The sequence below is a fragment of the Marinomonas vulgaris genome (assembly GCF_018145875.1).
GTDB lineage: Bacteria > Pseudomonadota > Gammaproteobacteria > Pseudomonadales > Marinomonadaceae > Marinomonas > Marinomonas vulgaris.
Genome location: NZ_JAGSSV010000001.1, coordinates 346,029 through 403,699 on the forward strand (window position 1 = coordinate 346,029; position 57,671 = coordinate 403,699).

The 57,671-nt window shown below is 47.1% G+C and carries 54 protein-coding genes and 1 other RNA gene (2 of these 55 cut by a window edge); 28 read left to right on the top strand and 27 right to left on the bottom strand.

The window, feature by feature from the left end; genetic code table 11:
- Nucleotides 1–386, top strand: the end of a protein-coding gene (glpD, locus tag J9B83_RS01670) for a glycerol-3-phosphate dehydrogenase (protein WP_211534977.1). It extends 1,105 nt beyond the left edge of the window; only the last 386 of its 1,491 coding nucleotides appear in the window; the start codon falls outside the window, past its left edge; its stop codon occupies nucleotides 384–386.
- Nucleotides 387–538: 152 nt separating this feature from the next.
- Entirely contained in the window at nucleotides 539–1,309 is a 771-nt protein-coding gene (locus tag J9B83_RS01675; RefSeq protein ID WP_211534978.1) for a TSUP family transporter, read from the top strand.
- On the opposite strand, the gene gcvA is transcribed toward J9B83_RS01675, so the two are convergent.
- The 4 genes from gcvA to J9B83_RS01695 all read right to left on the bottom strand — a co-directional run bounded on the left by gcvA (nucleotide 1,306) and on the right by J9B83_RS01695 (nucleotide 5,287).
- Entirely contained in the window at nucleotides 1,306–2,247 is a 942-nt protein-coding gene (gene gcvA, locus J9B83_RS01680) for a transcriptional regulator GcvA (RefSeq protein WP_211534979.1), read from the bottom strand. The genes J9B83_RS01675 and gcvA overlap by 4 nt on opposite strands.
- Nucleotides 2,248–2,676: 429 nt before the next feature.
- Nucleotides 2,677–4,050 carry a glyceraldehyde-3-phosphate dehydrogenase gene (locus tag J9B83_RS01685; RefSeq protein WP_211534980.1) on the bottom strand — a complete coding sequence of 458 codons (1,374 nt, stop codon included), beginning with the start codon at nucleotides 4,048–4,050 and terminating at the stop codon, nucleotides 2,677–2,679.
- Nucleotides 4,051–4,312: 262 nt separating this feature from the next.
- A complete protein-coding gene (locus J9B83_RS01690; RefSeq protein WP_211534981.1) occupies nucleotides 4,313–4,642 on the bottom strand; it encodes a DUF3392 domain-containing protein in 330 nt (109 codons plus the stop codon).
- A gap of 96 nt (nucleotides 4,643–4,738) precedes the next feature.
- Nucleotides 4,739–5,287, bottom strand: coding sequence for a uridine kinase (locus J9B83_RS01695; protein WP_211534982.1), 549 nt, complete (start codon nucleotides 5,285–5,287; stop codon nucleotides 4,739–4,741).
- Nucleotides 5,288–5,411: 124 nt separating this feature from the next.
- Between J9B83_RS01695 and J9B83_RS01700 the strand changes: the two genes are divergently transcribed.
- Nucleotides 5,412–6,023 carry a uridine kinase family protein gene (locus tag J9B83_RS01700; protein WP_211534983.1) on the top strand — a complete coding sequence of 204 codons (612 nt, stop codon included), beginning with the start codon at nucleotides 5,412–5,414 and terminating at the stop codon, nucleotides 6,021–6,023.
- Between the two features lie 40 nt (nucleotides 6,024–6,063).
- Here J9B83_RS01700 and dnaJ read toward each other — a convergent pair whose 3' ends face one another.
- The 3 genes from dnaJ to grpE all read right to left on the bottom strand — a co-directional run bounded on the left by dnaJ (nucleotide 6,064) and on the right by grpE (nucleotide 9,933).
- On the bottom strand, nucleotides 6,064–7,194 hold the full coding sequence (dnaJ, locus tag J9B83_RS01705; RefSeq protein WP_211534984.1) for a molecular chaperone DnaJ: 1,131 nt from the start codon (nucleotides 7,192–7,194) through the stop codon (nucleotides 6,064–6,066).
- A gap of 137 nt (nucleotides 7,195–7,331) precedes the next feature.
- A complete protein-coding gene (gene dnaK, locus J9B83_RS01710) occupies nucleotides 7,332–9,254 on the bottom strand; it encodes a molecular chaperone DnaK (protein WP_211534985.1) in 1,923 nt (640 codons plus the stop codon).
- Between the two features lie 100 nt (nucleotides 9,255–9,354).
- On the bottom strand, nucleotides 9,355–9,933 hold the full coding sequence (gene grpE / locus J9B83_RS01715; protein ID WP_211534986.1) for a nucleotide exchange factor GrpE: 579 nt from the start codon (nucleotides 9,931–9,933) through the stop codon (nucleotides 9,355–9,357).
- Nucleotides 9,934–10,625: 692 nt separating this feature from the next.
- Here grpE and J9B83_RS01720 point away from each other — a divergent pair.
- From J9B83_RS01720 to J9B83_RS01730, 3 genes are all read left to right on the top strand, one after another.
- Nucleotides 10,626–11,603 carry a TAXI family TRAP transporter solute-binding subunit gene (locus J9B83_RS01720; protein WP_211534987.1) on the top strand — a complete coding sequence of 326 codons (978 nt, stop codon included), beginning with the start codon at nucleotides 10,626–10,628 and terminating at the stop codon, nucleotides 11,601–11,603.
- Nucleotides 11,604–11,691: 88 nt separating this feature from the next.
- Complete coding sequence (locus J9B83_RS01725; protein WP_211534988.1) at nucleotides 11,692–14,286, top strand: TRAP transporter permease; 2,595 nt, start codon at nucleotides 11,692–11,694, stop codon at nucleotides 14,284–14,286.
- 2 nt (nucleotides 14,287–14,288) lie between these two features.
- Nucleotides 14,289–14,720, top strand: coding sequence for a universal stress protein (locus tag J9B83_RS01730; protein ID WP_211534989.1), 432 nt, complete (start codon nucleotides 14,289–14,291; stop codon nucleotides 14,718–14,720).
- A gap of 114 nt (nucleotides 14,721–14,834) precedes the next feature.
- Here J9B83_RS01730 and J9B83_RS01735 read toward each other — a convergent pair whose 3' ends face one another.
- Together J9B83_RS01735 and J9B83_RS01740 are read right to left on the bottom strand one after the other, a co-directional pair.
- Nucleotides 14,835–15,782, bottom strand: a complete 948-nt coding sequence (locus J9B83_RS01735; RefSeq protein WP_211534990.1) for a MurR/RpiR family transcriptional regulator — start codon at nucleotides 15,780–15,782, stop codon at nucleotides 14,835–14,837.
- A 111-nt stretch (nucleotides 15,783–15,893) separates the two neighbouring features.
- A complete protein-coding gene (locus J9B83_RS01740; RefSeq protein ID WP_211534991.1) occupies nucleotides 15,894–16,781 on the bottom strand; it encodes a MurR/RpiR family transcriptional regulator in 888 nt (295 codons plus the stop codon).
- A gap of 139 nt (nucleotides 16,782–16,920) precedes the next feature.
- On the opposite strand from J9B83_RS01740, the gene J9B83_RS01745 reads away from it, so the two are divergent.
- The 8 genes from J9B83_RS01745 (at nucleotide 16,921) to recN (ending at nucleotide 27,651) form a co-directional block, all read left to right on the top strand.
- Nucleotides 16,921–19,314 carry a GcvT family protein gene (locus J9B83_RS01745; RefSeq protein ID WP_211534992.1) on the top strand — a complete coding sequence of 798 codons (2,394 nt, stop codon included), beginning with the start codon at nucleotides 16,921–16,923 and terminating at the stop codon, nucleotides 19,312–19,314.
- A gap of 4 nt (nucleotides 19,315–19,318) precedes the next feature.
- The gene (locus tag J9B83_RS01750; protein ID WP_211534993.1) at nucleotides 19,319–20,080 is read left to right on the top strand and encodes a BKACE family enzyme; all 762 of its coding nucleotides are present in this window, start codon (nucleotides 19,319–19,321) and stop codon (nucleotides 20,078–20,080) included.
- A 19-nt stretch (nucleotides 20,081–20,099) separates the two neighbouring features.
- Nucleotides 20,100–21,431 carry an aspartate aminotransferase family protein gene (locus J9B83_RS01755; RefSeq protein ID WP_211534994.1) on the top strand — a complete coding sequence of 444 codons (1,332 nt, stop codon included), beginning with the start codon at nucleotides 20,100–20,102 and terminating at the stop codon, nucleotides 21,429–21,431.
- A gap of 68 nt (nucleotides 21,432–21,499) precedes the next feature.
- Nucleotides 21,500–22,267, top strand: a complete 768-nt coding sequence (locus J9B83_RS01760) for an electron transfer flavoprotein subunit beta/FixA family protein (RefSeq protein WP_211534995.1) — start codon at nucleotides 21,500–21,502, stop codon at nucleotides 22,265–22,267.
- Nucleotides 22,267–23,193, top strand: coding sequence for an electron transfer flavoprotein subunit alpha/FixB family protein (locus J9B83_RS01765; RefSeq protein ID WP_211534996.1), 927 nt, complete (start codon nucleotides 22,267–22,269; stop codon nucleotides 23,191–23,193). The genes J9B83_RS01760 and J9B83_RS01765 overlap by 1 nt, the downstream gene beginning before the upstream one ends.
- Entirely contained in the window at nucleotides 23,193–24,077 is an 885-nt protein-coding gene (gene purU, locus J9B83_RS01770; protein ID WP_211534997.1) for a formyltetrahydrofolate deformylase, read from the top strand. Before J9B83_RS01765 ends, purU begins: the two co-directional genes overlap by 1 nt.
- 64 nt (nucleotides 24,078–24,141) lie before the next feature.
- Entirely contained in the window at nucleotides 24,142–25,779 is a 1,638-nt protein-coding gene (locus tag J9B83_RS01775) for an electron transfer flavoprotein-ubiquinone oxidoreductase (protein ID WP_211534998.1), read from the top strand.
- A gap of 201 nt (nucleotides 25,780–25,980) precedes the next feature.
- Nucleotides 25,981–27,651, top strand: a complete 1,671-nt coding sequence (gene recN / locus J9B83_RS01780) for a DNA repair protein RecN (RefSeq protein WP_211534999.1) — start codon at nucleotides 25,981–25,983, stop codon at nucleotides 27,649–27,651.
- Nucleotides 27,652–27,753: 102 nt separating this feature from the next.
- Here recN and fur read toward each other — a convergent pair whose 3' ends face one another.
- Nucleotides 27,754–28,161 carry a ferric iron uptake transcriptional regulator gene (gene fur / locus J9B83_RS01785; RefSeq protein WP_211535000.1) on the bottom strand — a complete coding sequence of 136 codons (408 nt, stop codon included), beginning with the start codon at nucleotides 28,159–28,161 and terminating at the stop codon, nucleotides 27,754–27,756.
- Between the two features lie 69 nt (nucleotides 28,162–28,230).
- Here fur and J9B83_RS01790 point away from each other — a divergent pair, with 69 nt between their 5' ends.
- Nucleotides 28,231–28,548: an outer membrane protein assembly factor BamE gene (locus J9B83_RS01790; RefSeq protein ID WP_211535001.1), complete on the top strand. Its 318-nt coding sequence runs from the start codon at nucleotides 28,231–28,233 to the stop codon at nucleotides 28,546–28,548.
- On the opposite strand, the gene J9B83_RS01795 is transcribed toward J9B83_RS01790, so the two are convergent.
- The 3 genes from J9B83_RS01795 to J9B83_RS01805 are packed head-to-tail and all read right to left on the bottom strand — an operon-like array spanning nucleotide 28,545 to nucleotide 30,622.
- Complete coding sequence (locus tag J9B83_RS01795) at nucleotides 28,545–28,829, bottom strand: RnfH family protein (protein ID WP_211535002.1); 285 nt, start codon at nucleotides 28,827–28,829, stop codon at nucleotides 28,545–28,547. The genes J9B83_RS01790 and J9B83_RS01795 overlap by 4 nt on opposite strands.
- 1 nt (nucleotide 28,830) lies before the next feature.
- Entirely contained in the window at nucleotides 28,831–29,262 is a 432-nt protein-coding gene (locus tag J9B83_RS01800) for a type II toxin-antitoxin system RatA family toxin (protein ID WP_211535003.1), read from the bottom strand.
- A 1-nt stretch (nucleotide 29,263) separates the two neighbouring features.
- Nucleotides 29,264–30,622 (bottom strand): sodium-dependent transporter, encoded by a 1,359-nt coding sequence (locus tag J9B83_RS01805; protein WP_211535004.1) that lies wholly within the window; start codon nucleotides 30,620–30,622, stop codon nucleotides 29,264–29,266.
- 176 nt (nucleotides 30,623–30,798) lie between these two features.
- Between J9B83_RS01805 and smpB the strand changes: the two genes are divergently transcribed.
- Nucleotides 30,799–31,275, top strand: a complete 477-nt coding sequence (gene smpB / locus J9B83_RS01810) for an SsrA-binding protein SmpB (RefSeq protein WP_211535005.1) — start codon at nucleotides 30,799–30,801, stop codon at nucleotides 31,273–31,275.
- A gap of 91 nt (nucleotides 31,276–31,366) precedes the next feature.
- Nucleotides 31,367–31,728, top strand: a transfer-messenger RNA (tmRNA) gene (ssrA, locus tag J9B83_RS01815).
- A gap of 40 nt (nucleotides 31,729–31,768) precedes the next feature.
- On the opposite strand, the gene glmS is transcribed toward ssrA, so the two are convergent.
- From glmS to J9B83_RS01830, 3 genes are all read right to left on the bottom strand, one after another.
- Nucleotides 31,769–33,595 carry a glutamine--fructose-6-phosphate transaminase (isomerizing) gene (gene glmS / locus J9B83_RS01820; RefSeq protein WP_211535006.1) on the bottom strand — a complete coding sequence of 609 codons (1,827 nt, stop codon included), beginning with the start codon at nucleotides 33,593–33,595 and terminating at the stop codon, nucleotides 31,769–31,771.
- Nucleotides 33,596–33,701: 106 nt separating this feature from the next.
- A complete protein-coding gene (glmU, locus tag J9B83_RS01825; RefSeq protein ID WP_211535007.1) occupies nucleotides 33,702–35,063 on the bottom strand; it encodes a bifunctional UDP-N-acetylglucosamine diphosphorylase/glucosamine-1-phosphate N-acetyltransferase GlmU in 1,362 nt (453 codons plus the stop codon).
- A gap of 144 nt (nucleotides 35,064–35,207) precedes the next feature.
- Entirely contained in the window at nucleotides 35,208–36,095 is an 888-nt protein-coding gene (locus J9B83_RS01830; RefSeq protein WP_211535008.1) for a LysR family transcriptional regulator, read from the bottom strand.
- A 165-nt stretch (nucleotides 36,096–36,260) separates the two neighbouring features.
- Between J9B83_RS01830 and J9B83_RS01835 the strand changes: the two genes are divergently transcribed.
- On the top strand, nucleotides 36,261–36,854 hold the full coding sequence (locus J9B83_RS01835) for an FMN-dependent NADH-azoreductase (protein WP_211535009.1): 594 nt from the start codon (nucleotides 36,261–36,263) through the stop codon (nucleotides 36,852–36,854).
- Here the strand turns inward: J9B83_RS01835 and J9B83_RS01840 are convergent.
- Nucleotides 36,849–38,999: a Tex family protein gene (locus J9B83_RS01840; RefSeq protein WP_211535010.1), complete on the bottom strand. Its 2,151-nt coding sequence runs from the start codon at nucleotides 38,997–38,999 to the stop codon at nucleotides 36,849–36,851. The genes J9B83_RS01835 and J9B83_RS01840 overlap by 6 nt on opposite strands.
- Before the next feature lie 356 nt (nucleotides 39,000–39,355).
- On the opposite strand from J9B83_RS01840, the gene J9B83_RS01845 reads away from it, so the two are divergent.
- Nucleotides 39,356–39,754, top strand: coding sequence for an H-NS histone family protein (locus J9B83_RS01845; RefSeq protein ID WP_211535011.1), 399 nt, complete (start codon nucleotides 39,356–39,358; stop codon nucleotides 39,752–39,754).
- Between the two features lie 126 nt (nucleotides 39,755–39,880).
- On the opposite strand, the gene trmB is transcribed toward J9B83_RS01845, so the two are convergent.
- The 5 genes from trmB to J9B83_RS01870 all read right to left on the bottom strand — a co-directional run bounded on the left by trmB (nucleotide 39,881) and on the right by J9B83_RS01870 (nucleotide 43,201).
- Entirely contained in the window at nucleotides 39,881–40,603 is a 723-nt protein-coding gene (trmB, locus tag J9B83_RS01850) for a tRNA (guanosine(46)-N7)-methyltransferase TrmB (protein ID WP_211535012.1), read from the bottom strand.
- Nucleotides 40,604–40,745: 142 nt separating this feature from the next.
- A complete protein-coding gene (locus J9B83_RS01855; protein WP_211535013.1) occupies nucleotides 40,746–41,144 on the bottom strand; it encodes a DUF423 domain-containing protein in 399 nt (132 codons plus the stop codon).
- A 19-nt stretch (nucleotides 41,145–41,163) separates the two neighbouring features.
- A complete protein-coding gene (locus tag J9B83_RS01860; RefSeq protein ID WP_211535014.1) occupies nucleotides 41,164–42,147 on the bottom strand; it encodes a WD40 repeat domain-containing protein in 984 nt (327 codons plus the stop codon).
- Nucleotides 42,119–42,589 carry a sigma D regulator gene (gene rsd / locus J9B83_RS01865; RefSeq protein ID WP_211535015.1) on the bottom strand — a complete coding sequence of 157 codons (471 nt, stop codon included), beginning with the start codon at nucleotides 42,587–42,589 and terminating at the stop codon, nucleotides 42,119–42,121. Before rsd ends, J9B83_RS01860 begins: the two co-directional genes overlap by 29 nt.
- A gap of 105 nt (nucleotides 42,590–42,694) precedes the next feature.
- Nucleotides 42,695–43,201, bottom strand: a complete 507-nt coding sequence (locus J9B83_RS01870; RefSeq protein WP_211535016.1) for a disulfide bond formation protein B — start codon at nucleotides 43,199–43,201, stop codon at nucleotides 42,695–42,697.
- Between the two features lie 147 nt (nucleotides 43,202–43,348).
- On the opposite strand from J9B83_RS01870, the gene J9B83_RS01875 reads away from it, so the two are divergent.
- A complete protein-coding gene (locus J9B83_RS01875; RefSeq protein WP_211535017.1) occupies nucleotides 43,349–43,774 on the top strand; it encodes a flagellar basal body-associated FliL family protein in 426 nt (141 codons plus the stop codon).
- Nucleotides 43,775–43,857: 83 nt separating this feature from the next.
- Here J9B83_RS01875 and J9B83_RS01880 read toward each other — a convergent pair whose 3' ends face one another.
- The 4 genes from J9B83_RS01880 to J9B83_RS01895 form a co-directional block, all read right to left on the bottom strand.
- A complete protein-coding gene (locus J9B83_RS01880) occupies nucleotides 43,858–44,142 on the bottom strand; it encodes an oxidative damage protection protein (protein WP_211535018.1) in 285 nt (94 codons plus the stop codon).
- Between the two features lie 51 nt (nucleotides 44,143–44,193).
- Nucleotides 44,194–45,390 carry a chromate efflux transporter gene (gene chrA / locus J9B83_RS01885; RefSeq protein WP_211535019.1) on the bottom strand — a complete coding sequence of 399 codons (1,197 nt, stop codon included), beginning with the start codon at nucleotides 45,388–45,390 and terminating at the stop codon, nucleotides 44,194–44,196.
- A gap of 76 nt (nucleotides 45,391–45,466) precedes the next feature.
- Entirely contained in the window at nucleotides 45,467–46,519 is a 1,053-nt protein-coding gene (mutY, locus tag J9B83_RS01890; protein ID WP_211535020.1) for an A/G-specific adenine glycosylase, read from the bottom strand.
- Nucleotides 46,520–46,554: 35 nt separating this feature from the next.
- The gene (locus tag J9B83_RS01895; RefSeq protein ID WP_211535021.1) at nucleotides 46,555–48,777 is read right to left on the bottom strand and encodes an AsmA family protein; all 2,223 of its coding nucleotides are present in this window, start codon (nucleotides 48,775–48,777) and stop codon (nucleotides 46,555–46,557) included.
- Nucleotides 48,778–48,970: 193 nt separating this feature from the next.
- Here J9B83_RS01895 and hisB point away from each other — a divergent pair, with 193 nt between their 5' ends.
- The 4 genes from hisB (at nucleotide 48,971) to gshA (ending at nucleotide 52,848) form a co-directional block, all read left to right on the top strand.
- On the top strand, nucleotides 48,971–49,564 hold the full coding sequence (gene hisB, locus J9B83_RS01900) for an imidazoleglycerol-phosphate dehydratase HisB (protein WP_211535022.1): 594 nt from the start codon (nucleotides 48,971–48,973) through the stop codon (nucleotides 49,562–49,564).
- A 10-nt stretch (nucleotides 49,565–49,574) separates the two neighbouring features.
- Nucleotides 49,575–50,252 carry an imidazole glycerol phosphate synthase subunit HisH gene (hisH, locus tag J9B83_RS01905; protein ID WP_211535023.1) on the top strand — a complete coding sequence of 226 codons (678 nt, stop codon included), beginning with the start codon at nucleotides 49,575–49,577 and terminating at the stop codon, nucleotides 50,250–50,252.
- Nucleotides 50,253–50,278: 26 nt separating this feature from the next.
- Complete coding sequence (gene hisF, locus J9B83_RS01910) at nucleotides 50,279–51,052, top strand: imidazole glycerol phosphate synthase subunit HisF (protein ID WP_211535024.1); 774 nt, start codon at nucleotides 50,279–50,281, stop codon at nucleotides 51,050–51,052.
- A 203-nt stretch (nucleotides 51,053–51,255) separates the two neighbouring features.
- The gene (gshA, locus tag J9B83_RS01915) at nucleotides 51,256–52,848 is read left to right on the top strand and encodes a glutamate--cysteine ligase (protein ID WP_211535025.1); all 1,593 of its coding nucleotides are present in this window, start codon (nucleotides 51,256–51,258) and stop codon (nucleotides 52,846–52,848) included.
- 96 nt (nucleotides 52,849–52,944) lie between these two features.
- Here gshA and yihA read toward each other — a convergent pair whose 3' ends face one another.
- Nucleotides 52,945–53,589 (bottom strand): ribosome biogenesis GTP-binding protein YihA/YsxC, encoded by a 645-nt coding sequence (yihA, locus tag J9B83_RS01920; RefSeq protein WP_211535026.1) that lies wholly within the window; start codon nucleotides 53,587–53,589, stop codon nucleotides 52,945–52,947.
- Nucleotides 53,590–53,919: 330 nt separating this feature from the next.
- Between yihA and J9B83_RS01925 the strand changes: the two genes are divergently transcribed.
- From J9B83_RS01925 to ubiB, 4 genes are all read left to right on the top strand, one after another.
- Complete coding sequence (locus J9B83_RS01925) at nucleotides 53,920–54,537, top strand: thiol:disulfide interchange protein DsbA/DsbL (RefSeq protein WP_211535027.1); 618 nt, start codon at nucleotides 53,920–53,922, stop codon at nucleotides 54,535–54,537.
- 31 nt (nucleotides 54,538–54,568) lie between these two features.
- A complete protein-coding gene (locus J9B83_RS01930; protein ID WP_211535028.1) occupies nucleotides 54,569–56,092 on the top strand; it encodes a GGDEF domain-containing protein in 1,524 nt (507 codons plus the stop codon).
- 143 nt (nucleotides 56,093–56,235) lie between these two features.
- Complete coding sequence (ubiE, locus tag J9B83_RS01935) at nucleotides 56,236–56,991, top strand: bifunctional demethylmenaquinone methyltransferase/2-methoxy-6-polyprenyl-1,4-benzoquinol methylase UbiE (RefSeq protein ID WP_211535029.1); 756 nt, start codon at nucleotides 56,236–56,238, stop codon at nucleotides 56,989–56,991.
- A 2-nt stretch (nucleotides 56,992–56,993) separates the two neighbouring features.
- Nucleotides 56,994–57,671, top strand: partial view of a ubiquinone biosynthesis regulatory protein kinase UbiB gene (gene ubiB, locus J9B83_RS01940; protein ID WP_211535030.1) — the beginning only. It continues 966 nt past the right edge of the window; 678 of the gene's 1,644 nt are visible here — the first part of the coding sequence; its start codon is at nucleotides 56,994–56,996; the stop codon falls past the right edge of the window.

The window sequence follows — 57,671 nt, forward strand, 5'->3', positions numbered from 1 at the left end:
ATAAACTCACGCCGTACTTTGATCAACTTGGTGAACCCTGGACTCATAGTAAACCCTTACCTGGTGGGGATTTAGGTATGTCTCTGGAGGCATTTGGCTTGAAATTACAAAGGGATTACCCCTTTATCGGTGCGCCCTTGGCACGTCGTTTCGCCAACAGTTACGGCACCTTGACGCATCTTATGCTCGACAAAGTAAAAGATGAAAAAGGTCTGGGACAAGATTTTGGACATCAGCTTTACCAAGCAGAAGTGGATTATTTGATCAAACACGAATGGGCACACAGCGCCGAAGACATTCTATGGAGACGCACCAAGCTGGGGTTAGAATTTACTCCCGAGCAGGTTGCCGCATTAAACAATTATGTGACGAGTCAATTCGAATAGAAGCGACTTAATCCTGCTTAACCACACTTAATTGGTAAGTTAATCGCCCGTCTAGGCAATTGTTTAGACGGGCTTTTTTTGCTTTACTGAGGCTTCCATTTTTGGCAACCGCCGTTCGCCTCTTTTACTCTCTTGTCAGGACATAACGCACAATGGATTTGGTCTTTTTCGATATCTCGCTTTGGGTTTTCCTCATGTTATTTGCGGCGGCGTTTCTGGCGGGGGTGATTGACGCCATTGCGGGCGGCGGTGGCTTAATCACGGTGCCGGTACTGCTGGCAGCGGGGTTGTCTCCCGCCGAGGCACTCGCCACCAACAAACTTCAAGGCTGTGCTGGCACCTTGTCGGCTTCCTATCACTTTGTGAGGAAGGGCCAGGTCGATTTGGCAAGCATGTGGTTTCCTATTGTGATGACGGCTATGGGCGCCATGTTCGGCACTTTTTTAGTGTCTTATTTAGACAGCAGCCTCTTGCTTAAAGCTGTGCCTATTATCTTAATCGCGGTGGCAATTTTCTTTTTCTTTCTACCCAAAGTGCAACCCTATATTGCTCGGCGAGTGTCACTTACCCATGGGCAATTTGCCGTGATCATCGGCACCTCGATTGGCTTTTACGATGGTTTAATTGGCCCAGGCACAGGGGCGTTCTTTTCTACCGCGTATTTGTGTTTTATGGGCTTAACCGTGGTCTCTGCGACGGCGCACACCAAGGTGCTCAACGCCACCAGCAATGTGGCCTCTTTGGCGGTGTTTCTCTTTAGCGGGCATATTATCTGGGCGTTAGGCATTGCCATGGGCATCGGTCAGTGGGCTGGCGCGCAAATTGGCTCGCGTTTAGTCATCACTAAAGGTGCAGCACTAATTCGACCTATGGTGATTGTGATGTGCTTGGCCATTTCAGTGAAACTGCTGTTGGACAACTAGGACATCAGTTGCTCGGGAGTCGTCAGCGCGTCTTCGGCGGAAAATTGATAACATTCTGATACCAGCCAGCGCAGCAACTGTTGCACAGACTCTCGCTGTCGTTGCATTTCAGGGCACACAAACAGATATACATGGCCTTCATCGAGGGTTTCTTCAAAAGGTCGCATGAGTCGCCCTTGCTGAATATCGTCCATCACCAAAGGCGTTCGACCGAGCGCCACGCCCTGACCCGCTACCGCCGCCTGCACCGCCAAATCACCTCGATTAAAACTGATACCACGGGATAGCTTGACGCCTTTGGCGTTGGCCAGCAATAGCCATTTTTCCCATTCCGCATAGGGGCTGGAAAAGCGCCATTCAGAATCGTCGTTTAATAGTGGCACCTGCGCCAATTGACTCGCTTCCTGCAAAGCACGCGATTCTGCGAATGCAGGACTGCACACAGGAAACACCTTGTCTTTCATTAAGGGCACCACGTAGCCTTTTGAGCTATGAACATGGCTATGTACAATAGCCACATCAATCCTATCTCGCTGAAAGTTCACCTCTCGATCATTGGCTTGAATACGCAATTGCAAATCAGGATACGCTTCTTGCAAGCTACCAAGGCGAGGAATTAGCCACTTAGTCGCAAACGATGGCATGACAGACACAGTAAGAATATTTGAGGTCTCTTCTTCTTGCAGCTCCAATATAAGATCACTGATTTCGGTAAAACTGTGATTAAGCTGCACCGCCAAACGTGCGCCAGCTACCGTTAGCTCTAGGCGTCGGTGGTAACGAACAAATAAGGTTAACCCTAAACGCTCTTCAAGCTGCCGAATTTGTTGGCTGATCGCCCCTTGGGTTAAATGCATTTCTTGCGCCGCCTTGGTAAAGCTTAAGTGCCGTGCGGCAATCGCGAAAGTATTTAATCCTGCTAGTGGAATAGACTTCATATCCCTTTTACCTTACCCCGGTGTAATCATTCGATAGTCTGTAAAAAACCGTATTTTGCATTAGTTAGGCTAATTCAACAAATCAATTTAAATCGTTTGTCTGTCTTGGTTAAAAAGCTAGAATATGGCCATCTCTTAGGTTCAACAGCGACCTAGTTTTTATTGATACAGCCCTAACTGTATTGCTTCTAAAATATGCCCCCACAGTCATATTTTAGATGAGTCACAACATCCCCCACAGGTTATTGTGACTCGCAACTGCTAGTTACTTTTGTTTAAGCCGGACCTTTGTCCGGCTTTTTTTTGCCTCAAGCAATGCCTTTCACAACCTTTTTTACGACAACCATGATAATTAAAGATCAAAAAAAACGGCGACCCAAAGGCCGCCGTAAAGTAACACACGTAAAATGTGTCCGGTCATTCCATCACTTAAGCGGCTGCAGATTCCAGCAACTCAGCGTTAACTAACTTTGCTTGAGCAAGTTTTTCCATTAAGCGAACAACCTGACAGCTGTAACCGTATTCGTTGTCGTACCAAACGTACAAGATAGCCTGATTACCGCGTACTTTAGTGGACAAGGAATCAACAATACCGGCTTGTGAAGAGCCGATAAAATCAGAGCTCACTGCGTCAGCACCATCACTGTAACCAATTTGCCCCGTCAATTCAGCGCTGTCAGAAGCGGCTTTTAATAATGCGTTGATATCATCAACAGACGTGGCTGATTTCAGGTTTAAGCTCAATACAGCAATGGACACGTTGATCACTGGCACTCGAATCGCACTGCCACTTAGCTTACCTTCCAAAGAAGGAATGGCTTTTGATACGGCTTTCGCAGCGCCTGTTTCTGTCATTACCATGTTCATGCCAGCGGCACGACCACGACGATCACCTTTGTGGATGTTATCAATTAGGTTCTGGTCGTTAGTGTAAGCGTGAACCGTTTCAACGTGGCCCGACTCAATGCCGTATTTTTCTTCAAGTACAGATAAAATCGGTGTAATAGCATTAGTAGTACAAGACGCTGCAGAAACAATTTTGTCTTCGTTAGTGATATCGCCGTCGTTCACACCAAAAACCACGTTTTTCATTTCTTTGCCTGGTGCTGTAAGCACAACACGTTCGATGCCTGGACGATTCAAATGTACGCTCAAGCCATCGTGATCACGCCAGCGGCCGGTGTTGTCTACCAACAAGGCGTTGTTAATACCATGCGCTTGGTAATCTACTTCCGCAGGGTCGGATGCGTAAATCACCTTTACCGGTGAGCCGTTAATGATCAAGGCTTGGTTCTCTTCGTCGACTTTTACTAAGCCGTCGTAAGCACCATGAACAGAATCGTATTTGAGCAAACTAGCACGTTTTGTTAAATCATTATCGCAGGCTTTACGCACCACAATGGCTGCTAATTTCATACCAGGAGTTGTGTGACCTAACATGCACATGCGACGAGCCAATAAACGACCGATACGACCAAAACCGTACAATACGACAGGCGTTTCTGAACCGTCAGTTGTTTGCGCAGCCAACACAGAATCCATGTCGGCTTCAGCAATAAGAGATTCAAGTTCCACGGCTGTGTGCGACACATCACCTGCTAGAAGTTGTTCTAACAGTTGATAAACTTGAACGAGGTCTAATTCAGGGTGTTTATCGAATGCAGCCATCAAACCTGTGACAGAGTCTGCCATCAAGGTGTTGCCCGCTAATTCAACTTTAATGGCTTTTTCACGGCCCAATTTACCTAAAAGAGGAATCATGGATTCTGCTTGTGAAAGTGCTTGTAACCAAGTGCTTGTCATTTTCTGCCCCCGAAAAAAGACTTTGTTGTATCAATGTGGGCTCAGTTTATCGACACAAAGGAACAAAAACAAATTGTAAGAAGACTACGAAAAACCTTTAAAAACGGGTGTTTAGCGTATTTTTTTATAGAAATAACGAGATAAACAAGAGAGGTTAGAAACTTTACTACATAAGTTGGCGATTATGACGCAAAGAATGAATTTTCGTGCCATTATGTTGTAATTTGCCAACAAGAAGTGGCAATAACTTTCATAAATTATTTTATAAATGCCGTTTTCTTTCAGCTAAAACACCTAATAAGCAGAAACACAACGCAATCACCAGAGGCCTATACACCAGATCTAATTGCGTTATACCCCAATACACTAAAGGCTGACTCCACAGAGTAAGTAACCCATAACCAAAAGTACACATTAGAATAAACGCGGTTACACGAGCAATAAACACCCAGGAAGATACCAACCTCTTAAGATAAGCATTCACCTTATCCCCATAAACGACCAAACAAGTAGCCACAAACGCGAGAGCAATGTCTTGCAGGTACGGCTGGATAAAGTAGGCTAGGCGTAAATTTAAATCTAAAATAAGCATAGGAGGTCGTATTAGGTCGTTTGGTTATGGCAATGTGTTTTAAACTTAACACAGATCTTTGTCTGCCTTTTCTCTGCAGCAGTGTTTCTGTTAAGGTTATTTCCTATGGGATAAAGCCTCAACATCAATTCGCCCAGAAGGCTGACGGTTTTTGGGACTCTCATTAATATACACCACAGACACATTGTAAGCTGTATTGTGCAAATGGATAGAGCTGCCATCTTCAAACGACCACACAGGTCGCCCAATACCTGAGTTCATAAAGCCTTCATCTGGCAAACCGTACTTTCGCTGTAATAAGTTGCCTAGGTATTGGCGTTTTTCTTTGCTTTCTACTACACCAAACATCAATGCCTGCCAAACATAACCCGAACGGTTATAGTAAACCTTGGCATCGGTTAACCCTAACATACCACTACGGCCTAAGCTGTAATTTGCCACCCCATCTTTGTAAGAGGGGTAACTATGGATATCCATGGTCGCCAATCTTTTTTCTAATGTCTGTAGACTTAAATCATTAAACGGCAAACCAAACAGTTCTGCCCTAGTCACAATCTGCGGCTTTCTTGAGCCTTCAGCCTTTACCAATGCGGTGTTTGTTGCCAAAAATAACAACACACAGGTAAGCAATATTTTTTTCATCATTCCCTTCTTACAAATAACTCATTGTCCTGTTTGCCAAGCCAAACCAGCCAAAGGTGATATATAATATCGCAAAATGACTTTTTATAATGAAAGTTACTTAAAATTTTTTGTTACGAGGTAATTCATGGCTCTTGTTATTGGTATCACAGGCGTTTCTGGCAGTGGAAAAAGCCGTCTTTGTTCGTTATTAGCCGAAGGACAAGACGATAAAATCACCATCCTTTGCCAAGACAGCTTCTACAATGGCTGCGGCAGCATAGACCCAGATGTGTATAACTTTGATGACCTGAGTTCATTGGACTTAGAAAGCCTGACTCTGGCCATTCATAACTGCAAGAATCGCCAGCAACCCAATGAAATTCCTGTCTACGATCATTCACAACACAAGCGTGTGGGCTATCGTAACCTTGAAGCCACTCACGTGGTTTTGGTCGAAGGCCACATGATGTTTCAAGATGCGGGTATTCGCGATGCTGTCGACTATCTGCTTTATGTGGACACCGATATGGACATTGCAGTGGTGCGACGATTGAAACGCGACATTGCAGAACGTGGCCGCGATGTAAACGAAGTGACCAGCCGCTATATGCGTCATGTGCGCCAAGCCGCCCTGAAAACCATTGATATTCGCAGCAAAGCGGACTTTATTATTCCTAACAACAAAAGCTTCACCAATGCCGCCAATTTACTGCGTAATCACATTGATTATTTACTCAAAGAAAAAGGCGCTAAATAAGCGCCTTTCTGTGTTTTGACTACCGTAACATTAACCCGCGTTACTTCTTGATGTCATCGAAAAAGCGCTTTACGCCATCAAACCAGCTTTTCTGCTTGGGTGAATGGTCTGTGCCTTCTCCCATGCTTTCTGCCAGTTCCGTAAACAAGGCTTTTTGACGAGACGTCAAATTCACTGGTGTTTCTACGACCGCTTTGCAAATCAAATCACCGACTGGGCCACCACGAACCGGTTTAACGCCTTTGTTGCGCAAGCGGAACAGTTTGCCAGACTGGCATTCCGGTGTGACCTTCAAACGCACACGACCATCAAGAGTCGGCACATCGATTTCGCCACCTAGAGCCGCCGTGGTAAAGCTAATCGGCACTTCGCAGTACAGGTTCGCACCATCACGCTCAAAAATAGCATGAGGTTTCACCGATACTTGAACAAACAAGTCGCCCGCTGGACCCCCTTGTGTTCCGGCTTCGCCTTCACCAGACAAACGAATACGATCGCCCGTATCCACACCCGCAGGGATTTTAACGCTTAACGTTTTGTACTCTTGAACACGACCTTGGCCATGACAATCGTTACATGGATCACTGATCACCTGACCTGAGCCATGACATTCTGGACAGGTTTGCTGAACAGAGAAGAAGCCTTGCGACATACGCACCTGACCCGCACCACCACAGGTGCCACAGGTTTTAGGCGTAGAGCCTTTTTTTGCCCCTGAGCCATCACAGGTTTTACAGTTAACCAGGGTAGGAATGCGAATTTTCTCATCGCAGCCCCATACGGCTTGCTCAAGATCCAACTCTAATGTGTAACGTAAATCCGAACCGCGACGTGTGCGACTTTGACCACCGCCGCCTCCGCCACCGAAGATATCACCAAACACATCACCAAAAATGTCACTAAAACCACCAGCGCCTGCGCCGCCGCCATAACCGCCACCTTGGCCATTCACACCTTCGTGACCAAAGCGGTCATACGCGGCACGTTTGTCCTCGGAAGATAAAATTTCATAAGCTTCGGCCAGCTCTTTAAACTTCTCTAAGGCTTCTGGATTATCTGGGTTCTTATCTGGGTGGTACTTATTCGCTAAAGAACGATAAGCTTTTTTAATGTCTTTCTTATCAGCGTCTTTGGCGACCCCAAGAACGTCGTAATAGTCTCTTTTGCTCATCGTAAGCATTCCCGAATTGATAAAATCTGAATAATAAAGTTTTTTATTAAGAAGGTTTGTAAACAGCAAAGCACGGTGCTAAACCGTGCTTTCTGTAAACAGCCCCAATGAAGGGACTACGAAATAAGGTTTAACGCTTATTTTTTGTCGTCTTTCACTTCTTCGAATTCAGCGTCTACGGCGTCATCTTGCTTTTGACCCGCTTCTTCAGCACCCGCCCCAGCAGCTTGTTCAGCGGCATCAGCATCGGCATACATTTTCTGAGCCAAAGAGCCAGACGCTTGAGTCAAGGCGTTGGTTTTCTCTTCGATTTTCTCTTTATCATTAGAAGTTAGTGCTTCTTCTAATTCAGTAATCGCCGTTTCGATTGCTGTTTTCTCTTCTTCGGTCGCCTTGTCGCCCGCATCGACTAGTGTTTTACGAGTCGCGTGGATCATGCCGTCAGCCGTGTTGCGAACTTGAACAAGCTCTTCGAACTTGCGATCTTCTTCGGCGTTGGCTTCAGCGTCTTGAACCATTTTTTCGACTTCTTCATCACTTAGACCAGAAGACGACTTGATTACGATAGACTGCTCTTTACCAGTGGCTTTATCTTTCGCAGACACGCTCAAGATACCGTTGGCATCGATGTCGAAGCTTACTTCGATTTGTGGCACACCACGTGGCGCTGGTGGAATGTCAGCCAAATCAAAACGACCTAGCGATTTGTTCTGTGCCGCTTGTTTACGCTCACCCTGCAAGGCGTGAATGGTTACCGCATTTTGATTGTCTTCTGCTGTTGAGAAAGTTTGCGATTTCTTAGTTGGAATCGTGGTGTTTTTCTCAATCAAGGCTGTCATGACGCCGCCCATTGTCTCAATACCAAGAGACAGAGGTGTTACGTCAAGAAGCAATACGTCTTTTACGTCACCGGCTAATACTGCACCTTGGATAGACGCGCCGATCGCAACCGCTTCATCTGGGTTCACGTCTTTACGTGGCTCTTTACCAAAAAACTCTGTCACTTTCGCTTGCACAAGTGGCATACGAGTCTGACCACCTACCAAAATAACTTCGTCGATGTCAGAAGCAGAAAGTTCTGCGTCTTTCAGTGCTTGACGGCAAGGCTCAAGAGATTTCAGCACTAGCTCTTCAACCAAAGACTCCAACTTAGAGCGTGTCAATTTCACGTTCAAGTGTTTAGGGCCAGTTGCATCTGCTGTGATGTAAGGCAAGTTAACTTCTGTTTGTGAAGAAGAGGACAACTCTACCTTGGCTTTCTCACCGGCTTCTTTCAAACGCTGCAACGCAAGAGGATCATTGTGTAGATCAATACCAGACGATTTTTTGAATTCAGCTGCTAGGTATTCGATAACGCGCATGTCGAAATCTTCACCACCTAGGAAGGTATCACCGTTGGTAGACAATACTTCGAATTGCTTCTCACCATCAACATCAGCGATTTCAATGATAGAGATATCGAACGTACCACCACCAAGGTCATATACAGCGATAGTAGAATCGCCAGAGCTCTTATCAAGACCGTATGCAAGAGCAGCGGCTGTTGGCTCGTTGATAATACGTTTAACTTCTAGACCGGCAATTTTACCCGCATCTTTGGTTGCTTGACGCTGAGAGTCGTTGAAGTAGGCAGGCACAGTGATTACCGCTTCTGTTACCTTCTCGCCTAGGTAGTCTTCTGCTGTTTTCTTCATTTTTTTAAGAACTTCAGCCGAGATTTGTGGTGGCGCTTTCTTATCGCCTTTTACTTCAACCCAAGCATCGCCATTGTCAGCACCGATGATTTTGTAAGGCACCATGGAGATGTCTTTTTGAACCACATCGTCTTTAAACTTACGACCGATCAAACGCTTAACCGCAAACAAAGTATTTGCAGGGTTAGTAACCGCTTGACGTTTCGCAGATTGACCGACCAATACTTCACCATCGTCTGCAAAAGCAACGATAGAAGGCGTGGTGCGATCGCCCTCTGCGTTCTCAATAACGCGCGCTTTTTCGCCATCCAAAACAGCAACACAAGAGTTTGTTGTACCTAAGTCAATACCAATGATTCTACCCATGGTTTGTATCTCCAATAAATTCGTTTGTTCAATGATAATTCTGTATTTGGGTACGCTTAAAAGTATTTCAAGCGTCCAGTGTCAAAAAAATGACAGTATTTTAAGCGGCGCTTGAAACCACAACCATAGCAGGGCGGAGTAAGCGACCATTTAGTGTGTAGCCTTTTTGAACCACGTCCATCACTGTATTAGGTTCCAACTCTGGGTTAGGTACCATGGTGATGGCTTGATGCAGTTCAGGGTTGAAAGGTTCGCCATGAGGATCAACGGCTTTTACCTCAAAACGAGCCAAGGTCTCCATCAAGTCTTTTAGTGTTAACTCGACCCCTTCACGAACCGAGTCTGCTTCGCCTGTTTCTGGCGCTGATGCCAAAGCACGTTCAAGGTTGTCTGCTACGTTCACGATGGATTTTGCAAACTTCTCCAAGCCAAACTTATGCGCTTTCTCAACATCTTGTTCAGCACGGCGACGAACATTCTGGGCGTCAGCATGAGCGCGAAGTGCGGCTTCTTTATATTGCGCCACCTCTTCTAATGCTTTCGCCAATTCGTCGTTCTCGGTAAATTCTTCCAAGGTACCTTCCGCCGGCTCTAAAAGCTCTTCTACGGCATCATTTTGCGCTTCGTTTTGCACATCTTGCTCCGTGTCTATATTAGGATTTTTTTGCTGCTCACTCATTTTTCAACTCCAAATTACAGAAACAATTCTTTGCTTGTGCTGGGTATATGGGGACAGCTTTTTTCCTTTCAACACTCATATAGCACTAATGTCGCATTAATTTTGTGGAATAAAAAAAGAACGAAGGTTTAGCCGACAGCCCCCTTCATAGCAGGCATTCTTAAAGCGTTTTAAGGGATAAAAAAACAGACGAATCTGTACCATGCTCCAATATGGTGCTGTTAAAATGGACTTCAACAGTGAATTTTATTATTCTTTACGAAAAATAGAGTGAATTAAACTATTCTATTTATTAGATGTGCAGCAAATCACTGGCAGTCTCTAAATAAAAAAGGGACGTAGTGAACTTTGTAAGCGGTTGATTATTAACAAGTGACGCAGAAAAGGTCGTCTGCATTGTTAGAAATAACGGCGTAAGGCGCCAAGTCATATTCACTTTAGAAAAACGTAAAAAACGTGGCGCTAGAGTCTTTTTTACAAGCCCCAAAATGGGGATATAAAAAAACCAACCGCCCCAAAAAAGAACCAAAAATATTATTTTTATACGTTTATTGACACATTTGTATTACTGGTGATATCAATGACTTCATTCAAATGGTTACGAAGCATTGGCACAGTTAATCAAGTGTCGATGTATGCCATAGAATTCTTTTCCTAAAGAATCCTCTAAATGCAAACTAGGAGTTACTGAAATGCTTAAATCAAGTGCTTTTGCTACTGCTGTACTATCAGCGTCAATTGGTCTTGCTGTTTCCATGCCTGCACAAGCGGCAGAGCAGCAGTTCATTACCATTGGTACAGGTGGTGTAACAGGCGTTTATTATCCTACTGGTGGCGCTATTTGCCGTTTAGTTAACAAAGGTCGTAAAGATCACGGTGTACGTTGTTCTGTTGAATCTACAGGCGGTTCTGTTTACAACACACGTACTATTCGTGGTGGTGAATTAGACTTTGGCGTAGTCCAATCAGACATTCAAACCGCAGCGATGCAAGCAAAACGCGCCTTTGCTAATGACGAGCCTTATGAAGGGTTACGTTCTGTTTTCTCTATTCACTCTGAGCCAATGCACGTTATGGTACGCGGCGATGCCAACATTAACTCGGTTGCCGACATGAAAGGCAAGCGCGTTAACATTGGTAACCCAGGTTCTGGTCAACGCGTTCTGGCTGATGTATTGATGGACGCTGCTGGTATTACAACAGCAGACCTATCCTTAGCTGCCGAGCTGAAATCGTCTGAACAAGCCGCTGCATTGTGTGACGGTAAAATCGAAGCCGCTATTTGGGCAGCCGGTTTGCCAAACGGCTCAACGATGGAAGCCACATCCACTTGTGATGTAAAAATTCTTGATTTGACGACCTCTGGTACTGACAAAGTATTGGCCGCTAACCCAGCTTACGCTGCAGCGACTATCCCAGCTGGTTTGTACCCAAATAACGAAATCGAAGTCGCTTCTTGGGGCCCAAAAGCCACCTTCGTTGCCGATGCCAAGACGTCTGATGAAGTAGTTTATGTATTAGTAAAATCTGTCTTCGATAACTTCTCTGATTTCAAAAAGCTGCACCCAGCGTTCGGCACCTTGACAGAAGAAGGCATGATCAAAGACGGCCTAAGCGCACCGCTTCATCCAGGTGCGATCAAGTACTACAAAGAGCGTGGCTGGTTGTAATTTAACCCTCACCCCATGTTCATTTAATAAATGCCTGTTAGCGTTTTGTTAACAGGCATTTGTTTTTATTTACCCCCGAGGAAAGTTCATGTCTGACAAAACACTAGACACCAATGACCTAGACAACATTGTTGGAGATTCCGACGTTGGCGGTCGTAAACCTAATGATGCTTTTGGTAAATCTGTCCTATGGTACCTGCCACTCATTTGGGCTATTTATCAGTTATGGATCGCCTCCCCTTTACCCTACATGCTCGGTATTGGCGTGTTAAACGATACACAAACGCGTGCTATCCACCTTGGTTTCGCCGTTATTTTGGCGTTTCTTGCGTTTCCCGCATTCAAATCCAGCCCTCGACATCGTATTCGTACCATCACTTGGGTTATTGCCGTCGTTGGTGCCATTGCCGCCTCTTATTTATGGTGGGACTACCGTGGTGTCGCTGACCGGACTGGCGCGCCCAACATGACCGACTTGGTCATTGCCGGTATCGGTATTGTGTTATTACTTGAAGCTGCACGCCGCTCATTGGGCTTCCCTTTGATGGGCGTGGCTCTGTTCTTCCTCGCCTATGTTTTCTTTGGCTCTTGGAGTGGTTTACCAGAAATCGTCCAGTGGAAAGGCGCATCATTTGAAAAAGCCATGAGCCATATGTGGCTCACCAGTGAAGGCGTATTTGGTGTCGCCCTTGGTGTGTCATCTGGTTTTGTCTTCTTATTCGTTTTGTTCGGCTCTTTACTGAACCAAGCCGGCGCAGGTAACTACTTTTTGCAACTGGCATTTGCGGCACTCGGTCATTTACGTGGTGGCCCTGCTAAAGCAGCCGTTATCGCCTCAGCCGCAACCGGTTTGGTGTCTGGCTCTTCCATTGCCAATGTGGTTACCACAGGTACCTTCACCATTCCTTTGATGAAAAAAGTCGGCTTCCCTGCAACTAAAGCCGGTGCCATCGAAGTATCCTCGTCAATTAATGGGGTATTAACACCACCTGTTATGGGTGCGGTGGCCTTCTTGATGACAGAATACGTGGGCATTTCTTACGTCGAAGTGGTCAAAACCGCCATTGTTCCTGCGGCTATTTCTTACATCGCCTTGGTGTACATTGTTCACCTTGAGGCCTTGAAGATGGGCATGAAGTCCACCTCAACCACACACCCAGTGAAGATCATCTTGGCATCTATTTTGGTCATCGCCTTATCCATTATCTTCTTTGGTGGTGCACTCTACTTGTCTGGTCTAGCGGTCGAGGCGTTGAGTAGTGTCGCTGGTGGGGCCTCCATTTGGATCATAGTGGCATTAATGTTGGTTGGTTACGTGGCCGCGGTTAAATACGCTGCAAAAGGCCCAGATTTAGACATGAGCCTAGACGCCATTGAAAACCTCCCCCCTACCAAAGAGATCTTCAAAACCGGCATTCACTATTTAATGCCAATCATGCTGTTGATGTACTTATTGATGATTGAACGCAAATCACCTGGTTTGTCTGCGTTCTGGTCAACCATTTTCATGCTGTTTATTTTATTGACGCAGAATCCGCTCAAAGCCTACTTCCGGGGCCAAGGTGAAATTGGTCGTCATGTAAAAGAAGGTTTATCGGACATTGCTGAAGGGATGATTTCTGGCGCTCGTAATATGATCGGTCTTGCGGCGGCCATGGGTGTGGCGGGCATTATTGTCGGTGCGGTTACTTTGACGGGCATCGGCCAAGTCATGGCGGAATTCGTTGAATTCTTGTCTGGTGGCAATTTATTGGCCATGCTGTTTTTTGTGGCACTGATTTCTATTGTCTTAGGCATGGGATTACCCACCACGGCAAACTACATCGTGGTGTCATCTTTAATGGCCGGTGTAGTCGTGGAATTGGGCGCGCAAAACGGCTTGATCGTTCCTTTGATTGCGGTACATATGTTTGTCTTCTACTTCGGTATCATGGCGGACGTTACACCTCCGGTGGGGCTGGCGAGTTTTGCTGCCGCGGCGATCTCCAAAGGCGACCCATTAAAAACTGGCTTCCAAGCGTTTTTCTATTCAATTCGAACTGCCTTGCTGCCCTTCTTATTCATCTTCAACACCGATTTACTGTTGATTGATGTAGGGCCTGTACAAGCCGTCTTCGTGTTTATTTTTGCCTTAATTGCGATGTTGTTGTTTGCCGCAGGCACGATGAACTTCTTCGTAATCAAGTCGAAAATTTGGGAAAGCGCGGCGCTATTATTAGCTGCTTTTGTCTTATTCCAGCCAGGTTATTTCTTGAATCAATTTGCGCCAGAGTTTGAAACACGCCCAGGCAACACGGTTCTGCAAATGGCAGAAGACGCCAAGAGCGACAGCACCTTACGTGTACGTTTAGTCGGTGAAGACCTGTATGGGGACATAGTCGATGCCCGCTACTTACTGCCAATGGGGCCAAAAGGCGACAGCGGCGAAGCGCGCTTGTTTGACTCAGCTGGCCTAGAACTGCGCAACGAAGACGGTCAATTTTTTGTGGATAACCTAAACTTTGGCGGTGCAGCAGAGCAATTGGGTATCGATTTCGATTGGGAGGTGGTTGAATTGGAAGTCGAAACCGACCGTCCACCTAAAGAATTGTTCTATATTCCGGCATTACTCTTAGTGTTAGGTGTGATTTGGTTGCAAGTGAACCGTCGTCGCAAACTCGAAAAAGCCGCTACAGGAGCCTAATCATGACCAAGCATGTTTTGTGTTGTATCGATCTTACTCACGCTAAAGACTCGATAAAGGTGTTATTAGAAGCGGACAGACAAGCCCGTATCGACGACGCCAAACTCACTGTGATGACAGTCATTCCCGACTATGGTTCGTCTTGGGTGGGGTCTTTCTTTAAAGAAGGCACACTTAAAGAGGCGGCAAACGCCGCCAGTGAGGCGCTCAAGACTCTGATTAAAACCACCTTGCCAGACCGTAAAGGCACTAAAACCGTGGTGGAAATTGGCGTTGTGTACGAGCAGGTATTGCATCAAATTGACCAACTCAAGGTGGATTTGATCGTGTTGGGTGCACACAAACCCAGCGTACTCGATCATCTTATGGGGCCGAATGCCGCGCACATAGTACGCACGTCACCTGTCTCGGCGTTAATCGTTCGTCCTGGCTGATGCCATAGAGCGGTTTTGCAATGCGCTTAGGGTCATCAAAAAAGCAGAGGTTCATCGCCTCTGCTTTTTTATGTTTGTCTTTTTACCCGTCTATCTAAAGCGTGTCAAAACCGATCAGCTTTCCTGGTAATACCCCCCCAAACGACGCATATCTTTTTCAAAGCGATTGATATTCAACAGCATCTCACGCCCACCTAACGTCACGCACTCCGACACCAGTGCTTCTACCAAAGCAATGCTGGTCAAAATGGTAGGAAAAAAGTGCGGCGTCTCGGTTTCTAAAATAAACACATCGTCTGCGCCCGCCGCCAGCGGTGAGCGCAAATCGTCGGTGATGGAAATCAGCTGCGCGCCCTGCTCCTTGGCGATTGCCAGAGCATTAACCATCTCCATGGAATAGGGCTCCGATCCAAAGGCCACCACCACATCGCCTGACTGAATTTTTGTCAGCTCCGTTAATAAACAGCCTTCGTTGCCACGAATCAAACTCATGTTAGGTAAGGCAATACGCCCAATATAAGCAAAATGGTGCGCACAGGCGAACGCATCACGAAACCCAAGCACATAAACATGCTTGGCGTGCAAAATACGCTGAGCGGCGTTCTGCAATTTAATCAGTGTTTCTGCGTTAAACAGATGCTCCAAATTATGAAACGTAGACTCGGCAAACTCTTGAAACACCTTACTACTAGAGCGCACATCACACGACTCCTGAAGGCGCTCAGCGCGGTTACCATAGTTGATCGGCGCCTTAGTTTGTACAGCCTGTTTAAACACGTCTTTAAAGGCATTGTAGCGCTCAAACCCCAAGGTTTTGGCCAATCGGGTCATGGTCGAAGGCGTAACCCCCGCCGCATCGCTGCTTTTTCGAATAGGCAACAAGGCTATGTCGATGGCGTTGTCTAATACATAGTCGGCGGCTTTTTTGAGCTGTGGTGTCAACGAGGAATACACATCCGCGATGGCTTTTAAAATGCTGTCCAAATCATGATACTTACCTGAGGGCAAAGAAGTTGAAGGCAGAGAAACCAGAGGTTGCGAAGGTGAAGGTTGTGAAGACATTGGTAAAAAAGCCCCTCCCAAACGGGCACAGCGTAGACGAGTAATGCACGCCTACGCATTCGTTCATTCTAATAGAGGACCAACATCTCACAAACGTGACGAAAATAAAAACTAATGTTTTTTTTGTGCCACCCAATAGGCGTTTGTGTCCTTGCGAAGCTCTTCGTAAGATTTGATCCCTTTTTGTGCACTCTCGCCACCTTGCGCTACCAGCATGGCCAATAGATTCTCGATAAGCGCCATCATGCCTGTGTAACAACCGAAGTGGTGAGTGGATAAAACGGACGCAATCAGGGTTTCATCGGCACTGAATTCAGGCGATACGATTTCGCTATCAGAGATCAAAATCAACTTGATGCCTTTGCGTTTAGCGAATTGGCAAGCCTCGACGGTTTCTCGTGAATACGGCGTCATAGTAATGGCTATCATCACATCACCCTCATCTGCCATGTGCAAGTCATCGATAGCGCTGCCCATGTGACGTGGAATCAATTGCAATGAAGGAAGTGCCATACGCCCCACGTAATGCAGGTAAAACGCCATGGCATAACTGGCGCGAACCGCCGTCAAATAGACGTTGTTGGCACCTAACAGCAAATTCACTACCCGCTGCATTCGAGCCGCATCAAGGTGCTCTAAAGAGCGTTGTACTATGGCTATACTATTTAACGCGGCTTCAGCTTGCACACTGCCGTTCTCACCTCGCTCTCGTAAGCCTTCAATCCAAGCAGGCTGATCGACACTGGCCGCCGCCGACACAAGCGACTTACGAAAGGGCTCACGTAATTCATCGTAACTATTAATCCCCATTTTTTCAGCCAGCCGAATCAAGGTAAAAGTACTAACGCCGGCTTTTCGTGCGGTTTCTCGAATAGGGTCTAAGCCAAAATCCGATGGATGATCTATGATGTATTTAGCGATGGTTCTTAAACCGCGGGACAAGTCGGGCATGGCTTCTTTTAGGTGCGTGATCAATCTATTTTTGAGCGTTGGGTCCATAACATCCTCTTTAATGATAAAAACAAAACAGATAATAACATACGTTATTTTTACCAATTATTGACTAAAAATGTGATTAGTGCAAAATTATTATTCTGTAGTTTTGACATCACTGTTCGATCGCTTAGGAAATCACATCATGGCCGACTCTCTTCCCTCCCACGCTTCCGTCGTTGTTATTGGCGGCGGCATCATGGGCTGCTCCACTCTTTATCACCTTGCAAAAATGGGCGTTACGGATGCCGTTCTGGTGGAGCGCAACGCGCTGACCTCAGGAACCACTTGGCACTCGGCGGCTCAGGTACGTGCTTTACGTCATTCGCGCAACCTAACGCAGATGATTCAGTACTCGGTGGACTTGTATTCGCAGTTGGAAAAAGAAACCGGACAATCCGTCGGCTGGATTCAAAAAGGCTCACTTTCTATTGCGACTAACCCAGGTCGATTAGCACACATTCAACGCCAAGAAGCCCTAGCACACGCTTACGGCATCGATGCCACGTCTATTTCTGCGGCCGAAGCCAAAGAACGCTGGCCAATGATGAACCACGAAGACGTATTGGGTGCGGTATGGTCACCAGACGATGGCCGTGTGTCCCCTTCTGATGTATGTGCGGCCTTGGTTAAAGGCGCAAAATCACTCGGTGCGAAGATTTTCGAACAAACCGGTGTGACAGGCATTTTGACAGAAAACGGTAAAGTAGTCGGTGTAGAAACCAACAAGGGCACCATCATGTGTGATGCGATTGCCTTGTGTGCCGGACTTTGGTCTCGCGAAGTCGGCGCCATGGCCGGTGCCGAAGTGCCTGCGCTTGCGTGTGAGCATTTTTACCTTCTTACCAAACCTATCGAAGGCATTAACGGCAATATGCCAACCTTGTCTGACCACGACAACCACCTTTACATGCGTGACGATTCCGGCGGCTTGCTAGTGGGTTGTTTCGAACCAATGGGCAAACCGATCGCACCGGGCGTACTAAACGAAACCTTCGAATTTGGTCTATTGCCAGAAGACTGGGATCATTTCGAGCCAATGATGATGAACGCACTGCACCGCTTGCCATCATTAGAAACCGCCGAAGTAAAAATGCTTTTGAACGGCCCAGAAAGCTTTACGCCAGACGGTACCTTCATGCTGGGTGAAACCGCGGAAACCAAAGGCTTATTCTTAGGCTGTGGTATGAATTCCGTTGGTATGGCGTCTGGTGGTGGTGCGGGGATGAACTTAGCCCACCTAATCGTTGAAGGCCGAACGGCTTACGACTTGAGCGAAGCCGATGCAAAACGCTTTGCGCCTATTTTCAACAGTGTTGAGCATCTTATGGCGCGTGCCCCAGAAATTCTTGGTACGCATTACGACATCGCTTACCCAGGCAAACAACTGAAAACCGCGCGTAATCTTCGCAGCTTGCCGTTAGACAAAGAATACCGCGCAGCAAACGCTCACATGGGACAATTCTATGGTTGGGAACGCCCACTGTACTTTGGCAAAACCAGCGAGCCTGAATTGAAATTCGAACGCCCAGATTGGTTCGAAAACGTACAACAAGAAGTCATGGCAGCACACCAAGATGCGGCTATTTTTGATGCCTCTCCATTCGGTAAAATCGAAGTAGAAGGCCCAGATGCCGAAGCCTTCATGCGCCATGTTTGCGCTGGTCAAATGGGTCGCGCTCCAGGTTCGGTTATCTACAGTGCCTTGTTGAACGATCGCGGTACCTTTGAATCTGACGTCACAGCACAGCGCCTAACCGATACTCACTACCGTCTGTTTGTCGGCACCAACGCCATCAAACGCGACATTACCTGGCTGAAACGCAACGCAACAGGCTTTAACGTTAGCCTTAGCGACAGCACTGAGAAGTTTGCCATTCTTGGCTTAATGGGGCCAAACGCGGCGAAATACGCCACACAGTGTGGCGCTCAAGGCTTAGACGAGATCGCTTACTTCAAACACGCCGAAGCCACCTTGGCAGGCAAATCGGTTCGCGCTGCTCGCATGTCTTATGTGGGTGAAGCAGGTTGGGAAATCACCTGTGACGCGGCCGATGTGAACGACATATTTGCGGCGCTAACCGCCGCCGGTGCCAAGCCTGCGGGCATGTTCGCGCAATCGTCCATGCGTATTGAGAAAGGTTTCTGTGCCATGGGCCACGAACTTGATGGGGACGTCACACCGATCGGAGCTGGTCTTGACTTTGCTACCCGTAAATCAGGCGGTTTTATCGGCGCAGAAGCATTAGAAAAAGCCCGTGCTGACGGTGCCACCTGCCACGTAATTTCTCTAACACTGGACGACGTTGACGCCGTGCCATTGGGTCACGAGCCAATCTACTTCGGCGGTAAAATTATCGGTCAAACCTCGTCTTGTGCCTTTGGTTACCGTGTTGGCAAACCAATCGCCCTAGGTCACAGCGATGTGACATTGGAAGATGGTGCACGCGTGCAAATCGACATCGCCCGTACCATGTATGACGCTACCGTCACTATTGGGCCGTTGTTCGACCCAACTGGCGCACGAATGAAGGTATAACATCATGACCCGCCCTTTTATTATGGTTGCCCCTAACGGGGCTCGTCGAGGCAAAGAAGCAAACGCTTCTTTGCCAATCACTATCCCAGAAATGGTCACCACCGCCGTGAGCTGCCATCAAGCCGGCGCCGATGCTTTGCATTTGCACGTTCGCGATGACAACGGCGGCCATTCGTTGGACGTGGGTCTCTATCGTGAAGCCACCAGCGAATTGCTTCGAGTTGTGCCCACTTTGGAGGTGCAGATCACCACAGAAGCGGCGGGCATTTTTGATGTGCCAGCACAATATCACTGTTTACGTGAACTCAAACCCAAATGGGCGTCTGTGTCGATTCGTGAAATGGCACGCGACATGAGCTTAGCCCCTAAGGTTTATGACCTTTGCGCGGACAATAACACCAAGATTCAACACATTTTGTACAACACGGACGACATTGCTCTGCTACTAGATTGGCAGAAACAAGGCATTGTGAAAGCCGATCAAGACAGCGTTTTGTTCGTGTTGGGTCGTTACACTCAAGGTCAGGTTTCGTCACCAGACGATTTGACCCCGTTTCGCCAAGCCCTACCCGACATTAAGCACTGGATGGTTTGCGCATTTGGCCCTGACGAACACAACTGCTTGGCTCAGGCTGCGCGGCAAGGCGGCGCGGTTCGCGTCGGTTTTGAAAACAGTCTGATGTCGCCAGATGGTACGCCACATGCCGACAATGCCGCGTCTATCACGGCGTTAATCCACACCATTGAACAGCTGAAACCAGCTTAATCATTTAGAGGTATTTCGCATGAGTCACGTTTTTCCACGCCATTGCCACGCGACGTTGCCAACTGCGGTTGCAGGCGACGGCTGTTACCTCATAGACAAAGACGGCAAACGCTATTTTGATGGGTCTGGCGGCGCGGCGGTGTCTTGTCTTGGTCATTCCAACCAAAACGTCATCAACGCCATTAAAGAGCAAGCGGGCAAACTCGCCTTTGCTCACACCGGCTTTTTTACTTCTGAACCCGCAGAAGAGTTGGCGGAGTTGCTAATTGCCAACGCCCCTGGCGATTTAGACCGCGTGTATTTCGTGTCTGGCGGATCAGAAGCGGTAGAATCGGCGATTAAACTGGCGCGTCAATATTTTGTCGAAAAAGGCGAAACACAACGTCGTCATCTAATCGCACGTCGTCAAAGCTACCATGGCAACACCTTGGGAGCTTTGTCAGCTGGCGGTAACGCATTACGCCGTGAGAAATTTGCGCCTATTTTGGTGGAAATGAGCCACGTAGCACCCTGCTACGAATACACGGAACGCGACACAGCAGAAAGCTTAGAAGATTACGGCCAGCGTGTTGCCAATGATCTGGAAGCTGAAATTCTTCGCCTTGGCGCGGATACGGTCATGGCGTTTATCGCTGAGCCTGTCGTGGGTGCCACACTGGGCGCAGTCACCAGCGTGCCAGGCTATTTCAAGCGTGTACGTGAGATTTGTGACGAACACGGCATCTTGCTGATTCTAGACGAAGTGATGTGTGGCATGGGCCGCACCGGCTATTTATTTGCTCACGAAGCCGATGGCATCAAAGCCGACATCGTTTGTATTGCTAAAGGCTTGGGCGCGGGTTATCAGCCGATTGGTGCCATGCTGTGTACCGATCATATTTACAACACCATCAAAGACGGTTCTGGTTTCTTCCAGCACGGTCACACCTATTTAGGTCACCCCATCGCAACCGCTGCTAGCCTTGCGGTAGTGAAAGAGATTTTGAATAACGACTTGGTGAATCAAGTTAAACAACGTGGTGCTTTCCTAGAAAGCGCACTGCAAGCCAAATTTGCGGATCACCCACACATTGGTGACATTCGTGGTCGTGGCTTATTCCGCGGTATCGAAATCGTTGAAGATCGCGACACTAAAACGCCTTTTAATCCAAGCCTTGGCTTGGCGGCGAAGCTGAAAAAAGCGGCGCTTGCAGAAGGCTTAATTTGTTACCCAGGCAGTGGCACGCGCGACGGCAAACACGGCGACCACATTTTATTGGCGCCGCCGTTTATTGCCAGCGAAGCACAGTTGTCCGAATTGGTGAACATGTTGGCCCGTGCCATTGATAAAACATTGCCGTCAAAAGACTGATAGCGACTCTATTTCACATACGATTTTAAATACGATTTCACATACGATATTTGAACAAAGAGGTTTTCATGAAAATTTTAGTCCCAGTTAAACGGGTAATCGATTACAACGTAAAAGCACGCGTTAAATCCGACGGCAGCGGTGTGGACTTGGCGAACGTCAAAATGTCCATCAACCCATTCGACGAAATCGCTGTAGAAGAAGCCATTCGCCTAAAAGAAAAAGGCCAGGCGTCTGAAATCGTTGTGGTTTCTATTGGCGTAAAACAAGCTCAAGACGTATTGCGTACCGCGTTGGCCATGGGCGCTGATCGCGCTATTTTGGTGATTGCAGCCGACGATGTTCATCAAGATATTGAACCTCTTGCCGTGGCAAAAATCTTGAAAAAAGTCATCGAAGACGAAGCGCCAGGCTTGGTCATCGCTGGCAAACAAGCCATCGATAACGACATGAACGCCACCGGCCAAATGCTGTCTGCGCTGCTTGGTTGGAGCCAAGCCACTTTTGCTTCAACACTCGACATCGACAACGACAACGACATCGCTCGTGTCACTCGTGAAATTGATGGCGGCCTTCAAACCATCGACGTTAAATTGCCTTCTATTGTGACGGTCGATTTGCGCATGAACGAGCCTCGTTTTGCTTCTTTACCTAACATCATGAAAGCAAAACGCAAACCGATGGAAGAAAAGACCGCAGCGGACTTAGGCGTGGATGTTACGCCACGTTTGAGCATCATCACTACGGCTGAGCCACCAGCGCGCGAAGCCGGCATCATTGTAAACTCCGTGAGTGAGTTAGTTGAAAAATTGAAAAACGAAGCGGAGGTTATCTAATGTCTATTTTACTATTAGCAGAAGTCACTGAATCTGGTTTGGCTGTCGATGCCACCGCACGCGCTGTCACCGCGGCTCGCCAACTGGATGAAGTGACCCTATTGTGCGCTGGTGGATCTATTGTAGACGCCGCTGCGCAAGCCGCTAAAATCGATGGCGTATCTAAAGTAATAATAGCTGAAGATGCGGCCCTGGCTCATCGTATGGCAGAACCGACTACCGCCTTGATTTTATCTTTGGCCGAAGGTTACACACACATTGTGGCACCTGCGACCAGCGATGCAAAAAACATCTTGCCTCGTGTTGCCGCCTTGCTAGACGTCATGGTGATCAGCGATGTGATTCAAATCGACAGCGCCGACACGTTCCAGCGCCCTATTTACGCAGGCAACGCGATTCAAACCGTTAAATCTACTGATGCGGTTAAAGTACTTACCATTCGTACCTCTGTATTTGAACCGGCTGACATGAACAACGCCGCCGCTATCGAGACAGTTGATGTGCCAGCTCTACCGAACATGTCGACTTGGATTGAAGACAAGGTAGAAGCGTCGAAAGGCCCTGAGTTATCGTCTGCGAAGGTTGTGGTATCCGCCGGTCGTGCGATTGGTTCAACCGAAAACTTTGGCATTATCAGTGCCTTGGCAAACAAACTGGACGCCGCTGTGGGTGCTTCTCGTGCCGCGGTTGACGCCGGCTACGCGCCGAACGATTGGCAAGTAGGTCAAACCGGTAAAGTGGTTGCGCCTAACTTGTACCTTGCTTGCGGTATTTCGGGTGCCATTCAGCATTTGGCCGGCATGAAGGGTTCTAAAGTCATCGTAGCGATTAACACCGACCCTGATGCGCCTATTTTCCAAGTCGCCGATTACGGTTTGGTCGGTGATTTGTTCGACGTGGTTCCTCAATTAACGGAGCAGTTGTAATGCCTAGATATTGCCTGACCGTTACCTGCCCTTCCCGTCGTGGCATTGTGGCAGCCATTTCTGGCTTTCTCGCAGAAAAAGGCTGCACCATCACCGACAGTGCGCAGTTTGATGACGTCAACACAGATCGCTTTTTTACACGCGTTAGCCTAGTCAGTGAAATGGGCGTTAGCAAAGAAGAAATTTTGCGCGATTTTGCTCAAATCGGCGAAGATTTCCATATGGAATGGGATCTTCGTGGCGAAGACGAAAAAATGAAAGTCTTAATTATGGTGTCACGCTATGGCCACTGTCTGACAGATTTATTGTATCGCAGCCAAATTGGTACCTTGCCAATCGAAGTGGTTGGCGTTGTATCAAACCATTTAGATTATCAAAAATTGGTGGTGAACAATGACATTCCGTTTTATCACATCAATGTCACCAAAGAGAACAAAGTCGAAGCCGAAGCAAAGCTCCTTGAGTTGGTTGAAGACAGCGGTGCCGAGCTGATTGTGTTGGCTCGTTACATGCAGATTCTTTCAGACGCTTTGTGTCAAAAAATGTCTGGTCGCATCATCAACATTCATCACTCTTTTCTACCTTCTTTTAAGGGCGCAAACCCTTATAAACAAGCGTTTGACAAAGGTGTGAAGTTAATTGGCGCAACGTCTCACTACGTCACCGCCGATCTTGACGAAGGCCCAATCATTGAACAAGAAACGACTCGTGTGACTCACGCTCAATCCATTCAGGATTACGTTAGTTTTGGTCGTGAAGTGGAATCGTCGGTATTGGCTCGCGCGGTGCACGCTCATGTTCGTCGTCGCGTTTTCCAAAATGGTGCCAAAACCGTGGTCTTCCCAGCGTCTCCTGGCAGTTACTCTGCAGAGCGCATGGGTTAGTAGCACACTAAACACACAATATATTGTAATACAGGAAAAGATTATCGTGATTGAACGAGAAAGTATGAGCTACGACGTTGTGATTGTCGGCGGCGGCCCTTCTGGGCTGTCTGCTGCCATTCGCCTCAAACAACTGGACCCAGATACCTCGGTTATCTTGTTGGAAAAAGGCTCCGAAATTGGCGCACATATTCTCTCGGGCGCGGTGCTTGATCCTTCCGGTTTGGACGCCCTATTGCCAACATGGCGAGACATGGACGCTCCAATCAAAACTGAAGTAAAAGAAGACAACTTCTTGATGCTGACCGAAACCGGCAAAACTAAATTGCCAAATATGGCAATGCCAGCGCTCATGAACAACCACGGTAATTACATTGTGTCCATGGGCAATGTGTGTCGTTGGTTGGCCGAACAAGCCGAAGAGTTGGGCGTTGAAATCTTCCCGGGTATGGCCTGCTCAGAGCTGGTTTACGAAAAAGATGACGCCGGTATCGATCGTGTAGTCGGCGTGGTCGCTGGCGAATTTGGCTTAAACAGCGATGGCACACCTGGGCCATCCTATGAGCCTGGTATGGAATTACGCGGTAAATACGTCTTTCTCAGCGAAGGCGTGCGTGGCTCTTTATCGAAAGAAATCATCCAAAAATACGCGCTTTCAGAAGGCCATGAGCCACAGAAGTTCGGTCTTGGTTTGAAAGAAATTTGGGAAGTAGACCCAGCAAATCATCAAGAAGGTACCATCACCCACACCATGGGCTGGCCACTTGGTAACAACGCTGGTGGCGGTTCCTTTATTTATCACGCAGAAAACAATCAGGTGTTTATCGGTTTTGTGGTGCATCTGAATTATGCCAATCCTCATTTATCGCCTTACGAAGAGTTTCAGCGATTTAAACACCACCCTGAAGTAGCTAAGTTGCTGACAGGTGGCAAACGCGTGGCTTATGGTGCTCGTGCGATTTCGGAAGGTGGTTATCAATCCATTCCAAAAGTCGTGTTCCCTGGCGGCGCTTTGTTGGGCTGCTCTGCAGGCTTGGTTAACGTGCCACGCATCAAGGGCAATCACAACGCCATGTTGTCGGGTAAAGCCGCGGCAGAAGCCGCATTCGAAGCGATTAAAGCCGGACGCGAAGGCGATGAATTGGCCGCTTATGAAACCGAGTTACGCTCTGGCCCAGTCGGGAAAGACCTAAAAATGGTGCGTAACGTCAAGCCTTTGTGGTCGAAATATGGCTTATGGCGCGGTCTACCACTAGGCGGAATCGACATGTGGTGGGCAACACTGCTTGGCAAGCCCTTGTTCGGCACCATTCGACATATCAAAACTGACGCAGAATCGCTTGAACCAGCGGATCAATTTGAACCTATCCAGTACCCTAAACCCGATGGCGTGCTGAGCTTTGACCGACTGACCAACGTGGCATTTTCGGCCACTAATCACGAAGAAAGTCAGCCGTGTCACCTAAGGCTCAAAGATACCGCCGTGCCTATTAGGGTAAATTTAGCGACCTACGCAGAACCTGCCCAGCGCTATTGCCCTGCCGGTGTGTATGAAATTGTCGAACAAAACAATGAGCCCAAGTTGCAGATTAATTTCCAAAACTGTGTGCATTGTAAAACCTGCGATATCAAAGACCCAACGCAAAACATTGACTGGAAAACACCACAAGGTGGCGATGGCCCAAATTACCCAAATATGTAAAAAGTAACGTATCACTTTGAGCCAATACTTCTTTTTAAAGGGAAGTATTGGCTTTTTTTTGCTCTGTTCTTTGGCTAGTCTTGTGTTTTTTTCAGCTAAAATTAATTGCTTAGCAAGGCTTGAATACAAGGGTCATTGTACTGTATAAATAAACAGTTACTGTATATATAACCATGTTGATATTTTCTCTTTGGAGCTTTTATGCTGACCAGCATCGCGATTACCAATTTTGCCATTGTTGAATCCCTTGAACTGGAGTTCAAAAAAGGAATGACTGTAATTTCCGGTGAAACAGGGGCAGGCAAATCCATTATGGTGGATGCTTTGTCATTGTGTTTGGGCGACAGAACCGACGCAGCGGTTGTCAGACACGGTCAGAAAAAAGCCGACATCAGCGCCAGCTTCGACATTCAAAACGACCCAAACGTGCATAAGTGGCTGGTTGAGCGCGATTTAGAGCAAGATCAACACTGTATTTTACGTCGCGTTATCAGCAAAGAAGGTCGCTCAAAAGCCTACATTAATGGTCGCCCTTGTACGCTCAGCGACTTAAAAGACGTGGGCAGCCAGCTGGTCGATATTCATGGTCAGCACGAACACCAGTCTCTCCTAAAGAAAAACGCCCAACGTCAACAGCTCGATGCTTATGGCCAATTATCCGACCTCACTAAACAAGTGAGTGCGCAGTTCCACCATTGGCGTCAACTAAAAGAAGCCCTTAACGCGCAGCAAAACCGCTCTTCAGAACAAGACGCCAAAATCCAGCTGTTAACCTATCAAGCACAAGAACTACAGCAGCTTGATTTGAAAGAAGGCGAAATCGAAGCCCTCGAAAACGAGCAGGCTTTTTTGTCTAATATTGCCGATTCCCAATACAAGGCCTACCAAGCCAGTGGTATTTTGATCGACAGTGACGAGGGCAATGTTTGCTCCCAGTTGCACCAAGCCATCAACAGCGCCAGCCAAATTCGCCCTGCGACTAAGGCGCTGGAAGACGCTCTAGAAATGATGAACGCCGCGCTTATTCAAGCGCAAGAAGCCGCAGACAGCTTACATCACTACCAAGACACCCTTGAACAAGATCCAGAGCGCCTTACGGACGTAGAACAACGCTTATCCGATATTTACGATACGGCGCGCAAGCATCGCACCTTACCAGAAGGCCTTATTCCCCTTAGAGAAAGCGTTGAAACCGAGTTAGAAGCGCTGCATGGCAGCGAAGAGAACATCGATATTCTGAAGGAAAAAGAAGAACAGGCTTACGAACAACTCACCGCCTTGGCGACCACGTTAACGGAAAAACGCATTCTGGCAAAGGACGACCTTGCACAGAAAGTGGAGGAACAGATTCACGGCTTAGGCATGCCCCATGCGCGTTTCTTTATTCAATGCCAACCTTTGAATCAAGTCACCGCTCACGGCTTTGAAGATGTGGAATACATGATTGCCTCTAACCCAGGCCAACCGGCTCAACCGCTGCGTAAAGTCGCTTCTGGTGGTGAATTATCGCGGATCAGTTTGGGCATTCAGGTCGTCACAGCGCACACTTCTATTATTCCCACCTTGGTGTTTGATGAAGTGGATGTGGGCATCAGCGGGGGTACCGCTGAAGTCGTTGGTCGCATGTTGCGCTCTGTTGGACAGCGTGGCCAGGTGTTCTGTGTAACGCATCTAGCCCAAGTCGCGGCGCAAGGTAATCAGCATCTCAGGGTCAGTAAACAGGTAACGGACGATGCGACGTCGTCTCAAGTTCAACAACTGCAAGAACAAGACCGTACACAAGAAATTGCTCGTTTGCTGGGTGGCTTAGAACTGACTGAACAAACACTGGCCCATGCTCGAGAAATGCTGGGTAACGTACATCTCCAGTAACAACCACATTGGCAGCGGTTAGCAACACAGAAAATCAAAACAAAAAAAGCGTAAACAGATGATTCTGATTACGCTTTTTTAATTTTATCTTATTGAGCTGAATTATTGCTTTGGACGCACGTAAAGAATCAAACTGTGATCTTCGATCTCATAGCCATGTTCTGCTGCAATTTCGTGTTGGCGTTTCTCAATAATCGGATCTACAAATTCAATCACCTTGCCAGATTCCAAGCAAATCATGTGATCGTGATGATCGCCTTTCGCCAACTCAAACACAGCGGTACCGGCTTCAAAGTGATGACGCTGCACCAAACCCGCTGTTTCAAACTGAGTCAACACTCGGTAAACCGTTGCTAAACCCACATCTTCGCCTTGGTCCAATAAGGTGCGATACACATCATCGGCGCTCATATGACGATCGCCTACACCTTCTAGAATTTGTAAAATTTTCACCCGCGGCAAAGTAACCTTGAGTCCTGCTTTTTTTAGCTCTTGATTTTCGCTAGTCATGAGTCATTCTCTATTCGATCTTGTTGATAATTACTTTATCATTAGCACACCAGAGTAAGGATGATACAAATGAAAAAATCAGTGTTAATACTATGCGCGGCACTTTCACTCGGCGCATGCAGTTTATTTCCACCTCCGTATAAAGTGCCTGTTACACAGGGCAACTTAGTAACGAAGGAGCAACTAGCACAGTTACAAGTCGGTATGTCTGAATCTCAGGTCACTTACCTGTTAGGTAACCCTATGCTAAAAGATACCTTTAAACCTAATGAATGGCATTATTTATACACCACTCGCTACGCAACGCCCGATACCAAACAAAGCGATGCCACCGATCTAACGCTCACTTTTGAAAGCGGCGTATTAACAGACATTCAAAACCGCTAAGCTTTCGCGGTTTTTGCTGCACGGTTGGCCCTAGCTTGTTTAGGGTCGACTTTTAATTCGCGATACAGTTCCACACGCTCACCTTCTTTGAGTATTTGCTCTTCAGGTTTGCGCACCGCTTTGCCAAAAATACCGACTTTCACGGTATCAACGTCCACCTCAGGAAAATAAACCTGAATATTAGAACGGCGAACCGCATCACGAACGGTACAATTTTCTTCCACATCTAATTCAATGATTTTTTGCTTATCAGGCAAAGCATACGCCACTTCCACTCTCATATTATTCACCGTATACGACTTTTGCACGCTTACTAAACGAATCTACCATGGTGTTTGCAATCTGGCTAAACACACCTCCAAAGGCAAACTTCAACATACCACTCAGCTCAAACTCGATGTTTAGCATAATTTTACAACTGGTCGGAGACAGTTCAGTGAACGTCCAGACACCATGCAAACTTTTAAAAGGGCCTTTTACTAGAGTCATTTCAATGCGGCTAAACTCTTCAAGATAATTCTTAGTGGTGAAGGCCTGACGCACTGGTCCTTTGCCTACTTCCAATGAGGCGACAATTTCTGTGGGCGTTTTAGACACCAGGGTCGAATTCAAACAACCAGGTAAAAACTCGGGGTAACCATCCACATCGTTAACCAAAGCAAACATCTGCTCACAGCTGTAATTTACATGAGCAAAGCGTTCTATATGACTCAAACTAGACTCCTATCCAGCCAGCAAGGGTAATCACCACCATTGCTGGAATACTGATGTATTTCAATGTGTTGTACCACCATTGAAAATGACTCGCTTGTTTCGTAATCATTTCATTCTGCAACATAGAGCCTGGGATAAACCAAGCCACAAGCACAGACAACAAAATTGCACCAACGGGCAACAATACAAAAGATGTCAATTGATCCAATAACTCAAAGAAATTCAGATCAAAGAGGATCTTACTGTCTTCATGATGAAACGACAGTAATACGGCAATGCCAACAAACCAGACTGCAATTCCCATCAACAAAGCGGCCTTCAAACGCGCCATATAAAACTTTTCGTGCAACCAAGCAACAAACAATTCCAACATTGAAATAGCCGAGGTAAGCGCTGCCACAACCAATAAAGCAAAAAACACCCCAGCGAAAAACTGCCCGCCAAGTAGATTGCCAAAAATGATTGGCAAAGAAACAAAGGTCAAACTTGGGCCAGCCTGGACATCAATGTCTAATGAAAAGACTAAAGGGAAAATCACCAAGCCGGCCAAAATAGCGACCAATAAATCGACCCCAACCACAATAGTACAAGCGCGAGCAATCGACATGCGTTTACTCATGTAAGCCCCGTAGGCAAACATGGCTCCCATACCAACACTGAGACTGAACAAGGCCATACCAACAGCGGCCAAAATCACATCGAAGCTTACGTCTTTCCAAGACCAACGAAACATAAAACTCAAGGCTTCGCTCATATTACCGATCACCATTGAATACAGCGCCATGGCCACTAGAGTAATCACCAATATGGGCAACAAAAGCCGCACCACAGCGGATAAGCCTCGGGTAACCGATTGCCCAACGGTCAACACCACAAGCCCCATAAATACGGAATGCCACATGAGCATTTCAGTACGATTGTCTAACAGCCCTTCAAACATAGCAGACGCGCTGGCTTGACTGACACCAATCAAATCACCTGACAAAGCGCGATTCAAATACGCCAGCGACCATCCAGCAATCACGCTGTAAAAAGCCAATATCAAAAAACCCGTAATACCAGCGAGCCAAGGCACGCACACCCAAGCGGGGTGAATAATACGGCGTTCACTTAAATCGTTCACCGTATCAATAGGATTAGAGCGAACCGTGCGACCCAACGCCACTTCAGCCATCAGCACAGGCAGGCCGACCAACAGCAAACACAAGCAGTACACTACTAAAAAAGCGCCGCCGCCATTTTGCCCTAGCACATAAGGAAATTTCCAAATATTTCCTAAACCCACCGCCGATCCACTGGCCGCAAAAATAAATATCCACGGACTTGACCAGATACCTTGTAAACATCGACTTTCAGGCATAAATTTAGGCTCTAAATACGCAATAGGTGTTTAAAGATAGAAAAACGCACAAATATGAACCACATATTTGCGACACCTATCAAAATGAATTAGTAACTGTGAATTTTCTTACATTCAGGCGCATACCTCAAGAAAAGCATAGGTTTTTGCCACTATCGACCGTATAATTTGTAACTATGAGTAAAGTAAAGAAAAAATCCAGCAGCACGGGCACAATCGCGCTAAATAAACGTGCAAAATACGACTACTTTGTCGATCAGAAATTCGAAGCCGGATTGGTTTTGTCTGGTTGGGAAGTGAAAAGTCTACGAGAAGGCAAAGCTCAGCTTGTCGACTCTTTCGTCATCATTCACCAAAATGAAGCATGGCTCGTCGGTGCACGAATCACGCCTTTGCTAAGTGCCTCGACGCATGTTGTCTGTGAACCCATGCGCCAACGCAAACTTCTACTGAACCGCAAGGAACTGGATAAAATCATCCAGATCACCGAGCAAAAAGGGAAGACCTGTGCGGCCATGGCCTTGTATTGGAAAGGCAATAAAATCAAATGCGAAGTCGCCTTGGTAACGGGTAAAAAAGATCATGATAAACGTGATACAGAGCGTGATCGTGATTGGTCAAGAGACAAAGAACGTCTAATGAAACATGCCTAGCCTGCCAGTAATTTTTAGAAAGGCAAACGAAGCATTTCAGCGTAATGGCTGGCGGAAAGTATTTATTTCCGTTAGTATTGCGTTACTTATTGGGGACGACATGGTTTCGACGTCGGTTACAAACCCAAAGGTGCATGTCGAGAGTGATGCGTGATCTCGTAAATCCCCCGCATCAATTTAATAGTCGCAAACGACGAAAACTACGCTTTAGCAGCCTAAACCGCTGCTAGTGTGCTGCCCTCAGGTTGCTTGTAGCCAGAGATTCTGCAGTATCATAAATTACGAGATGCTAACTGATGCCCCGCCTAGGGATAAGGTTCTAAGATTAAGTAGGCTCGCCATTAACACCCTGTCCTTCGGGCGGTTCGTGGTCAAATAATAGAAGTGACTATGCATGTAGAGCCGATGGCAGCGGACTGACGGACGGGGGTTCGATCCCCCCCGTCTCCACCAAACATCTTAAAAACCACCCAATCGGGTGGTTTTTTTTTGCCTATTCCACCGTAACACTTTTGGCTAGATTTCTCGGCTGGTCGACGTCTGTACCTTTTACCACGGCAACGTGGTAAGAGAGTAGTTGCAACGGTATAGTGTGGACAATCGGTTCTAAAATACTGTCAACTTTCGGTACTTCTGTGAAGGTGATGTTCTCTTCGTTGTTTAAGTCCGTGTCTTTGTCCGCAAATACATACAACTCACCGCCTCGGGCCGCCACTTCTTGCAAGTTCGACTTCAGTTTGTCGAGCATGTCGTTGTGTGGCACTAATGCAATGATGGGCATATCTTCATCGACCAATGCTAAGGGGCCGTGTTTTAGTTCGCCTGCTGGGTAAGCTTCGGCGTGAATGTATGAAATCTCTTTCAGTTTCAACGAGCCTTCTAACGCAATCGGGAACATGGTGCCGCGGCCTAGGAATAACGCGTTATGCTTGTTGGCAAAGCGATCGGCAACGACTTTTATGTGTGCGTCCTGAGACAAGGCGTCGCTCACATAAGCGGGTAAAGAGCGCATGGCTTGCACAAGCTCTTGCTCTTTTTCTGCCGATAACCCATTTTCCACCGCAATGGCGACACTGGTAATCAACAATGCGGTAAGCTGAGTGGTAAAAGCTTTGGTTGAAGCCACGCCAATTTCAGGGCCAGCGTTGGTCAGTAAGGTCAATGCCGATTCACGTACCAAGGTACTGGACGGCACGTTACAAATTGCCAAGGTGGTCAAATACCCCAGTTCTTTCGCCATGCGCAGTGCCGCAAGGGTGTCGGCAGTTTCACCCGACTGAGATAGGGTCAAAAACAAGGTGTTTTTCGGCACAGCGACTTTACGATAGCGGTACTCACTGGCCACTTCGACGCTGCAAGGCAACCCGGCTAAATCTTCGATCCAATATTTTGCCACCATACCCGCATGATAACTGGTACCACAGGCAACAATATGGACGTTTTCGATGTCTTTCAAAAAGCCAGATTCAGCACCAAAGCAACTGGTAAGCACCTTGGTTTCGCTGATACGGCCATCCAAACAAGCGCTGATCACTTTGGGTTGTTCGTAGATTTCTTTCATCATGTAATGACGAAATTCGCCTTTGTCGGTCGCGTCTACATTGTGGTTAAACACACTAATTGGGCGCTCTTGCACCTCGCCATTGTCGTCAAAAATAGTCACTTGGTCGCGTGTCAGTTCAACTACGTCCCCTTCTTCTAAAAAGATGAATTGATCGGTCACGTGCAACAAAGCCAGCTGATCGGAAGCTACGAAGTTTTCTTCAATGCCTACACCCACAACCAAAGGACTGCCTTTACGGGCGGCAATAAAACGATCGTTTTCGTCATTTTTCACCACACCAATGGCGAACGCACCGTGTAATTTGGTCAGTGTGTTTTGTACCGCTTTGAGCAAATCTGGCTCTGTTTTCAGAGCATCGTGAATCAGGTGAACAATCACTTCGGTGTCAGTTTCGGATTTGAACTCATAGCCCTTGGCTTTTAATTCACGGCGAAGCGGCTCGTGATTTTCGATGATGCCATTGTGAACCAAGGCCAAATCATCTCCTGAAAAATGCGGGTGAGCGTTGGCTTCCGTTGGCTTACCGTGGGTGGCCCAACGGGTGTGGGCAATGCCGATTTTGCCATCTAACGGCTCAACAGCAAACTTGTCACGTAATGCCTGCACCTTGCCAACAGCACGATGAGAAGACACTCCGTCTAAGTTATTAATAGCGACACCTGAAGAGTCATAACCACGATATTCTAAACGGCTAAGCCCTTCGAGTAAGATTTTTGCCACGTTACGACGTGCAATAGCACCGACGATTCCACACATAAGAAGTGTCCTTTATGACGATAGGCTGAGTCATTGGATGCTCAACACCATAAAAATGAAAACAGACGACAGCATGATTTGCATGGCTGTCGAGTATAAAAAGAAATTATTTTTTGGTCGGGCGCGGCCAGTTGTCTTTGTGCGTTTGACGCGCTCTGGCAAACGCCAGTTGGTTTTCACCCACCTGTTTGGTAATCGTAGACCCAGCGGCAATAGTAGCGCCTTGGCTTACGTGAACTGGGGCGACCAAGGAAGAGTTGGAGCCGACAAAGACATTGTCGTCGATCTGAGTGATGTATTTATTCACTCCATCGTAGTTGCAAGTAATGGTGCCGGCGCCAACATTGACATTTGCGCCCATTTTAGTGTCACCAATGTAACTCAAATGATTGACCTTGCTGCCTTCACCAATGATGGCTTTTTTCGTTTCCACGAAATTACCAATCTTGGCTTTTTTCGCCAATTGTGTCCCAGGGCGCAAACGCGCAAACGGCCCAATGTCGCAGGATTCAGCAACGAGGCTGTCTTCGATTAAGGAGTTATTCTTGATGACGGTGTTGTCACCTATCGTACAGTTCACAAGGTGACAGTTTGGCCCGATATGAACGTTATCGCCCAGTACAACCTTGCCTTCAAAGACGCAGTTTACGTCTATGACCACATCGCAGCCGGTTGTCAGTTCGCCGCGAACGTCCACTCGTGCTGGGTCCATTAAGGTCGCGCCGTTTTGCATTAAATGTACTGCTTGTTGGTGCTGAAGCTCGCGCTCCAACGCCGCCAGTTGCACGCGATCGTTCACGCCAGCCACTTCCGCTTCGTTTTCTGGATTGACCGTCACGATGTCGACTCCGTCTCGGGCGGCCATGGCAATCACGTCAGTTAGATAATATTCGCCTTGAGCATTGTTATTCGTTAACGATGACAACCAAGTTTGTAGATGAACATTCGGAGCAAGCAGAATACCTGTGTTGACTTCGGTGATGGCCAGTTGGCTTTCGGTCGCGTCTTTTTGCTCCACAATCGCCGTAACAGCGCCTTGCTCGTTACGCACAATTCGCCCGTACCCCGTTGGGTTATCAAGACAAATGGTCAGCAATACTAGGGTGTTGGGTGTGGATAGACTTGTCATTTTTGCCAAGGTACTGGCACGAATCAGTGGAACATCGCCATACAAGGTTAGAGTTGAGCCTTCTTTGCCAAGGAAAGGAGCAACACGACGTAACGCATCGCCGGTTCCTTGTGGATCATTTTGCCACACCACATTGGCTGAAAAATCCTGACATTCTGCCGCGACCTGCTCGCCTTGATGCCCAACCACAAGATGCAACTGTGAGTCGGGTAATGTCTTGGCCGTGGTGAGTACACGTTTTACCATGGCCACGCCGCCAATCTTGTGCAGTACCTTAGAAAAGGCGGATTTCATTCGGCTGCCTTTGCCAGCGGCAAGAATTACTATGTCCTGAGTCATGAAGCGTCCTTGTAGTAACGTCTTTAAATAATGTATGAATTAAGGACGAGTATTAGACCCCGAGCGCCAAATCGTCACAACCCAAATTGTCAAAAATAAAATGACAATTTTATCAGAATACTCTTCACGCCTGTTGATGTGACGCTAGCGATTGCATTCCGCTTGCAAGAGTTCAACCAACAGTCTGGTCGCTGGCCCTGTTCGTTCACCTTTGCCAAAAATAGCGTACATAGGAAAGTTACGCTCACTGCCAGAAGTCAGCCGCAGTTTCTGCAATTGGCGGCTTTGTAAGGCGTATTCCAAATCGGCCTTGGGCAGCCACGCAAAACCGATCCCACTGGTCACGATTTCCAAGGCAGACTGCACACTCGATACTGTCCAGCGCCGATCCGTTCCCAGCCAACCTGCGTCTATGGCGCTGTCAGACGCCGAATCTCGAATGACTATTTGCAACTCTCGACTCAAGCGTTCGTTATTGATGGGGGCTGTTTCACGGTTAAGCACATGATTGGTCGCCGCAACGGCAATCATCTCCACGTCGGCAATAGGGTCCGCTAGGTAACCTTTTGGTACGATGGCGCTCAGTACTAAATCTGGGCTGCCTTTGCGTAAGGCTTCCTCGCCTCCGCTCAATACCGCTTCTTTTAATTGCACTTGGGTGCCTTGGCTTTGCGGCTCAAACGCTTGCAAGGCTCTTAATAAAGCAGGGGTAGGAAAAGCTTGATCGACCACTAATTCCAGCTCAGGCTCCCAACCTAATCCTAGAGTGTGGGCTAGTTCTTCAAGATCGACGGCTTCTTTTATCAAATGGCGAGAGCGATGCAACAAGACTTCGCCGCGCTCAGTTAGCTTGGCTTTTCGCCCTTCAATGACTAATAAAGGATAACCAAGCTGCTCTTGAAGTTTGGCAACCGTATAACTCACCGACGACTGACTTTTGTGTAAGGCTTCAGCGGCCTGGGCAAAACCGCCTTTGTCCACAACAGACTGCAGCACTCGCCATTGCTCTAGAGTTACTCTTGGGGCTTTCACTGTGACTCTCTTGTATATATAGGTTAAAGGTGTCTAAAAGTATCGTATTTTTCGATTGATATCTGCAAATAATGCCGCTTTTCAATCGAATAAATTGGTAATACCATGACTTCACTTTTTAATAACGCCATTTAACGGCATGACGACTTAACAAGGATTTAACTTATGACAACTTTATTACGCATCGACTCAAGCGCCTCTGGCGAACACTCTAAATCTCGCCAACTCGCGGACGATTTTGTCGCGCAGTGGCAGGCCAAACACCCAGAAGGGAAATTGGTCGTGCGAGATGTCAACGCCCAGCCGCTACCACACTTTACCAGCGAGACGCTTGGGGCACTTTTCACTCCAGCTGAAGAACGCACAGCAGAGCAAGCAGCGATTGTTGCCATTGGCGATGAATTGATTGCTGAAATCGAAGCGGCAGACCTTGTTTGCCTTTCCGCCCCTGTGTACAACTTTGGCATTCCATCCACACTGAAAGCCTACTTTGACCACGTCGCACGAGCCGGACGCACTTTTCAATACACAGAAACCGGCCCTGTGGGATTACTTAACAAAGAAGCGTACCTGTTTGTCGCCAGCGGCAGCTTTTTAGCCGGCACGCCCATGGATCATCAGTTACCTTACTTGAATACCTTTTTGAACTTTGTTGGCATCGACGTAAAAGCGACCTTCACCGCCGGTGGCCAAGCCATGGGAGAAGCGGGAGAAGCCGCTTTTGAGCAAGCCAAAGTAGAGATTGCTAACGCGCTATAAGCCGTTGGCTTTTAAAGCAATTCGCTTTCGCTGAAGATCCACTTCCAACACGGTGACATTGACAATCTGACCCACGCGGACTAAATCTCGTGGGTCTTTTACAAAGCGATTGGCCAGCTGTGATATATGAATAAGCCCATCCTGATGCACGCCTAAATCCACAAAAGCACCGAACGCGGCCACATTGGTCACCACCCCTTCTAAAGTCATGCCCTCTTGAACGTCTTCGAGTTTTTGTACGCTTTGATCAAACTCTGCATAGTGAAATTCAGGGCGAGGGTCGCGACCAGGCTTGGCCAATTCCGCCAAAATATCACGATAGGTAAAATCGCCAGCAGGTGTCGTTGCCCGTAAGGTTTGCAAAGCGCTGTCGTTGTTGAGTAAATCCGTCACTTTTAACGACAACTGAGCCGCCATGGAGCGTACTAAAGAATAAGATTCAGGGTGAACACCCGATTGATCCAAGGCTTCCTTGCCCTCTCGTATCCGTAGAAAACCCGCACATTGCTCGAAGCATTTGTCACCGATGCCTTTGATTTTTAGCAATTCTGAGCGCGATTCAATACGACCGTTTTGTTGTCGATACGCCACAATATTTTGCGCCAATCGCGCCGTCAAACCCGACACGTAAGACAACAAAGACGCCGAGGCCAGATTGATATCCACACCTACTCGGTTGACGCAATCTTCCACCACATTCGCCAGACTTTTCGACAACTGCGACACCTTAACATCGTGTTGATACTGACCCACACCGATGGCTTGCGGATCGATTTTCACGAGTTCTGCTAACGGGTCTTGGAAACGCCGCGCGATCGATACCGCGCCACGAATGGTGACATCCAAATCGGGGAATTCTGCAATCGCAATCGGTGACGCCGAATACACGGATGCTCCCGCTTCGCTGACCACTGCGGCTCGACAAGACAAGTCTTTTTCACGAATCAAGTCATTGATTAAGGATTCCGTTTCGCGAGACGCCGTGCCATTACCGATTGCAATCCAAGCAATCTGATGGCGATAAATCATCTTAGACAAAACATTATTGGCTTCTTGAATTCGGTTTTGTGGTCCATGAGGGTAAATAACCCCATGATCCAACACCCTGCCCTGTTCATCAATAATCGCCAGTTTAACGCCATTACGAAAACCTGGGTCTACTCCTAATACTCGATGAGCACCGGCAGGGGCTGCCATCAATAAATCTTGCAGATTATCCGCAAAAACTTGAATCGCCCCTTCTTCGGCTCTTTCTTTTAATAGCCCTAAGAGATCACTTTCCAGTTTGGGTAACAGCTTTTTCTCCCAAGCAAGATTCAAATACCGACGCTGCACCGAGGTTACCCGAGAAGTCGCTGGTAAGTGCGCGTCAAATATTTGAGTTAAATGCGGTAAAAGTAAAGTATCAGGAAAAAGCGTATCGTTTTTTAAAGTCACTGACAGTTTGAGGATGGCTTCTTTTTTTCCTCTGAATAAAGCCAATAAACGATGAGATGGTATCTTGCTGACTTTTTCTTGGTAATCGAAATAATCTCGAAATTTTTCGCCTTGTTCTTTTTTGCCACGTAACACTCGGCTGTTTAAAACGCCGTGCTTAAGTATTTCTTCACGACCTACCTTTAACAAGTCGCTGTCGTTGGCAATATGCTCGTTCAATATCTCGGTCGCGCCTTCTAACGCCGCGTCGGCAGAAAGAGAAAGACTTTCTTGGCGGCACCACGCAGCGATTGCTGAGGCGCTGTCTGATCGCTCCCCAGACCATATCAAGGCTGCCAAAGGCGCAAGCCCTTGTTCTTTGGCTTCGTCAGCTTTTGTTTTTCGAGTCTTTTTAAACGGCGCATAAAGGTCTTCTAATTCTGTTTTAGACGTCGCGACACGTATTTTTTTAATAATAACGGCCGATATGGATTTATCGTCGGTTAATAATAAGAGAATACTCTCTCTACGCTTTTCTAACTCTACTAAATATTGCCAACGTTCTTGAAAACGGCGCAAATCTAGATCACTCATACCACCTGTGCTTTCTTTTCTGTATCGAGCAACGAAAGGTACGGTCGCTCCTTCTTCAAATAATTGGATAATATTATCTGCGTATTTCGTTAATATAGAAAACTCTTGGCTTAAATTATCAAGGATCGAATTCATTTATTACCCTATTTTTTACACTTTTATGGCAATTTAGCGGACGTATTTTATTAGCATAATCTTAAATTTTAAATTAGAATCCACACACAAATTTGAAATCGAGCAAGATTACATTACAATGCATTGACAGAAACCGAATATTTAAAAAGGTATGAATAAATATTGGGTGAAAACGAAGAGCGCAGTGTCATGTTTTCACTGATATCATCATGCTACAAGCGATGAAAATCTTTTTTTACTTTTAGTAAAGCTTCAAATTTTATTATGTTAACACAGTATACTGAACGTAAAAGAAGGATCTCTTTTTCAGTCCAAAACCAATTAATCCGTTCTGAACAAATGAATAGGGGACACAAATGAGCTTATTACTAGAACTAGCTGGCAACAAAGCCAAAGCACGCGCGGCAGCAAAAGAACTAAACGTTGCGCAACTTGAAAACCTAATCGCAGGCTTCACTAACGCTCTTGAAAAAGTAAGAGAAGAAGAAGAAGCGCGCAATGCAGAGCAAGCACTGAAATCAGCTCGCGCAGAAAAAATCGCTACATTGATCGCTGAAAGCGGCTTAACAATGGAAGAAGTGGCTCAATTGACCACACCAAAAGCCGGCGCAACCAAAGGCAAAACGGTAGAACCAAAATACCGCCTAGAGCTTGATGGCGTAACCCACGAATGGACAGGCCGTGGCCGCACACCAAAAGTGTTTCAACAACACTTTGATGCTGGTAACAGCCGTGAGAGCGTTGAAATCAAATAACTTTTGATTCTCAGGCTTTCTCTGAACACAAAAAAAGCGACTCATAATAAGTGAGTCGCTTTTTTTATGTCTTGAACACAGCAGCCTTAAACAAATAGCCTGAATAAAAAGCTTAAACCAAAAGATTTAACCATTGGTGTTACTTGTACAGGTATAAATCAAATCCCATACGCCGTGCCCTAATCGCTCGCCACGTTGTTCAAATTTTGTTAGTGGTCGCCATTCTGGACGCGGGTGATATTCCCCCTTACCGGCAGCGTTTTGGTAATTGACTTGCTCTTCCATCACTTCCATCATGTGCTCTGCATAGGGCTGCCAATCTGTCGCCATGTGAAAATGACCACCCACTCGCAATACGTTAGATACTTGCTGAGCAAATAATGGCTGCACAATGCGTCGCTTGTTGTGCTTTTTCTTATGCCAAGGATCTGGGAAGAATAATTGAAACGCGCTGGCGGTATTTTGAGGCAGACACTGAGCCATGACTTCAATGGCGTCGTCGCAATAAACCCGCAGATTCGTCACCCCTTCTTCCTTCGCCAGCATCATCAGTTTCGCTACGCCCGGTGGGTGAACTTCAATGCCAATAAAGTCTTTCTCTGGGGCACTTTTCGCCATTTCAACTAAAGACGCTCCCATACCAAAACCAACTTCAAGCACCACATCGGATACTCGACCAAACACTTCGGAATAATCGATTCGACCATCTTCAAGGTTTAAGCCATAAACGGCCCAGTTGGCGTCGTAATTTTTTTGCTGACCTTCTGTCATACGGCCACCGCGTACAACAAAGCTGCGAATGGTGCGCTTTTTAGTAGGATCTTGCGTCTCTGAATTTTGCTCTGACATGGTTCCGTATCACTTTAGTGTGTTCTATTTTGAGTAGCTTAAACGGCAATGGCCGAATAATGATGACTCACGGTAAATTTAGGGCGCCATAGTAACTGAAAAAGCTCAGCCTGTCCTGCCCATACAGAGCACGCTAAACAACCTATGCCTTCACTGCCGCCATGCGCCACAATTTAACGACTAATAAAAGCCAGGCAGACAGATAACACACACCGCCCAAAGGCGTTACCGCGCCTAACACGGTGACTCCCGTTAACGCCATGGTGTAAAGGCTGCCAGCAAATAAGACATTACCCAGACAAAACAGCAACAAGACTGCATTGGACTTCGGCACAAAAACCGCCAGGGCGACGACCAGTCCCGCCAATGAATGATACATAAGATATTGGCTGCCGGTACTCCACCAGCCAAGAGCTTGGCTGTCCAGCATACTTTTTAAAGCATGAGCGCCAAACGCGCCAGCCGCTACCGATAAAGCCGCTTGAAAGGCGAATACTGCCGCCCACTTTGATATATTAATCGATAAATTTTGAGCGTTCATAGACCTACTCGTAAAAAAGCTACTCTAATACATTGAAGTAACCATTACTGCCGATGGCGTAATAACGATTACCGGGGGCAAAGGCGAGAGCCAATACACTGGCGCCGCTGGGTCGGCTTTTCGGTGTGTACAGTTCCCATTCTTTTTGCACCGCACCGGTACTGACTTGCACCAATGTCACACGACTGTTTACTTCACCCACTAGCAAAGTTCGGCTGTCGCGCGAAAACACGGCCTGGCTGATGGTGGCATGACGATATTGTAACGCGCCGGTATCCACCTCGGTCACTTCTCGACCGGTACTGGTCGACCAAATTTTCGCTTTGCCAAGCTGTGCAGCGCCAAACGCATACTTGCCGTCGGGGGATAACGCCACGCTAGACAAGCCGTTATTGAACGTCCACTGGTATTTTTTCTCGCCCGTTTGCATGTCCCACAAGGTCACCTTGGATAAGTCATCGCCGGTAATACCTAGCTGTCCATCGGGTGTAATGTCCACAGCGCGTACCGTCGCACCTGTTCGTAATGTTTGACGAATGCCGCCTTGTTTGATGTCGAAGTAGCGTGCGGTTTGGTCGTTAAGACCGATAAGGGCGAAGTCGCCGTTTTGGGTCAATTTCAAGGATTGAATATCACCTGGGGTTGTCCAAAACTCTTCCGACTGCCCGGTCGAGGTATTCCACAATACTAGGGTTCGCGCACCGCCAGTCACTGCGTATTGCCCACTCGGGTCTATATCGACACCAGAAAAAGCAGAAAACTCACCTTGCGCGTGGTTCCAATTGTAGCGGCGTTCATTGGTGCTATTCGTCCAGAAGCTTCCGCCGTGTTGCACCGAGCCAACTACAGCGTTGCCACCGTCGTCGCTCAACACCGCAGAAAACAGACCTTGCACGGCGTATTGTGCGGTCCGTACAGGCGAGTCGGCGGTACATGCCAATAATGCTAAGGCACAAGCGCCAACAAGACTGAACCTAAGCGCTTTTTTCGCTATGCGCTTCATGTAATTCCCTAATCAATTGATCTTCGTATTGAAATCGCTCCATCATCATCACTGTCATGGCCTGTAAAGAAAATGGCAAGGCTTCTAACTGCGCATTACAATGGGCTTTGGTGTCGTACTTGTCATTAAACTCAATGACGACCTGAGTGGATTCCTCAATCAAGGGTAACAGCTGCCCCAACAAGGTAACGGCTCCATCATCATGAAACTCTTTCGCTTCCCGTGCCAACTGCTCATATACGGTAAAATGCCCCGCCGACACATAGTCGATCATCATTTCACAAAGGTTCTGTATTTTAGGCGTATCGGTTGGGGTGAATTCACCACGATCCCGTAAGTACACCCACATTTCAACCAACTGTCGGCGCTGCTCTAACCAACGGTCAATGATCTCATGCACTCCGCCCCATCGTTCTTGGGCTGTCTTACAACCTTCTAACATACGCAGACTCCACTGATGCTTTATTTATTTTTTGTCATTTTCAAAGCATATTCCGATACGTATCCCCCTGCAAGATACTATCGAAAAGGGATTTGTAACCTTTTATTAGTGGGCAGCTTTTTTGCCTATTTGCAATGCAATAACAATATTCGCTAAAGCCATAGCGGCAAAAATAACCAGTGTCCATCCGGGAATACTGAGCCCCAAAAATGTCCAAACTACATCACCGCACTCGCCGGTTCCCATGATCATCGCTTGGGCGATTTCTTGCCACGGGAAAACCTCAAACATGTAACTTAGACCTGGCAAACACGCCGGTAACTCGTCAAAAGGTAAGCTTTGTAGATATAAATGGCGCACGGCCAACGCCGCACCAATAAGAGACAAAACAGCTGCCTTCCAGGCACACCATTTGCGCAGTCTTTCGCTCGACAACACAAAAGAAACCAAGGACACCAAACCGACACAAAAGAAGACAACACGTTGCAGCATACATAATGGACACGGCTCTAAGCCCATTTGATATTCCATATAAAACGCCACCAGCAACAAAACAAAAGAAACCAAAGCAACGAAACCGTGAAATCGACGAGCGGACAACAACGCAACCATAAACAAAAATTCCCAAACGAATTGACTAAATCAGAGATATGCAAAAAAAGACAAGCGGGAGAAACCTGTAAAAACAAAATTCCTACTGACAGAGTACTTTAATGACAGTTAGTATACTGTCTAATAAAACGAATACGAGAGCCAAACATGTCCTTGACGATCTCTTTACGTCATAAAATCACTTTCCTCGCCTTACTGGTTTTAGTCTGCTTTACCAGCATAAATGCTTACGCAGAAGAAGAGGGAGAAGCAGTACCAACGGCGTATGTTGAATTGAAGCCAAACTTTATCGTTAACCATCAGAGCGAAGACACTCGTCTGAGATACATAAAAGCAGGTATTACTATTCGTACCGATGCGAACAGTCAGCTGCTTATTGAAGACAATATGCCTTTGATTAGAGATGCTTTAGTGATGTTTTTGAGTGCGCGCACCCAAGATCAAGTAACGGGCGCTATTGCACGAGAGAAGACACGCGCGGAAGCTGCTGTAGCGGTTAACGAAGCCTTGCAGAATGAAACAGGGCAGTCGCCCGTCACAGATATTTTATTTTCCAGTTTTGTGACCCAATAACACCTGATTCCACCAATGCCGCACTTTAGACGCGACAACGCCCACTGCATCATTCGATACAAGCGGGCGTTGTGGCTTAAATATTACAGTTCTTTTATGTCGTCTGGGCTGACATAACCTGCTAACTTATCTGTCGCTTCGTTATTGAAAAACTTCTCCATTTGCTCCATCACGTATTTACGCGAGTCTGGCTGCATCAAATTCAACTGTTTCTCATTGATCATCATGGTTTGCAGTAACTGCCATTCTTGCCATGCCTGCTTAGACACCGTTTGCAAAATATCCTGCCCTTTTGCACCCGGTAAAGGCGCACGGTCTAATGCTTCCATCTCTTTTTGAAACTTTTTACAAAACACAGTATTGGCCATAAGACGCTCTCATTTTTAAACAATAGAATGGAATAAATAAAATAATGGCGCTCATCCGCCAGAAATCAAGCCCAAAGCCACAAAGCTCAAAATCAAAGTGAAAATTGATGGTCGCTTAACGCGCAGCCAGGCAAACCCAACCAGCACCGGCATCAGATCCCAAACAGTCAAAACGCTTGAGGTCAAAATAGGATTCCACAGCGCTGCCAGTAAAATCCCCACAACGGCGGCATTTAAACACATCACCACAGAACGAAAGCGAGCATAGTAGGATAAGCCTTGCCACATGGATTGTGCACTCAGCATGAGCAGCAAACCAGACAGAAACACAGCAAGCGTCGCCACACCAGCCCAAAGCCAAATGTTTGCATCACTGGGTGCCGACGAAGCGCCTAAAAAACTAGCCATTGTGAACATGGGGCCTGGCACCGCTTGGGCCGCGGCGTACCCCATTAACAAATCTGCATCGGCGACACTATCCGAAACAAACGCCGACAACATGGGCAACACCACATGTCCGCCGCCAAACACCAGCGCCCCCGCCTGATAAAAATTCGAAAACAATTGGCTCAATTGATCTGTTAGTACAAAGCCTACAAAAAACAGCCCTATTACCATGGCCAATAACCAAGGAGCAAAGCGAACAGCAGGTAGAGGTTCGGCTGTATAAGCAACAGGCGGCGACGTAAACAAACTGAACACACCCGCTGCGAATAACACCCACAAACTCACCATGCTCAACGCGGGATACAGCACAGGTAAAAACACCATAAAAGCGGCGCTAAACAATGCTAATACTCCCATTGCGGTAGACTTGCAGAAAGCACGCCACATATTAAGACAAGCGTCCGCCACCACCACAACCGCCAACAGCTTAAGGCCATGCACCAGGTTGCTAAACCATAACTGGTCTTGCCAATGTTGACCAAATTGCGCCAATAACACCATGATAATAAAAGACGGTAAGGTGAAACCGACAAACGCCGCCCAAGCTCCTAACCACCCGGCTCGATGATAACCTAGTGCAAAGCCTACTTGACTCGATCCCGGTCCTGGCACCACTTGACTCAAGGCAACCCATTGAGCGTATTGGGCTTCCGTCGCCCATTTTTTTCGCTGGATAAAAGTCTGATTAAAATAACCAAGGTGCGCTGCCGGCCCGCCAAAACTGGTCAATCCTAATAAAAGAAAAGTCCAAAAAACGTCCAACACACGTTGCCCATAACGGGAAAATGATTTATTTGGCATGAAACTCTCTCAAGGCATTATGTTTATTGGCCTATCTGATTCAGCTTTAACGTATGATCCAACATCACACGGTGAATCAAGCAATCGCCTGCATCAAAATTGTCCTCACAGGGGCTGGCAAACCTTGCGCCAACGCCTCTTGTGAATCAAACCACTGGTACTTATCTCCTTCCAAAATCAAGCTGATATCGGCTAGGTGTAATTGGCTCGGAGAAATGTCCAAATGATAATGACTAAAGGTATGACGGAAAGATGACAAAGGTATTACCTCGGTAACTTGAGTCGCGAATCGTTGTTCGCAATGCAAGACGACAGACTCGTCGCTAGCCACTTCAGGTAAGCTCCAAAGCCCACCCCAAATGCCAGTTTGCGGGCGTTTTTCCAGCAAGAACTGTCCACTTGCGTTGGTTAATACCAATAATTGCAGGCTTTTTTCGGGTTTGGCGGCTTTTTTCGGTTTTCGGATAGGGAATTGCGTTGGGTCTTGGGTTAATCGCGCTTGGCAATCAGTTTGTAAGGGGCACAGCAAACACTGAGGTTTAGAACGAGTACAAAGTGTGGCTCCTAGGTCCATCATGGCTTGAGTGTAATCGCCACAACGCTCGCTTGGCATATAGTGCTCGGCCAGTTCCCACATGGCGTTTTCGGTTTTTTTCTCCCCAGGCCAGGTCGACACAGCATGAAATCGAGCTAAAACACGCTTTACGTTACCGTCTAAAATCGCCGCTTGCACACCACGGGAAATCGACAAAATCGCTGCCGCGGTTGAACGGCCAATACCCGGCAGTTCACACACTCCTTCCACGCTTAATGGAAATACACAGTCGTATTCGTCCACCAGCCTTTTAGCGGCTTTATGCATATTCCGAGCGCGCGCGTAATAGCCCAAACCACTCCAATGGGCGAGCACCTCGTCTTGATCGGCATTTGCCAAAGCCTCAACAGTGGGGAAAGACGCCATAAAAGCATGATAATAGGGAATAACCGTGGTCACCTGCGTTTGCTGCAGCATGATTTCTGAAATCCAAACCCGATATGGGGTTTTGTCGACTTGCCACGGCAGACTTTTACGCCCGTGCTCATCAAACCACGCCAACACACGGGGCGCAAAATTCTCAACTGGTGTCATCTTTTTCTCGTTTTTACCTTAATAATGGTCTTGGGTTAAAACAGGCTTTTTAGTTTATCTTTGAGCTTGTCTTTTAAGCGCTCTTGTTCCGCTTCGGCTTTTTCTTCCAGCTTGACTTTTAAACGCTCTTTTTCTTCATCGGCTTTGGCTTTTAACTCTTCTTTCGCCAAGTCCGCAAACAGAGATCCGAAGCCTTTTAAGTCAGGCCCACATAAACCGGCTGGGTCATCACTAAACTCGCCCTTACATACGATGGGGAAAGCCAGTTTGGCCACTTTTTCATTTACACGACACGCGTTATCCAAACCACTGCCGCCAAGGCCAACATTGGCTTGATAGTCCAATGAGGCATTTGGCAAGGACACCACACCATCGCCGGTGACTTGTACGCCTGCCGAGCGAATTTCTAAACCCGGAGTCGATACCTGACCATTCACAATGTGCGCAGGAAAGCGCATGGTTTCAAAGGGCGTATCTGGACCAAATTCGCTTTCGTCTATGGCGTCTTTGCGCACTGCGGCAATGCCTTGGCACACGGTTTTAGTGAGGTTCGTGCCGATCAAAGCACCATTGCGAATGTCGACCAATAAATCGCCCTGCAAGGACGCCATCAAAGCGTCCACGCTGTTGCCTGTGGTATTCAATTCGCCGTTTAAGTAAGTGGCCCCAGCGATTTTATCCATGTCCATAAAGTCCACCAATAAAGGCTGAATCTGCACACCATCGATGGTTGGCGACACCGACACGGTCGGCATTTTACCACGCACATCCAAACTGGCTTGGGACGACACACTGCCCTCATACAAGGTCGCTTTTAACGGCGATATCTCTACTAAACCTTGAAATTGCGTTGAATCCAGCTCGATTTTGTCGATTTTAACGTTCTTTACGACTAGGCTCTCAAACACCATGTCCACATGACCATTGAGCTCTCGAATCGTGTCGACGGGAATCAACTCGCTTGGCGCAGTGGCTTGCTCAACCTTGGCTTCCACCTGAGCTTCAGTAACCGCGACCTTGGAGCCGTTTTCATTTTCTTCCACGGGCTTTGGTAGGTAACGATCTAGATTAAGGTTTTTCCCCGCCACACTCACGTCCCAGCGCAATGGGGACAAATCCAACACCGCATTGGCTTCGATACTGGTATCGTCCATGACCAGTGAAATAGGCTGTGCGGTAACCGTGTCCATGTTGCCTTCTAAAGTGATCGCCGCTCTGGCTTTGGTTAACGCGGTTTCGTCCGCCATGTCGGGCAAAGCCACACTAAGACGAGTAAGCAAATACCTTGGGTTAAATTCGCCAATCGACAACACAGCAGAAAACTGCGGATCGCTGAGCACCTGATAGGCTCGTACTTTCGCATCGAGGTTTACCCCCAGCACGTTCAAAGACAAACCATCTAACAGGACATTTTCCTGTGGCAAATCGACGTCCAGCGTCATGGCACTGAGTTTGGCGCTAATCGGACTTGCGGGTAACGAGTCCCCTTCCACTTCGCCCGTTAACACCAGTGAATCCAATGACAAGGTCTCTCTGGAGGGAAACACTGCCAAGTTAGCGCTTAATGTCGCCTTCGCGTTGATCGCGGAGCCGCCTTGCAAGTCACTCTGCGTTACAGCCATGTCCATCGCCATCGGCCAAGCTTTGTCCCACTGCACATCGTTTAAACGTATGGTCAAGGTGGCATCGATAAGCTGGTTGGTTTGTTCATCGCGATATTGCACTTGCGCGTTTTCAATGATCAATTCATCGAGCTGTAAGTCGGGCAAGTTTAAGGGAGAAGATGAAGGGTTAGCCTCATCAGTTTGAACAGAAGTCGATGCCTGCGCGGGTGTCGGTGATGCGCCCGACGAAGACGCAACCGCTTGGGGTTGGGTCATTTCCCAGTTTCCACGGCCTTGGGCGTCTTTTTTCAGCCGTGCGGTTAAGTTCACCAAATTGACTTTGTCCACTTGGATTTTTTGTTCGAGCAAGGGCAAGATCGCCAAGCCAAATTCAGCACGATCGAATTGTACGATTTCAGCATCTGTCCCCAGCGCCACGCCAATGTCTTCAAGCTCTAAGCCAAGCCAAGGGAAAAAGGACCAACTAATGTCGCCGTCTAGCCGCAGAGTCACGTTGGCTTTATCTAGCGCAACGCTTTTGAGCTCGTCTTTAAAATCATTCGGATTGACGAATAAAATAACGTACGCCAATAAAATGGCAACCAGGGCCAAAAGCCCTCCGATAAACAGTGACAGTCGCTTTACCCACACCATGGCACACTCCTAGAAAACGATCGATTGGCTTATCATAGCACTCGATGTCTGGCTTTATCGACGCTATAGAAAGAACTCATCGAAAAACACCCCGACAAAGCGTAGAAGCAAACCAGCCCTCGTTCTATAATGTGGCCCTTATGTTTACAACGTGGCGAACTGATCGCCTCACTTACTGTGGAGAAACCAATCAATGTCCGATCGCATTGCCAGTGTCGAGCGTAATACGCTTGAAACTCAGATCAAGGTATCGATTAACCTAGACGGTACCGGTAAATTCAATTGCGTCACAGGCGTGCCTTTTCTTGACCACATGCTGGAGCAAGTGGCTCGTCATGGCTTAATTGACATGGATATTCACGCGGTTGGCGATCTTCACATCGACGCTCACCACACGGTAGAAGATTTGGGCATCACGCTAGGCCAAGCTTTTGACATTGCGGTTGGCGACAAAAAAGGCATCAAACGTTACGGCCATGCTTACGTGCCATTAGACGAAGCTTTGTCTCGTGTGGTCATCGATTTCTCTGGTCGTCCGGGCTTACAAATGCACGTGCCTTTTACTCGTGGCTCTGTTGGCGGTTTCGATGTGGATTTATTCTCTGAATTTTTCCACGGCTTTATTAACCACTCGAAAACAACGCTTCACTTAGACAACTTGCGTGGTAAAAACACTCACCACCAAGCCGAAACCATCTTTAAAGCCTTCGGTCGTGCATTGCGCATGGCGCTAGAAGTCGATGAGCGCATGGCGGGGCAAATGCCGTCCACTAAGGGTTGTTTGTAGGATTCTCACTATGACAGACATCACAAAGCGTGACGTTAAGCACTCTACAGTTGCCGTAATCGACTACGGCATGGGTAACCTGCATTCAGTCGCCAAGGCGCTAGAGCATGTGGCTGATGAACACACTACGGTTGTGGTCACCAGTGATCCTGCGGTCATCGACGCGGCGGATCGTGTGTTACTGCCAGGCGTTGGCGCAATTCGTGATTGTATCGGCGAAATGTACAACACAGGCTTGGTACCAAGCATTCGTAAAGCCATGAAAGAAAAGCCGTTTTTAGCGATCTGTGTGGGCATTCAATCATTGATGTCGCACAGTGAAGAAAACGGCGGTGTGGACTGTTTGAATCACTTTGCCGGCAACGCCTTATTCTTTGGCAATAACCATAAAGATTACGACGGCAGCAAACTCAAAGTGCCGCACATGGGCTGGAACCAAGTAAAGCACACTATTAAGCACCCCTTATGGGAAGGCATTCCAGACAACGCGCGGTTTTATTTCGTCCACAGTTTTTATGTAGTGCCGGAAAACAAAGCCGAAGTGGCTGGCACCTGCGATTACGGTCTAGAATTTTGTGTGGCACTGGCTCGCGATAATGTCTTCGCGGTGCAATTCCACCCAGAAAAGAGCCACAAAGACGGTCTGCAGCTGTACAAAAACTTCATCCACTGGGATGGCAAGCCATAACCATTTTCTAGATTAGGAGCCATTTTATGGGCTTAGCAAAACGTATTATTCCTTGTCTTGATGTGGACAATGGTCGTGTCGTCAAGGGCGTGCAGTTTTTGGACATTCGCGATGCCGGCGACCCGGTAGAAGTCGCCAAACGTTACGACGAACAAGGCGCCGATGAGATCACTTTTTTGGACATCACCGCCAGCTCCGACGATCGTGAAACCACGGTTCATATGGTCGAAGCCATTGCCAGCCAGGTATTCATTCCCCTAACCGTGGGTGGTGGTATTCGCACCTGTGAAGACATTCGTCGCATGCTCAACGCTGGTGCCGACAAAGTCGGTATTAACACAGCCGCGGTGTTTAACCCAGAATTCGTTCGTGAAGCGGCGCAGCGCTTTGGTTCTCAATGTATCGTTGTGGCCATTGATGCGAAAAAAGTCAGCGCGGAAGGCGAAGCCGATAAGTGGGAAATTTTCACCCATGGCGGCCGCAAGCCAACCGGTCTCGACGCTGTCGAATGGGCGAAGAAAATGGTCGACTACGGCGCCGGTGAAATATTGCTCACCAGCATGGATCGCGACGGTACGAAAAACGGTTTCGATTTGGGTGTGACGCGCGCCATCAGTGAAGCCGTGCATGTGCCTGTTATCGCTTCTGGCGGTGTGGGTAATCTTGACCATCTTGTCGATGGCGTGATTGAAGGCAAAGCCGACGCCGTATTAGCCGCCAGTATTTTTCACTTTGGCGAGTACAGCATCGCACAAGCGAAACAGCGTATGACCGATGCGGGCATTGAGATGCGCCTGTAATCGATTGTTTATCGCAAGACTATTGAACACACGACAGACTTACAGCGACGCGATGATAAGTGGCTGTAAGTCTGCATATTTTGTGCACTAGGTATCTGTTACTTGCTGCGAGCCAGCTCTGGCGAGTACAATCCTGACCAATTTCAATGTGCCCAATTCAGTTTGGCTCTACCTTAGCCCTACCTAAATAGAAGGAAGACTTCTTGACCACCTTATCCGATGCCTTGCAAGCGCTGGCAACCCATTGCCAACAAGCCGCGACAACAGACGCGTTAACCTTTCATCGTGGTGTGGAACGAGAAGCCCTTCGAGTCAATCGCTCTGATGGCCGAATCTCCCACAAACCTCACCCAAAATCTCTTGGCTCTGCCCTGACGCACAGTTCCATTACTACGGATTATTCTGAATCTTTGATGGAATTTATCACTCAAGTGCACCCCAGTGTAGAAGGCGTCATCAAAGAGTTAGACGACATTCATAACTTGGTCAATCACGAATTGTTTAAGCTAAACGAGTGTTTGTGGCCAGCCAGTATGCCTTGCTATTTAGAGAGCAACGACGATGTGCCAATTGCATACTTTGGTGAATCCAATACCGGCAAGTTGAAATACGTTTACCGCGAGGGCTTGTCGAATCGTTATGGACGTATTATGCAATGTATCGCCGGCATGCATTATAACTTTTCCTTCGATGCGGATTTTTGGGCTTTCTTAGCCACTTATAAAGGCAAATCTGATCTATCTAGCGCCGAAAAACAAACCTTCCAATCTGACAGCTATTTTGCGCTGATCCGTAACTTTCGCCGCAGCTCTTGGATGCTGTCACTGTTGTTTGGTGCCTCCCCTGCTATCGACCAGAGCTTCTTGCCGAAAAAGCCCGACAGTTTAGTCAGTCTAAAAGACAACACTTGGTTTGGCCCGAAAGCCACTTCATTACGCATGAGCGATTTGGGCTACCAAAACAAAGCCCAAGCAGATTTGTATGTGTGTTACAACGAAGTGGAAACCTATATCAGTACGGTGAAAAAAGCCCTACAAACGCCTTATCAGCGCTACCAAGAAATTGGCGTTAAAGTCGATGGTCAATACCGCCAGCTCAACAGCAATTTGCTGCAAATTGAAAACGAATACTACAGCGACATTCGACCTAAGCGTGTGACACAACCGGGCGAACACCCAAGCGCTGCCCTTCACGCCCGAGGCGTTGAATACATCGAAGTGCGTATCATGGACATCGACCCAGAATCGTCCATAGGCATGAAGTCGTCTACTCTGTATTTCATCGATGTGTTTTTGCTGTATTGCATGTTGCGTGGCGACGAACAGCTTGGCATGGATGAATGCAGCCGTTTGCGTAAAATGCAGCAGGAAATTGCCGCCCACGGCCGTGACCTAGGTATGAGTTTTGACTTTGGGCAAGGCCCCACACCGCTTCGTAGTAAAGCAAACAGTATGTTGGACGACCTTGCCAGCGTGGCTGACTTTTTATCGCATTCTACAGGCAATTCGGCTTACCGAGACGCGGTGGATGTTCAAAGAGAAAAGCTCGCCGATGAGGCTAAGTTACCTTCTGCCAAGTTATTGGCACGCAGTCAGGCTGCAAACGGTTATCAAAACGCCATGCTTGCCCTGTCTAAAGAACAGCAAACCGCGTGGATGAATTGCCCTTTGCCTGAAGCCTTAACTCAAGAGTTCATGAACAAAGCGGAACGTTCATGGCAGGAGCAGGAAGCCATTGAAGCAGCCGACGAGGTGGATTTCGACACCTTTTTAAAAGCCTACTTAACGCCTCAATAGGCGTTCCATCCGTACAGTAAGTTTCACCCACACAGTAAAAAGCCTCTACTTTTCTGATAAAAAGTAGAGGCTTTTTTTGTTCTTACTGAGCCTTGATTAGGCGTTTGGCGACACTGGGATAACGTCTAAATTTTCCAACACCAACCATTCAGACAATTTGGTACGCAAGGTATCAAGACCATCGCCATTCAGTGACGAGAAAGTTTGTACCGTTCCATCGATGCCTTGTTTCTTCAGCTCACGCTGTACGCTAAACATTGAGGCTTGCGCGGGGCCACGTTTTAGTTTGTCGGACTTGGTTAGCAAAATATGGACCTTCATATTATTAGACTTGGCCCAGTCTAACATCATGCCATCAAAGTCTTTCAATGGGTGACGAATGTCCATCACCAATACCACGCCAGCTAAAGAGCGACGGTTCATTAAGTAGTCTTGCATGTGAGCTTGCCAAACTTTTTTCATCTCGATCGGCACTTTTGCAAAACCATAACCAGGCAAATCGATAAGACGACGATCCTCTACGTTTAGACCAAAACAGTTAATTAACTGAGTACGCCCAGGAGTTTTGGAAGTACGAGCCAGTTTTTTCTGGTTGGTCAGTGTGTTCAGTGCTGTTGATTTACCTGCATTTGAACGTCCAGCAAAGGCAACTTCGACCCCTTGGTCTAAAGGGCATTGAGAAAGTTTCTCTGCACTTTTGATGAAATGGGCAGATTGGAAAATAGAGTCAAAAGGTGTCATAAGTTGATATTCGTCAGTGGATGTCAGATTGGCAGTTGGGATTGCATAATTAGCTGTATATGATGCCAGTAATTGCAAAAATATGCCATGCAAAACTAAATAAGGAACCACTGCGGTCGCGGACGCGTACAAGTTTTTTCTAACGTGGGCGTGATAAATAGCGACACAAGGGTCGATTAATCACAAAACTTGATGTAAGTTTTGTGTAAACTTACTGGAAAACTAGAACCTTACACCCAGGTAGGAATCGTAATAGATTGCAATTCTGTGCATCATGTAAGAATACCTTAAAACGCACTATGTTCTTTTAAAATAGATTAGGAGTCTTTCATGATAAAGCTGTTTTCAGCAATGCTACTTTCCCTTCTTATTCCATTGACGGCAACGGCAGCCCAATACAGTGATGGAAACGGTTATACCACCATTAAAAACCCTGTTCGCACCAGTGACCCGAGCAAGGTCGAAGTGACAGAGATTTTCTGGTACGGATGCCCTCACTGTTTCTCTTTAGAACCAATTACCCAGGCATGGAAAAAAAACATACCAGATGATGTAGATTTCCAATACCTACCAGCGGTATTTGGTCGTAGTTGGTTAGCGCACGCTAAAGCTTATTATGTTGCCGATCTTTTGGGTGTAACAGACAAGATCCACACCCCTCTTTTTAATGCTATTCATGTTGATCGTCGTAACCTGAACTCCGAAGATGCCTTGGCAAGCTTTTTCACCGAGCAAGGTGTGAGTGAAGAAGCGTTTCGCAAACAATATGACTCTTTTGCCGTTAATAGCCGCCTAAGCCAAGCAGACGCTAAAATTCGAGCCTATGGCGCTCGCGGCGTACCCGGCATCATCGTTAATGGTAAATATCTGGTCAGCGCGGAAACTGCGCAAGGCAACAACAATATTTACAAAGTGGTTGATTTTCTAATCGAAAAAGAACGTCAATAATTTGATACAAAACAAGGATATGTGAGGTGGTATGACGGAATCATCAAGTGACGAATTAGTCACCATGTTGCGCAAGGCCGTTTCCCGGACCAGCATGCTGGCAGAAGGAAACGACCCCAAGCTGGACGCTGTTGTCCGTCAAATCCGCCAAGCCATAACAAAAGGGGCAAACGCTGACGATATTCAAACTTTGCTGAAGAATGCCGAGCCCCTGCTGATTAAAAGTGATGAAGAACAGCAAAAAAGAGCGCGTTTATTAAGATCTACGCTGGAAGAATTGGTCGACTTACTCGACAAACAAGAGGGTAAACGCGTTCCTCATACTGAAAAAAAGAAATTTGAATCACAGATTCGTCTTCACTGGCAAACTTCTTCTCAGTGGCCTTTACTCATAAAAAGCTTTTTGACTTTGGCAGAAAATACGCTTAATTCTGCTGAACCAGACCAACCTCGTTCTTCTTTTTTATCTCGTTTATTCCAGCGCGAAGGGGATGCTCCTAGAAAGAATGATCATGAGGTTATGACACAAATTAGCCATTCTTTTATTGGCTTGATGAATAACTTGTCACTTCCTAGTCTTTACGATGATGACGTCAGCGATTTAAAAAACGCTTTAAAGCGCAATGAAAGCTTACAAGACCTACCTGAGTTGCTCGACGAGGTTATTCACCTCATTATGGTTGCCATTGGCAAAACCCAAGAAAACCTCACCAAATATTTAAGCCAACTCAACCAACAGCTAGCCAGTATTAACGAATCCATTACCAGCAGCGCGATTTCTCACAAGTCGCTGTCAAAAAGTAGAGAAGGGTTTAACAGTCAACTAGAAACTCAAGTTAACGACACTTTTCATGCTGTTAAGCACAGTACAGATTTAGACAGTCTAAAAAGTCTGATTGATGATCGACTGACCGTTATTTCTAACACCATGACCGACTATAAAACTCAAATGATTGAGCAAGAAAAACAGGCTAGTCAGTCTATTTCTTCTCTCAAAAACAAAGTCGTCAGAATGGAAAAAGATACTGTATCACTGCGTTCTATGCTTCAAGAAAAGCTCGCGCAAGCCATGACAGACTCACTAACAGATTTACCAAACCGAACGGCTTATCAAGATGCTATTTTGCCTTTGTGTAAAATCATGCAGAAAACATCTAAACCCATGTGTCTTGCCGTATGTGATATTGATCACTTTAAAAGTGTCAACGACACCTGGGGACATTTAGCCGGTGATAAGGTTCTGCGTTTGGTTCCAAAGCAAATACGTTCAGTACTCAAAAAAGAGGATCTGATGTTTCGTTATGGTGGCGAAGAATTTGTTATCGCCTTTCCGAATATGACATTAGAACAAGCGATGGCGCGCACAGAGTTAGTGCGCCTTGCTGTAGCAAAAACCCCTTTTAATGTGCAAGGGGAGCCAGTTTCTATTTCTATTTCTATAGGTTTAGCCCAGCTTGAACCTGAAGAATCTCCAGAAGCTTTATTTGAACGCGCGGACAAACAACTGTATCTCGCTAAGGAAGCGGGTCGAAATCGAGTCATGGGCACAAAATAGAACCTATAAACCAGTACCAGAGCAACTGCGTCGCGGTTACAATGTAACGTATCAAAACAGCCAAGTTCGTTCATACTTGGCTGATTACACCATCGAATACAGTGATAAGGCGTGCGCTGCCGCCATTTAGGATGAAGTAGTTTATGCAAGATGATCAAAAAAAAACCACAGACTTTGGTTTTAAAGAAATCCCAGCCGATGAAAAAGTAAAAGCGGTTGCACAAGTTTTCCATTCCGTTGCTGCAAAATACGACATTATGAATGACTTGATGTCAGGCGGCGTTCATCGTCTTTGGAAGCGCCATACTATCAGCCAGTCCGGCGTTCGTGCTGGACAATGTGTACTCGATATTGCCGGCGGAACAGGGGATCTAACGCTAAAGTTTTCTCGCCTTGTCGGCAGCGAAGGGCAAGTCATTCTAGCGGATATTAACGACTCTATGCTGAAAGTAGGTCGCGACAAGCTAGCGAACCAAGGTGTTGTAGGCAATGTAAAATGCGTACAAGCCAATGCCGAAGCTCTACCTTTTCCTGACGATACCTTTGACTGCATCACCATTGCCTTTGGCCTTCGCAACGTCACGGATAAGTCAAAGGCGCTTGCATCCATGTACCGTGTCTTAAAGCCGGGTGGTCGTTTACTAGTTTTAGAGTTTTCCAAGCCCGAATCTGAGCTCTTATCGCAAGTTTACGATCAATATTCCTTTCGTCTTTTGCCAACCATGGGGAAATTGATTGCTAATGACGCCGATAGCTACCGCTACCTAGCCGAATCTATTCGCATGCACCCTGATCAAGAAACATTAAAAGGCATGATGGATGACGTGGGATTCGAGCGCACCAGCTACCAAAACCTAACCGGTGGCATTGTTGCTCTTCACAAAGGATTTAAATTCTAGACATGTTAACCAGTATGTTTCGTTTTCTTCGCATCGTTTATACGATCATTCGTTTTCGTCTTGACGTGTTTATTCCTTTTGCCTTGTTGCCTTGGTATATCCGTTACACCTTGGGTGCCGTGTGTTCCATTGGCCGTAAGAGAGCCAGCGAAAATAAAGGTGAGCGCTTACGTTTAGCGCTGGAGTCTTTAGGGCCTATCTTCGTTAAATTTGGGCAAATCTTATCCACTCGTCGCGATTTACTTGATGACGATATCGCCAATGAACTCGCCAGACTGCAAGACAAGGTGCCACCGTTTCCTGGGCATGTGGCGCAAGCTATCATTGAAAGGGACTTGCAAGCCCCCGTTACTGAGCTTTTTGCTGACTTCTCAGCAACACCTCTTGCCTCGGCATCCATCGCTCAAGTTCATACGGCCACTCTTCACTCCGGTGAAGAAGTTGTCGTGAAGGTGATTCGCCCCAACATTGAAAAAACCATTCGCCAAGACATAGGTTTGCTTTATACCTTAGCGCACCTTGTTGCTAATCTAAGCACAGATGGCCGCCGTTTACGTCCTGTGGAAGTGGTTACCGATTACGAATACACTATTTTAGATGAACTGGACCTTGCGAAAGAGGCGGCGAACACAGGCCTATTACAGCGCAATTTCACCAATTCGGATCTATTATATGTACCA

Coding starts and splice junctions, on each gene's coding strand:
- J9B83_RS01675 (WP_211534978.1), top strand. CDS start 539: ATGGATTTGGTCTTTTTCGATATCTCGCTTTGGGTTTTCCTCATGTTA.
- gcvA (WP_211534979.1), bottom strand. CDS start 2,247: ATGAAGTCTATTCCACTAGCAGGATTAAATACTTTCGCGATTGCCGCA.
- J9B83_RS01685 (WP_211534980.1), bottom strand. CDS start 4,050: ATGACAAGCACTTGGTTACAAGCACTTTCACAAGCAGAATCCATGATT.
- J9B83_RS01690 (WP_211534981.1), bottom strand. CDS start 4,642: ATGCTTATTTTAGATTTAAATTTACGCCTAGCCTACTTTATCCAGCCG.
- J9B83_RS01695 (WP_211534982.1), bottom strand. CDS start 5,287: ATGATGAAAAAAATATTGCTTACCTGTGTGTTGTTATTTTTGGCAACA.
- J9B83_RS01700 (WP_211534983.1), top strand. CDS start 5,412: ATGGCTCTTGTTATTGGTATCACAGGCGTTTCTGGCAGTGGAAAAAGC.
- dnaJ (WP_211534984.1), bottom strand. CDS start 7,194: ATGAGCAAAAGAGACTATTACGACGTTCTTGGGGTCGCCAAAGACGCT.
- dnaK (WP_211534985.1), bottom strand. CDS start 9,254: ATGGGTAGAATCATTGGTATTGACTTAGGTACAACAAACTCTTGTGTT.
- grpE (WP_211534986.1), bottom strand. CDS start 9,933: ATGAGTGAGCAGCAAAAAAATCCTAATATAGACACGGAGCAAGATGTG.
- J9B83_RS01720 (WP_211534987.1), top strand. CDS start 10,626: ATGCTTAAATCAAGTGCTTTTGCTACTGCTGTACTATCAGCGTCAATT.
- J9B83_RS01725 (WP_211534988.1), top strand. CDS start 11,692: ATGTCTGACAAAACACTAGACACCAATGACCTAGACAACATTGTTGGA.
- J9B83_RS01730 (WP_211534989.1), top strand. CDS start 14,289: ATGACCAAGCATGTTTTGTGTTGTATCGATCTTACTCACGCTAAAGAC.
- J9B83_RS01735 (WP_211534990.1), bottom strand. CDS start 15,782: ATGTCTTCACAACCTTCACCTTCGCAACCTCTGGTTTCTCTGCCTTCA.
- J9B83_RS01740 (WP_211534991.1), bottom strand. CDS start 16,781: ATGGACCCAACGCTCAAAAATAGATTGATCACGCACCTAAAAGAAGCC.
- J9B83_RS01745 (WP_211534992.1), top strand. CDS start 16,921: ATGGCCGACTCTCTTCCCTCCCACGCTTCCGTCGTTGTTATTGGCGGC.
- J9B83_RS01750 (WP_211534993.1), top strand. CDS start 19,319: ATGACCCGCCCTTTTATTATGGTTGCCCCTAACGGGGCTCGTCGAGGC.
- J9B83_RS01755 (WP_211534994.1), top strand. CDS start 20,100: ATGAGTCACGTTTTTCCACGCCATTGCCACGCGACGTTGCCAACTGCG.
- J9B83_RS01760 (WP_211534995.1), top strand. CDS start 21,500: ATGAAAATTTTAGTCCCAGTTAAACGGGTAATCGATTACAACGTAAAA.
- J9B83_RS01765 (WP_211534996.1), top strand. CDS start 22,267: ATGTCTATTTTACTATTAGCAGAAGTCACTGAATCTGGTTTGGCTGTC.
- purU (WP_211534997.1), top strand. CDS start 23,193: ATGCCTAGATATTGCCTGACCGTTACCTGCCCTTCCCGTCGTGGCATT.
- J9B83_RS01775 (WP_211534998.1), top strand. CDS start 24,142: ATGAGCTACGACGTTGTGATTGTCGGCGGCGGCCCTTCTGGGCTGTCT.
- recN (WP_211534999.1), top strand. CDS start 25,981: ATGCTGACCAGCATCGCGATTACCAATTTTGCCATTGTTGAATCCCTT.
- fur (WP_211535000.1), bottom strand. CDS start 28,161: ATGACTAGCGAAAATCAAGAGCTAAAAAAAGCAGGACTCAAGGTTACT.
- J9B83_RS01790 (WP_211535001.1), top strand. CDS start 28,231: ATGAAAAAATCAGTGTTAATACTATGCGCGGCACTTTCACTCGGCGCA.
- J9B83_RS01795 (WP_211535002.1), bottom strand. CDS start 28,829: ATGAGAGTGGAAGTGGCGTATGCTTTGCCTGATAAGCAAAAAATCATT.
- J9B83_RS01805 (WP_211535004.1), bottom strand. CDS start 30,622: ATGCCTGAAAGTCGATGTTTACAAGGTATCTGGTCAAGTCCGTGGATA.
- smpB (WP_211535005.1), top strand. CDS start 30,799: ATGAGTAAAGTAAAGAAAAAATCCAGCAGCACGGGCACAATCGCGCTA.
- glmS (WP_211535006.1), bottom strand. CDS start 33,595: ATGTGTGGAATCGTCGGTGCTATTGCACGTCGTAACGTGGCAAAAATC.
- glmU (WP_211535007.1), bottom strand. CDS start 35,063: ATGACTCAGGACATAGTAATTCTTGCCGCTGGCAAAGGCAGCCGAATG.
- J9B83_RS01835 (WP_211535009.1), top strand. CDS start 36,261: ATGACAACTTTATTACGCATCGACTCAAGCGCCTCTGGCGAACACTCT.
- J9B83_RS01840 (WP_211535010.1), bottom strand. CDS start 38,999: ATGAATTCGATCCTTGATAATTTAAGCCAAGAGTTTTCTATATTAACG.
- J9B83_RS01845 (WP_211535011.1), top strand. CDS start 39,356: ATGAGCTTATTACTAGAACTAGCTGGCAACAAAGCCAAAGCACGCGCG.
- trmB (WP_211535012.1), bottom strand. CDS start 40,603: ATGTCAGAGCAAAATTCAGAGACGCAAGATCCTACTAAAAAGCGCACC.
- J9B83_RS01855 (WP_211535013.1), bottom strand. CDS start 41,144: ATGAACGCTCAAAATTTATCGATTAATATATCAAAGTGGGCGGCAGTA.
- J9B83_RS01860 (WP_211535014.1), bottom strand. CDS start 42,147: ATGAAGCGCATAGCGAAAAAAGCGCTTAGGTTCAGTCTTGTTGGCGCT.
- rsd (WP_211535015.1), bottom strand. CDS start 42,589: ATGTTAGAAGGTTGTAAGACAGCCCAAGAACGATGGGGCGGAGTGCAT.
- J9B83_RS01870 (WP_211535016.1), bottom strand. CDS start 43,201: ATGGTTGCGTTGTTGTCCGCTCGTCGATTTCACGGTTTCGTTGCTTTG.
- J9B83_RS01875 (WP_211535017.1), top strand. CDS start 43,349: ATGTCCTTGACGATCTCTTTACGTCATAAAATCACTTTCCTCGCCTTA.
- J9B83_RS01880 (WP_211535018.1), bottom strand. CDS start 44,142: ATGGCCAATACTGTGTTTTGTAAAAAGTTTCAAAAAGAGATGGAAGCA.
- chrA (WP_211535019.1), bottom strand. CDS start 45,390: ATGCCAAATAAATCATTTTCCCGTTATGGGCAACGTGTGTTGGACGTT.
- mutY (WP_211535020.1), bottom strand. CDS start 46,519: ATGACACCAGTTGAGAATTTTGCGCCCCGTGTGTTGGCGTGGTTTGAT.
- J9B83_RS01895 (WP_211535021.1), bottom strand. CDS start 48,777: ATGGTGTGGGTAAAGCGACTGTCACTGTTTATCGGAGGGCTTTTGGCC.
- hisB (WP_211535022.1), top strand. CDS start 48,971: ATGTCCGATCGCATTGCCAGTGTCGAGCGTAATACGCTTGAAACTCAG.
- hisH (WP_211535023.1), top strand. CDS start 49,575: ATGACAGACATCACAAAGCGTGACGTTAAGCACTCTACAGTTGCCGTA.
- hisF (WP_211535024.1), top strand. CDS start 50,279: ATGGGCTTAGCAAAACGTATTATTCCTTGTCTTGATGTGGACAATGGT.
- yihA (WP_211535026.1), bottom strand. CDS start 53,589: ATGACACCTTTTGACTCTATTTTCCAATCTGCCCATTTCATCAAAAGT.
- J9B83_RS01925 (WP_211535027.1), top strand. CDS start 53,920: ATGATAAAGCTGTTTTCAGCAATGCTACTTTCCCTTCTTATTCCATTG.
- J9B83_RS01930 (WP_211535028.1), top strand. CDS start 54,569: ATGACGGAATCATCAAGTGACGAATTAGTCACCATGTTGCGCAAGGCC.
- ubiE (WP_211535029.1), top strand. CDS start 56,236: ATGCAAGATGATCAAAAAAAAACCACAGACTTTGGTTTTAAAGAAATC.